The 57671-nt window shown below is 38.5% G+C and carries 42 protein-coding genes and 2 riboswitches (1 of these 44 running past the window's edge); of the genes, 22 read left to right on the forward strand and 20 right to left on the reverse strand.

Annotation, left to right across the window (positions count from 1 at the left end):
* Nucleotides 1-549: 549 nt before the first annotated feature.
* Both PHT93_RS02035 and PHT93_RS02040 read right to left on the reverse strand, forming a co-directional pair.
* A complete protein-coding gene (locus tag PHT93_RS02035; RefSeq protein WP_300238873.1) occupies nucleotides 550-708 on the reverse strand; it encodes a hypothetical protein in 159 nt (52 codons plus the stop codon).
* Between the two features lie 122 nt (nucleotides 709-830).
* Nucleotides 831-1742, reverse strand: coding sequence for a glucosaminidase domain-containing protein (locus PHT93_RS02040; RefSeq protein WP_300238874.1), 912 nt, complete (start codon nucleotides 1740-1742; stop codon nucleotides 831-833).
* Between the two features lie 470 nt (nucleotides 1743-2212).
* Here PHT93_RS02040 and PHT93_RS02045 point away from each other — a divergent pair, with 470 nt between their 5' ends.
* The 6 genes from PHT93_RS02045 (at nucleotide 2213) to leuB (ending at nucleotide 8931) form a co-directional block, all read left to right on the forward strand.
* Nucleotides 2213-3709: a 2-isopropylmalate synthase gene (locus PHT93_RS02045; protein ID WP_300238875.1), complete on the forward strand. Its 1497-nt coding sequence runs from the start codon at nucleotides 2213-2215 to the stop codon at nucleotides 3707-3709.
* A 115-nt stretch (nucleotides 3710-3824) separates the two neighbouring features.
* The gene (leuC, locus tag PHT93_RS02050; RefSeq protein ID WP_300238877.1) at nucleotides 3825-5225 is read left to right on the forward strand and encodes a 3-isopropylmalate dehydratase large subunit; all 1401 of its coding nucleotides are present in this window, start codon (nucleotides 3825-3827) and stop codon (nucleotides 5223-5225) included.
* 27 nt (nucleotides 5226-5252) lie between these two features.
* Entirely contained in the window at nucleotides 5253-5840 is a 588-nt protein-coding gene (gene leuD / locus PHT93_RS02055) for a 3-isopropylmalate dehydratase small subunit (protein WP_300238879.1), read from the forward strand.
* A gap of 8 nt (nucleotides 5841-5848) precedes the next feature.
* Nucleotides 5849-7360 carry an alpha-isopropylmalate synthase regulatory domain-containing protein gene (locus PHT93_RS02060; protein ID WP_300238880.1) on the forward strand — a complete coding sequence of 504 codons (1512 nt, stop codon included), beginning with the start codon at nucleotides 5849-5851 and terminating at the stop codon, nucleotides 7358-7360.
* A gap of 19 nt (nucleotides 7361-7379) precedes the next feature.
* The gene (locus PHT93_RS02065; protein WP_300238882.1) at nucleotides 7380-7823 is read left to right on the forward strand and encodes a methylglyoxal synthase; all 444 of its coding nucleotides are present in this window, start codon (nucleotides 7380-7382) and stop codon (nucleotides 7821-7823) included.
* A gap of 37 nt (nucleotides 7824-7860) precedes the next feature.
* Nucleotides 7861-8931 (forward strand): 3-isopropylmalate dehydrogenase, encoded by a 1071-nt coding sequence (leuB, locus tag PHT93_RS02070; RefSeq protein WP_300238883.1) that lies wholly within the window; start codon nucleotides 7861-7863, stop codon nucleotides 8929-8931.
* Nucleotides 8932-8999: 68 nt separating this feature from the next.
* On the opposite strand, the gene PHT93_RS02075 is transcribed toward leuB, so the two are convergent.
* A complete protein-coding gene (locus tag PHT93_RS02075; RefSeq protein WP_300238884.1) occupies nucleotides 9000-9821 on the reverse strand; it encodes a tetratricopeptide repeat protein in 822 nt (273 codons plus the stop codon).
* Nucleotides 9822-9922: 101 nt separating this feature from the next.
* On the opposite strand from PHT93_RS02075, the gene PHT93_RS02080 reads away from it, so the two are divergent.
* The gene (locus PHT93_RS02080; RefSeq protein ID WP_300238886.1) at nucleotides 9923-10786 is read left to right on the forward strand and encodes a mechanosensitive ion channel domain-containing protein; all 864 of its coding nucleotides are present in this window, start codon (nucleotides 9923-9925) and stop codon (nucleotides 10784-10786) included.
* 9 nt (nucleotides 10787-10795) lie between these two features.
* Here PHT93_RS02080 and PHT93_RS02085 read toward each other — a convergent pair whose 3' ends face one another.
* Nucleotides 10796-11632 (reverse strand): hypothetical protein, encoded by an 837-nt coding sequence (locus tag PHT93_RS02085; protein WP_300238888.1) that lies wholly within the window; start codon nucleotides 11630-11632, stop codon nucleotides 10796-10798.
* A gap of 123 nt (nucleotides 11633-11755) precedes the next feature.
* On the opposite strand from PHT93_RS02085, the gene PHT93_RS02090 reads away from it, so the two are divergent.
* On the forward strand, nucleotides 11756-12964 hold the full coding sequence (locus PHT93_RS02090; RefSeq protein WP_300238889.1) for an MFS transporter: 1209 nt from the start codon (nucleotides 11756-11758) through the stop codon (nucleotides 12962-12964).
* A gap of 79 nt (nucleotides 12965-13043) precedes the next feature.
* Here PHT93_RS02090 and PHT93_RS02095 read toward each other — a convergent pair whose 3' ends face one another.
* Complete coding sequence (locus PHT93_RS02095; RefSeq protein ID WP_300238891.1) at nucleotides 13044-14651, reverse strand: SusD/RagB family nutrient-binding outer membrane lipoprotein; 1608 nt, start codon at nucleotides 14649-14651, stop codon at nucleotides 13044-13046.
* Between the two features lie 28 nt (nucleotides 14652-14679).
* Nucleotides 14680-18045 carry a SusC/RagA family TonB-linked outer membrane protein gene (locus PHT93_RS02100; protein ID WP_300238892.1) on the reverse strand — a complete coding sequence of 1122 codons (3366 nt, stop codon included), beginning with the start codon at nucleotides 18043-18045 and terminating at the stop codon, nucleotides 14680-14682.
* A gap of 270 nt (nucleotides 18046-18315) precedes the next feature.
* Between PHT93_RS02100 and PHT93_RS02105 the strand changes: the two genes are divergently transcribed.
* Nucleotides 18316-22320: a two-component regulator propeller domain-containing protein gene (locus PHT93_RS02105; RefSeq protein ID WP_300238893.1), complete on the forward strand. Its 4005-nt coding sequence runs from the start codon at nucleotides 18316-18318 to the stop codon at nucleotides 22318-22320.
* 230 nt (nucleotides 22321-22550) lie between these two features.
* Here PHT93_RS02105 and PHT93_RS02110 read toward each other — a convergent pair whose 3' ends face one another.
* The 4 genes from PHT93_RS02110 to PHT93_RS02125 all read right to left on the reverse strand — a co-directional run bounded on the left by PHT93_RS02110 (nucleotide 22551) and on the right by PHT93_RS02125 (nucleotide 29989).
* Nucleotides 22551-23399, reverse strand: a complete 849-nt coding sequence (locus PHT93_RS02110) for an endonuclease/exonuclease/phosphatase family protein (protein WP_300238895.1) — start codon at nucleotides 23397-23399, stop codon at nucleotides 22551-22553.
* Between the two features lie 13 nt (nucleotides 23400-23412).
* Nucleotides 23413-25251 carry a RagB/SusD family nutrient uptake outer membrane protein gene (locus PHT93_RS02115; RefSeq protein WP_300238896.1) on the reverse strand — a complete coding sequence of 613 codons (1839 nt, stop codon included), beginning with the start codon at nucleotides 25249-25251 and terminating at the stop codon, nucleotides 23413-23415.
* Between the two features lie 12 nt (nucleotides 25252-25263).
* Nucleotides 25264-28812 carry a TonB-dependent receptor gene (locus PHT93_RS02120; RefSeq protein ID WP_300238898.1) on the reverse strand — a complete coding sequence of 1183 codons (3549 nt, stop codon included), beginning with the start codon at nucleotides 28810-28812 and terminating at the stop codon, nucleotides 25264-25266.
* Nucleotides 28813-28966: 154 nt separating this feature from the next.
* A complete protein-coding gene (locus PHT93_RS02125) occupies nucleotides 28967-29989 on the reverse strand; it encodes a FecR domain-containing protein (protein WP_300238901.1) in 1023 nt (340 codons plus the stop codon).
* A gap of 282 nt (nucleotides 29990-30271) precedes the next feature.
* On the opposite strand from PHT93_RS02125, the gene PHT93_RS02130 reads away from it, so the two are divergent.
* On the forward strand, nucleotides 30272-30844 hold the full coding sequence (locus PHT93_RS02130; protein WP_300238904.1) for an RNA polymerase sigma-70 factor: 573 nt from the start codon (nucleotides 30272-30274) through the stop codon (nucleotides 30842-30844).
* Here the strand turns inward: PHT93_RS02130 and PHT93_RS02135 are convergent.
* The 6 genes from PHT93_RS02135 to PHT93_RS02160 all read right to left on the reverse strand — a co-directional run bounded on the left by PHT93_RS02135 (nucleotide 30841) and on the right by PHT93_RS02160 (nucleotide 37656).
* Nucleotides 30841-31110, reverse strand: coding sequence for a GNAT family N-acetyltransferase (locus tag PHT93_RS02135; protein ID WP_300238907.1), 270 nt, complete (start codon nucleotides 31108-31110; stop codon nucleotides 30841-30843). The two genes, PHT93_RS02130 and PHT93_RS02135, sit on opposite strands and share 4 nt — an antisense overlap.
* A gap of 62 nt (nucleotides 31111-31172) precedes the next feature.
* A complete protein-coding gene (locus PHT93_RS02140; protein ID WP_300238909.1) occupies nucleotides 31173-31940 on the reverse strand; it encodes a TIGR03915 family putative DNA repair protein in 768 nt (255 codons plus the stop codon).
* A 4-nt stretch (nucleotides 31941-31944) separates the two neighbouring features.
* The gene (locus tag PHT93_RS02145) at nucleotides 31945-33204 is read right to left on the reverse strand and encodes a putative DNA modification/repair radical SAM protein (RefSeq protein WP_300238911.1); all 1260 of its coding nucleotides are present in this window, start codon (nucleotides 33202-33204) and stop codon (nucleotides 31945-31947) included.
* Between the two features lie 116 nt (nucleotides 33205-33320).
* Nucleotides 33321-33698, reverse strand: a complete 378-nt coding sequence (locus PHT93_RS02150) for a hypothetical protein (protein WP_300238912.1) — start codon at nucleotides 33696-33698, stop codon at nucleotides 33321-33323.
* Nucleotides 33699-33762: 64 nt separating this feature from the next.
* Entirely contained in the window at nucleotides 33763-34719 is a 957-nt protein-coding gene (locus tag PHT93_RS02155) for a nitroreductase (RefSeq protein ID WP_300238914.1), read from the reverse strand.
* Between the two features lie 54 nt (nucleotides 34720-34773).
* Entirely contained in the window at nucleotides 34774-37656 is a 2883-nt protein-coding gene (locus PHT93_RS02160) for a PD-(D/E)XK nuclease family protein (protein WP_300238917.1), read from the reverse strand.
* A gap of 239 nt (nucleotides 37657-37895) precedes the next feature.
* Between PHT93_RS02160 and PHT93_RS02165 the strand changes: the two genes are divergently transcribed.
* Nucleotides 37896-38684 (forward strand): aspartate dehydrogenase domain-containing protein, encoded by a 789-nt coding sequence (locus PHT93_RS02165; protein ID WP_300238918.1) that lies wholly within the window; start codon nucleotides 37896-37898, stop codon nucleotides 38682-38684.
* Here PHT93_RS02165 and PHT93_RS02170 read toward each other — a convergent pair.
* Complete coding sequence (locus PHT93_RS02170) at nucleotides 38667-39551, reverse strand: NAD(P)-dependent oxidoreductase (protein WP_300238921.1); 885 nt, start codon at nucleotides 39549-39551, stop codon at nucleotides 38667-38669. The genes PHT93_RS02165 and PHT93_RS02170 overlap by 18 nt on opposite strands.
* Nucleotides 39552-39566: 15 nt before the next feature.
* Nucleotides 39567-41726 (reverse strand): tetratricopeptide repeat protein, encoded by a 2160-nt coding sequence (locus PHT93_RS02175; RefSeq protein WP_300238923.1) that lies wholly within the window; start codon nucleotides 41724-41726, stop codon nucleotides 39567-39569.
* Between the two features lie 83 nt (nucleotides 41727-41809).
* Here PHT93_RS02175 and lepA point away from each other — a divergent pair, with 83 nt between their 5' ends.
* The 10 genes from lepA to glmM all read left to right on the forward strand — a co-directional run bounded on the left by lepA (nucleotide 41810) and on the right by glmM (nucleotide 52984).
* Entirely contained in the window at nucleotides 41810-43597 is a 1788-nt protein-coding gene (gene lepA, locus PHT93_RS02180; RefSeq protein WP_300238926.1) for a translation elongation factor 4, read from the forward strand.
* A gap of 248 nt (nucleotides 43598-43845) precedes the next feature.
* Nucleotides 43846-45153, forward strand: a complete 1308-nt coding sequence (locus PHT93_RS02185; protein ID WP_300238928.1) for a hypothetical protein — start codon at nucleotides 43846-43848, stop codon at nucleotides 45151-45153.
* A gap of 72 nt (nucleotides 45154-45225) precedes the next feature.
* On the forward strand, nucleotides 45226-46806 hold the full coding sequence (locus PHT93_RS02190) for an outer membrane protein transport protein (RefSeq protein WP_300238930.1): 1581 nt from the start codon (nucleotides 45226-45228) through the stop codon (nucleotides 46804-46806).
* A gap of 207 nt (nucleotides 46807-47013) precedes the next feature.
* Nucleotides 47014-47607: a sigma-70 family RNA polymerase sigma factor gene (locus tag PHT93_RS02195; protein ID WP_300238933.1), complete on the forward strand. Its 594-nt coding sequence runs from the start codon at nucleotides 47014-47016 to the stop codon at nucleotides 47605-47607.
* Nucleotides 47608-47684: 77 nt separating this feature from the next.
* Nucleotides 47685-47858, forward strand: a complete 174-nt coding sequence (locus tag PHT93_RS02200) for a hypothetical protein (RefSeq protein WP_300238936.1) — start codon at nucleotides 47685-47687, stop codon at nucleotides 47856-47858.
* 72 nt (nucleotides 47859-47930) lie between these two features.
* Nucleotides 47931-48581 (forward strand): ribulose-phosphate 3-epimerase, encoded by a 651-nt coding sequence (gene rpe, locus PHT93_RS02205; protein ID WP_300238938.1) that lies wholly within the window; start codon nucleotides 47931-47933, stop codon nucleotides 48579-48581.
* A 22-nt stretch (nucleotides 48582-48603) separates the two neighbouring features.
* Nucleotides 48604-49872 (forward strand): ComEC/Rec2 family competence protein, encoded by a 1269-nt coding sequence (locus PHT93_RS02210; RefSeq protein WP_300238941.1) that lies wholly within the window; start codon nucleotides 48604-48606, stop codon nucleotides 49870-49872.
* 38 nt (nucleotides 49873-49910) lie between these two features.
* Nucleotides 49911-50960, forward strand: a complete 1050-nt coding sequence (locus PHT93_RS02215) for a bifunctional oligoribonuclease/PAP phosphatase NrnA (RefSeq protein WP_300238943.1) — start codon at nucleotides 49911-49913, stop codon at nucleotides 50958-50960.
* A 53-nt stretch (nucleotides 50961-51013) separates the two neighbouring features.
* Nucleotides 51014-51580, forward strand: a complete 567-nt coding sequence (locus tag PHT93_RS02220) for a DUF4827 family protein (RefSeq protein WP_300238945.1) — start codon at nucleotides 51014-51016, stop codon at nucleotides 51578-51580.
* Nucleotides 51581-51595: 15 nt separating this feature from the next.
* Entirely contained in the window at nucleotides 51596-52984 is a 1389-nt protein-coding gene (gene glmM / locus PHT93_RS02225) for a phosphoglucosamine mutase (protein ID WP_300238948.1), read from the forward strand.
* 60 nt (nucleotides 52985-53044) lie between these two features.
* Here the strand turns inward: glmM and gpmA are convergent, their stop codons facing one another.
* Both gpmA and PHT93_RS02235 read right to left on the reverse strand, forming a co-directional pair.
* The gene (gene gpmA, locus PHT93_RS02230; RefSeq protein ID WP_300238950.1) at nucleotides 53045-53791 is read right to left on the reverse strand and encodes a 2,3-diphosphoglycerate-dependent phosphoglycerate mutase; all 747 of its coding nucleotides are present in this window, start codon (nucleotides 53789-53791) and stop codon (nucleotides 53045-53047) included.
* Between the two features lie 371 nt (nucleotides 53792-54162).
* Nucleotides 54163-55959 carry an Ig-like domain-containing protein gene (locus tag PHT93_RS02235; protein WP_300238953.1) on the reverse strand — a complete coding sequence of 599 codons (1797 nt, stop codon included), beginning with the start codon at nucleotides 55957-55959 and terminating at the stop codon, nucleotides 54163-54165.
* 271 nt (nucleotides 55960-56230) lie between these two features.
* Nucleotides 56231-56431: riboswitch (cobalamin riboswitch) on the reverse strand.
* A 36-nt stretch (nucleotides 56432-56467) separates the two neighbouring features.
* Nucleotides 56468-56671, forward strand: a riboswitch (cobalamin riboswitch).
* A 157-nt stretch (nucleotides 56672-56828) separates the two neighbouring features.
* Here PHT93_RS02235 and PHT93_RS02240 point away from each other — a divergent pair.
* Nucleotides 56829-57671: the start of a TonB-dependent receptor plug domain-containing protein gene (locus tag PHT93_RS02240; RefSeq protein WP_363318612.1), read on the forward strand. Its footprint extends 1152 nt past the window's final position; the window shows 843 of its 1995 coding nt (coding positions 1-843); its start codon is at nucleotides 56829-56831; its stop codon lies off the right edge, out of view.

Genomic DNA, 57671 nt, shown 5'->3' on the forward strand with positions numbered 1-57671 from the left:
CCGTTTTTTTTGAATTATCAAAATTGAACAAAAAAAGGCAATGGATAAAATCTCCCTATTCTTTTTGGAAAAAGATTCTATTCTTTTTTTGAATATAAAGGATATTTTTCAGAAAATAACCTTTATATTTTCGGTAAAAAACGGGCTATTTTAGTCTAAATGCAATATTTATTGGTCTAAAACGATGCTATAAATCAAAAAACAAGGATGGGCATTTTTTTTACGCGTAAGTAAAAGGATGAAAAAAGTGTCTATTTGTCAAAATAAAACACAAAAATCAAAACTCTTCGATTGATTTTAATGTATTGTAAATCAAGAATATGAACGGGATTGATTTTGTTGGAAGCCTCTGCTCAGCATAGTCTCTAAACCAATGTCATCAACTTAAGCTATACAGTTTGGTTTTAAGGCTGAAAGCCTGCTATAGTATAGCTCAACGCAACGCGTTGGGAAGGATGTAGAACGAGTCTCGCGCCCTGAAGGGGCAACATAGTAGATGTTCGGGTAGGTTTATACTGTCCTTTCAGGCCGCAAAGGAAGGGTGTCCTATTACCCAACACGTTGTGTTGGGCTGATATATACTCGGCTTTCAGCCGGAATTATTCGATGAATAGTAAGACTAAAGTGGAGCAAGAAGTTTGAGTTGATAACATTGGTCTCTAAAATACCAGTTTGCAGTATAGACGTATCATGATGGATTATTACCATAACAACCGGCTATTTTGCCTGACCCCTTTTTTATTTGTTGAAAATCAATGCAAAAACATCCTTTATATTTCCGAAAATAACCTTTGTATTTTTTTTGTGTTACTATGGTTTGAAAAACTTCTTTATCTCAGCTTTAATACATCTCCTTCTTCCGGAACGTATTCGTCATCTTTTTTATTCAATTTATAAAGGTTCTTTAATCTCATCCCGTATTTCTGAGAGATGCTATGCATTGATTCTCCAATCTGGACTACATGGTCGTAATAAGGTTTATCTGCTTTTTTCTTTTTCTTTTGCAAATAGATCACATCTCCTTTCTGAAGAGGGAAACCTGCCGGTACATCGTTGTACTTTTGGAGATCCTTAACCTTAAAGCCTAAATCATAAGCGATATCTTCAAAACTGTCACTTTCTCCTGCATAAATATATATAAGCCCATGCGTCTTATAAATGTTTCGTTTACTAATAGGCCGCGTTTCTGTTTTTTTCTTTTGTGTTTTTCCTCGTTTTGCAGAGTCAAATTGATACAGTTCATAATCTTCAATCATCTTTATCAATTTGTTTGCATAGGCACGATCGGTTGCATAACCGCTTTTTTGTAATCCGCGCGCCCAGCCTTTATAATCTTTCGGATTGAGACTGAAAAGATGTGCATAACGAGATCTTCCCGTAAGAAATAAAGCGTGATCTTCGTATGATTCTTCTACTCGTTTGTATTTCCGAAAACATTCACCTCTTAAGTCGTCATCATGGTAAGCACGACTGCCATTCCAGTCGTTATGACATTTTATTCCAAAGTGATTGTTTGATTTACGCGCTAACTCACTTTGCCCTGCTCCTGATTCTAAAATACCCTGAGCCAACGTTATACTCGCCGGTATCCCATATTTTGACTGATGGTTTACCGCTATAGCGTTATATTTATCAATATATTTTACGTAAGAAGCGTTCTTACGCTGCGCTTCCGCCTGTATCGAGGGAAAAAGAAAGAAAAGAAGGATAAGAAATCTGTATAATTGAGTTGTAAAATTCATGATTTAATTAGTCTTGAAAAAGTATCCCGACAAATATAATGAATAAAGAAAGACCATGGCCGTTTTGCGGTAAGACTCGTTTGTTTTTTTCATAAATCAAGGATATAAGATGCTCGTTTGCATACTAACTATAAGGTAATAACCGGTTGGGTAGTGATAGTTCAGGATTAAAAAGAGTTTCCTGATTATAAATTAAAAGGAAAAATGAATAAAAAATACGATTTTGTATTTGTTTGTTCCAAAAAAGATATATATTTGCATCATAATAAAGTAAAAAATGAGGTGATGACAAGTATTACAACAAATAGTCTTATTATTTCTCTAATTAATATTCTACTCTGGGGTCAGGTTAGGAAGTGAGACTGTTGTGCTTGTTTGAGCGTGAAAATAAAAATAAAGCCTTTCTCACTTCCTTGTGAGAGGGGCTTTTTTCATAATTAGCATATTAACAAATTTAGAATAAAAGGTTTATGTCTGACAGATTGTTTATTTTTGATACAACGCTTCGTGATGGAGAACAGGTGCCCGGATGCCAGTTGAATACTGTAGAGAAGATTCAGGTAGCAAAAGCTCTGGAAGAATTAGGCGTTGATGTAATTGAGGCGGGCTTCCCGGTCTCGAGTCCCGGTGATTTTAATAGTGTGGTGGAAATCTCTAAAGCGGTCACCTGGCCTGTGATTTGCGCCCTGACCCGCGCAGTAGAGAAGGATATCCAAGTGGCGGCCGATGCGCTGAAATATGCCAAACGAGGCCGTATTCATACCGGTATAGGAACATCTGATTACCACATTAAGTACAAATTTAATTCGAATCAGGATGATATACTTGAACGTGCTATTGCTGCCACAAAATATGCGAAACAATTTGTAGAAGATGTAGAGTTTTACTGCGAAGATGCCGGCCGTACCGACAATGCTTATCTGGCACGTGTGGTTGAGGCGGTGATCAAAGCGGGAGCAACAGTCGTAAACATTCCGGATACTACCGGATATTGTTTGCCGGACGAATATGGTGCGAAGATCAAATACCTGATGGAAAATGTAAACGGCGTTCATAACGCAACTATTTCTACTCACTGTCACAATGATTTGGGGATGGCTACGGCAAATACGGTTCAGGGAGTATTGAACGGAGCGCGCCAGGTAGAGGTGACCATGAATGGCATCGGCGAACGTGCCGGAAATACTTCGTTAGAAGAAATTGCAATGATCTTCAAAAGTCATAAGGAACGTGGCATTGAAACCAATATCAACACAACGCGTATTTATGGAGTGAGCCGGATGGTTTCGAGTTTGATGAATATGCCTATCCAACCGAACAAGGCGATTGTGGGGCGTAATGCCTTTGCTCATTCTTCGGGTATTCATCAGGATGGCGTGCTGAAGAATCGTGAAAGTTATGAAATTATTGATCCGAAAGATGTCGGTATTGATGATAGTGCAATTGTCTTGACAGCACGAAGCGGACGTGCAGCTTTAAAACATCGTCTTCAGATTCTGGGTGTCGATTTAAGTCAGGAAAAGTTGGATAAAGTTTATGAAGAATTTCTTAAATTGGCAGACCGTAAAAAAGATATCAATGATGACGACGTGTTGATGCTGGCCGGAAAGGACAGAACAGCGATGCATCGGATCAAACTGGACTATTTGCAGGTAACCTCAGGCGTGGGATTACAATCAGTAGCCAGTGTCTGTCTGGATATTGCCGGAGAGAAATTTGAAGCAGCAGCTTCCGGAAACGGACCTGTTGATGCAGCGATTAAGGCTGTTAAAATGATCATACACCGTCAAATGGTGATTCAGGAGTTCCTTATCCAGGCAATCAATAAAGGAAGTGATGATGTTGGTAAGGTACATATGCAGGTAGAATATGATGGTAGTCACTATTATGGATTCTCTGCTAATACGGACATAATCGCGGCTTCGGTTGAGGCGTTTATTGATGCGATTAATAAGTTTGTGAAATGACATGTTTTACCCCTAAGTCTTACCCCTAAGTTCCCTTCAGGGGATTTAGGGGTAGATTCCTACAGGTAAGAATAAACAATAAATATGTTCAATACTAAATAGTGTAAATAGCAGAATGAGTAAGACGTTATTTGAAAAAATATGGGAGAAGCATGTTGTGGATACGCTTCCCGACGGAACGATACAGTTGTATATCGACCGTTTATATTGTCACGAAGTAACAAGCCCGCAAGCGTTTGCCGGCTTGCGAAGCAGAGGTTTGAAACCTTTCCGTCCGGATAAGATCACCTGTATGCCGGATCATAATATTCCGACTCTCGGACAGGAACGTCCTATTGAGGATCCGATATCTAAAAAGCAAGTGGATACGTTAGAGGAGAATGCTAAATTGTTCGGACTGACATATTATGGAATGAACCATCCTAAGAATGGTATTATTCATGTTGTCGGACCGGAAAACGGATTGACGCAACCGGGGATGACATTGGTTTGCGGGGACTCTCATACTTCTACGCATGGGGCGATGGGTGCCATTGCTTTCGGTATTGGAACCAGTGAAGTGGAAATGACGCTGGCTACGCAATGTATTATGCAGCGTAAGCCGAAAACGATGCGTATTGTAGTGGATGGAAAACTGAAACCGGGTGTTACTGCTAAAGATATCGCACTGTATATTATTAGTAAGATGACAACGGGAGGAGCTACCGGCTATTTTGTAGAGTATGCAGGAGAAGCGATCCGGAATACCACAATGGAAGAACGTTTAACAATCTGTAACCTGTCGATTGAGATGGGAGCACGGGGGGGGATGATTGCTCCTGACGAAGTGACGTTTGAGTATTTGAAAGGTAGGGAATATTCTCCGAAAGGAAAAGATTGGGATGAGGCGGTAGCTGGTTGGAAGGCCTTGTGTACAGATGAAGATGCTGTATTTGACAAGGAAGTTCTCTTCCATGCTGAAGATATTGAACCGATGGTGACTTACGGAACAAACCCCGGTATGGGTATGGGAATAAAGGACTCTATTCCTGCTATGGAAAGCATTGATGAAGCCGGCCGGATTTCGTATAAGAAATCATTGGATTATATGGGCTTTAATGCCGGTGAACCGATTCAGGGAAAATCGATTGATTACGTGTTCTTGGGTAGTTGCACGAATGGTCGTATTGAAGACTTTCGTGCCTTTGCTTCTATCGTAAAAGGGCGTAAGAAAGCGGATAATGTAGTTGTTTGGTTAGTGCCCGGAAGTTGGGCTGTAGAAAAGCAATTGAAAGAAGAAGGAATCGATAAAATTTTAGAAGATGCCGGATTCCAGCTACGTCAACCGGGTTGTTCAGCTTGTCTGGCGATGAATGATGATAAAGTCCCTGCCGGAAAATACGCTGTGTCAACGTCCAACCGTAATTTTGAAGGACGTCAAGGTCCCGGAGCGCGAACAATTCTGGCCGGACCGCTTGTTGCAGCTGCAGCAGCCGTAACCGGTGTAATTACCGATCCGAGGGAATTGATGAACTAAGTAAAACCAATATAAGTTTCATAACAGATGAAAGAAAAACTAACAGTCGTTACGTCCACTTGCGTTCCTCTTCCTTTGGAGAATGTGGATACAGACCAGATTATACCAGCCCGTTTTCTGAAAGCTACAACCAAAGAGGGTTTCGGTGACAACCTATTTCGCGATTGGAGATATAATAAAGACGGAAATCCAAATCCTGATTTTGTATTAAATCAGAACACATACAAAGGAGAAATCTTAGTTGCCGGTAAAAACTTCGGTAGTGGCAGTAGTCGTGAGCATGCTGCCTGGGCAATAGGTGGTTATGGATTCCGGATTATTGTAAGTAGCTTCTTCGCTGATATATTCAAGAATAACTCGATGAATAACGGTTTGCTGCCGGTTGTTGTCTCTCCTGAATTTTTGGCAGAAGCATTTGAAACGATTACAGCAGATCCCTCTGTTACACTGACCGTAAATTTGCCTGATCAAACTATCACTAATAACGCAACGCAACGTACTGAACACTTCGATATCAATGCTTATAAAAAGGATTGTCTGATCAATGGATTGGATGATATCGATTACCTCTTATCTAATAAAAGCAAGATCGAAGAATACGAAAAGTCATTGTAAGAAAGCGTATGATAGAGATAATGGATACCACCCTCAGAGACGGGGAACAGACTTCCGGTGTTTCTTTTGCTCCGCATGAGAAGTTCGGTATAGCCCAAATGCTTCTTTCGGAAGTAGGTGTGGACAGGATTGAGATCGCTTCTGCGAGGGTGTCCAACGGCGAATATGATTCGGTCAGAAAACTGGCAGAATGGGGTAAACGAACAGGCAATTTAGACAAACTTGAAGTGCTTGGTTTTGTGGACGGCGGCGCGTCGCTTAAATGGATTGAGGACGCCGGGTGTCGTGTGGTAAACCTGCTTTGTAAAGGTTCGTTTAAGCATGTAACCGAACAGTTGCGAAAATCTCCGGAACAACATATTGAAGATATTCGTTCCGTTATCGCGCTTGCGGTAGAAAAGAATATTTCCGTGAATATTTATCTGGAAGACTGGTCGAATGGTATCCAGAATTCACCAGAATACGTGTTTCAATTGGTGGACGGATTAAAAGATCTGCCTATTAAGCGGTTTATGCTCCCTGATACGCTGGGAATCTTGAATCCGGGAAAGACTTATGATTATTGTTTACTGATGGTAAACAAATATCCGGAACTCCGTTTTGATTTCCATGCGCATAACGACTATGACTTGGCTGTTGCAAATGTTTATTCAGCTATTCGTGCGGGAATTAAAGGAATTCATACTACCGTGAACGGCTTAGGGGAACGTGCCGGCAATGCTCCGTTGAGTAGCGTCTTGGCAGTTCTGAAAGATCAATTGGGCGAAGAAACCAATTTAAAGGAATCGAAGATCAATAAGATCAGTCGGTTAGTGGAAACCTATTCCGGCGTACGTTTATCACCTAACAAACCGGTTGTTGGCGAGCATGTGTTTACGCAATGTGCCGGTGTGCATGCAGATGGAGATAGCAAGAATAATTTATATTGCAATGATCTTTTGCCGGAGCGATTCGGAAGGGTGCGTGAATATGCATTAGGCAAAACGTCGGGAAAGGCTAATATACGTAAGAATCTGGAGGCACTCGGCATTGAACTCGATGATGAATCCATGCGTAAGGTCACGGATCGGATTATCGAACTGGGAGACCGGAAAGAGATGGTGACGTCAGAAGATTTACCTTATATTGTAAGTGATGTATTAAATCACGATGGTACATCCGAACAGAAGATTAAGATACTGAATTATTCGTTATCTTTGGCTCAGGGTTTAAAGCCTGTTGCCTCTCTGAAGATAGAGATTGATGGGGAAGCATACGAAGAGTCTGCGTCCGGAGATGGACAATATGATGCCTTTGTAAGAGCACTCCGGAAGATATATGCCGATCTGAGACGCCCGTTCCCAATGTTGACCAATTATTCCGTTTCAATTCCTCCGGGTGGACGAACAGATGCATTTGTTCAGACCATCATCAGTTGGAATTATGCGGGAGTTGACTTTAAAACAAGAGGATTAGATGCTGACCAGACGGAGGCTGCTATCAAGGCGACATTGAAAATGCTGAATCGAATAGAAGGATAACGAATAAATACGAAATAGTATGAATAAGAGATTAACAATTGCCTTGGTTGCGCATGATAATCGTAAGGCAGATATGGTGGATTGGGCTGTTCATAATGCTAATTTTTTAGCTGAACACCACTTAGTATGTACAGGAACAACCGGTGGATTGATTGCCGAAGCATTCAGCGAGAAAGGTATTACTGCTGAGATCACCCGGATGCATTCAGGACCAATGGGAGGAGATGCCGAAATCGCAGCGATGGTGGTGCGTAAAGAGGTCGATCTTGCCATATTTCTGATAGACGATTTGAATCCTCAGCCGCATGAAGCAGATATCCAGATGCTATTGCGTCAGTGTAGAGTGCATAATATTCCGATTGCCTGCAATCGTTATAGCGCCGATCTGATGTTGACCAGTTCGTTATGGGATGATGACAACTATGTTCCGACAGAACCTCGTTACATATTCTTTAAACGTTAATCTCCGAAAAAAGAACACTTATTACAAACAAACATAGATGAAATTAAATATTGCAGTCCTGCCGGGAGATGGAATTGGTCCCGAAATTGTAGAGCAGGCCATGAAAGCCGTGAAGGCTATTTGTGATAAATTCGGACATGAATTAAGTTACGAACAAGCATTAGTAGGTGCTTGCGCTATTGACGAAGTAGGTAATCCGTATCCCGATAATACACATGAATTGTGTATGAAGAGTGACGCCGTGTTGTTTGGCGCTATCGGATCACCAAAGTATGATAATAACCCATCTGCTAAAGTAAGACCCGAACAAGGGTTACTGGCTATGCGAAAGAAATTAGGCTTGTATGCTAATATTCGTCCGGTAACGACTTTCCCTTCTTTATTACATAAATCTCCTTTGCGCTCAGACTTAGTTGACGGGGCAGACTTTATGTGTATCCGTGAATTAACAGGAGGTATGTACTTCGGTCGCCCGCAAGGAAGAAGCGAAGATGGAGATACGGCCTATGATACATGCGTTTATACTCGTGAAGAAATAGAACGTATTGTTCGCTTGGCTTATGAATACGCAGGGAAGCGTAAGAAGAAAGTTACCATTGTTGACAAAGCAAACGTATTGGCTACATCTCGTTTATGGCGTCAGGTTTCTCAGGAAATAGAAAAAGACTATCCGGAGATTGAGACGGAATATATGTTTGTTGACAATGCAGCTATGCGTATAATCCAATGGCCCAAAAGCTTTGATGTAATGGTAACAGAAAATATGTTTGGCGATATTCTGACTGATGAGGCTTCGGTTATTACGGGATCGCTCGGCATGTTGCCTTCAGCTTCAGTTGGAATTCACACTTCAGTATTCGAACCGATTCATGGTTCTTATCCTCAGGCAGCAGGGAAAAATATAGCCAATCCCCTGGCCACAATCCTGAGTGCCGCTCTTATGTTCGAATACGCTTTTAACCTAATGGAAGAAGGAACATTAATACGTGAAGCGGTTGCTGCATCAATGGATGAAAAGATTGTTACAGAAGATATTTCAGGAGAAGGAAAAGCTTATAAAACTTCTGAAGTAGGTGACTGGGTTGCCTCCTATATCACCAAAAAATAAAATCAGCAGAAAGAAATGATAAAGTAGAGACGTACAGAATGTGCGTCTCTACATGTATTTGTTCCTGTTTATTCCGTCATTTTCAGTAATTCATTGATAATCGTCTGATCATATCCCATTTCCTGTGCTTTGAGAAAGTCTTTTTTTGCGGATTCTTTTTCGTATTGTGCCAGGTTCACTTTTCCTCTGAGGACATAGATTGATGCGGTTGGTTCTGATTCTGACATAACCTTATTGATGTCTGATTTGGCGCGGGCATTTTTCCCCATTAAGAAATATAATTCGGCACGACTTTCGTATAGTTGCAGGTCTTTTGGTTTTTCATTGATCAAATAATTGTATATCCGTTCGCTTTCTTCGTAGTTTCCCCGCATTCGCTCCATAATGGCATGCCCCAAACGTCCGTAAATAGTTTTTTCGTTTACTTCCAGAATTTTGTCAAAATCAGCTTCTGCCTGAAGAAAGTCTCTCTTCTGAAGGAAAAGTATGCCTCTGTTATAGAGTGCGTTTTGTTCGATCGGATCTTCCAATAACAGAAAAGTGTAATCTGCAATGGCTTTATCTGTTTCACCCATTTCTGCATAAAGAGAGGCGCGATTACCCAATAATATGATATCCTTAGGGCGACGGCTTAGTGCAGTAGAATAGGATAGGAGTGCGTCATCCATTTTTCCCTGTCGGCGTTGGATTGTTCCGAGGTTGGTTAAAAGAGCATAGTTATAGGGATTAGCCGGCTCAAGGCGCATTGCCGCACGCAGACTTTCTTCTGCCGCTGTTAAATCTTCTTTTTCTAAATAATCGTAACTTTTCTCGATAAACTCTTCATAAGTTTGCGCGAGGGCTCCGAAAGAGAACGCAGAATATATTATGAATAAAAAAATAAACCTCATTTGAATAGATTTGATTGACACAAAACTACGCAATAATTCAGTCATCCGTAATGAATACAAATTATTTATATCTTTACTACAAATTATAAGATTTCGCAGATATGAGTTTTTTAGCAAATTTACTTACCATAATTCCCGATACGGTTACATCGCAAGAGACGGAAACCTATTTTGAAACATTGTTACGAGAAGGGGCTGAATTAGGTTTCTCAATCTTGAAAGCGTTAATTGTATTTGCGATAGGGAAACTTCTTATTACCTTATTAAATAAATTATTCCGACGGATATTGACTAAACGGAAAATAGATCCTTCTGTTAAATCATTTCTTTCCAGCTTAGTAAATATTACTCTAACTATACTTTTGATAATTTCTGTTATCGGAGCTTTAGGGATTCAGACCACATCGTTTGCGGCATTGATTGCATCTGCCGGAGTCGCAATTGGTGTTGCTCTCAGTGGAAATCTTTCAAATTTTGCAGGAGGTATTGTGATTTTGTTATTCAAACCATTCCGAGTGGGAGACTATATAGAGGCGCAAGGAATTGGAGGTACAGTTGAGGCTATTCAGATTTTTCATACCATATTAAATACGGCTGACAATAAACAAATCTATGTTCCTAATGGGGCAATGAGTAGCGGTGTTGTTACCAATTATAACAGGCTGCCGACACGACGCATCGAATGGGTGTTTTCTATAACTTACGGATCTGATTATGATGAAGTGTGCCGTGTTATTGAAGATATACTAAAAGACGATAAGCGAATATTACCGTCTCCCGAGCCATTTATTGCGCTTCACGCTATGGCGGAAACAAGTGTGAATATTGTTACCCGTGTATGGGTGCCGCGTGAGAATTATTGGAATGTTTACTTTGACATAAACCGTCAGGTATATGCTGCATTTAATGAAAAAGGGATCGATTTTCCAATCCCTCGGGTATTACTCCATAAACCTGATGCATAAAAAGTGACCTTACTTGGTCTCGTTGGTGTTTAGTTTCTTTTCTAAATACTCCAATCTCCCCTGCGCCTTGTTCATTTCTGTTGTCATATGATTGATATCGCTCAATACCGTTCCTAAATTGTAAGTAGCAACAAGCGCTTTCTTATCAGCATCAGCAATATAAATGATATAGGGCTTTCCCCCAGTATATTCAACCTTAATACGTTCTTTTGTATTATTGAAAATAAGATTGATTGCATCTAAACCCGCTTCACCTTTATAAGTAACAACCTCCGTTACCGCTCCTTCATCCTTGAAACGATAGTTAACACCTCCGTCATACGGAATAGTAGCCGTTTCAGCAAAAAGACCACTTGGCGTGCTTAATTTTATTGACGTATGGTTAATAGGAGTATTTCCATAATAAACACTGGCTAAATACATTTCTCCTTTCTCATTTACTCCGCAACGAATATAACAACGATTAATATTTCGTTCTATCGTTTGCTGTTTCCATATGTAAGTTCCTATTTCTTCGTAAACCGAATCTTTTTCAAAAACAAAATCTTTCCTTAATGCTTCAATTTCGGTAAGGCGGATAGGCATCAAACTGTCACAATATGCTAATGTACGTTCAGCCTCTTTCTTTTCGACTAAACGCATGAGATTGATGCCTTCTTTAAGGACATTAAACTCTTTCGGATAGAGTACGCGTACGCTATCTATCTCATTCTTAGCTGCAAAAAACTCATTCGCTTCATACATTTTACGTGCGTTGTCTAACCTTGCACGTGCTTCTTTTTCGTTGTTATTGCAACTACTGAAGATGATACCTGACAAAATGATATAACCAATTACCTTTTTCATATTCCATTTATGCTTATCTTAATGCAAACTTACAAAATTCCGTATATATCTTTGCTTACTGCAACCGCTATATCTTTTTTACTGTTTACTCAATAGGTTGCTCATTTTATAAGATCATCATAAATGAAAGATTGGAAGAACGTTTTTTATATTATCTGGACAGGACAGTTTGTCTCTATTTTAACCAGTACAATCGTTGGTTATGCAATTGTTTTATGGCTAAGCTTTGAGACACGTTCTGCAGAAGTTCTTGCTTTCGGAACAATAGCTGCATTCATTCCTCAGGCCATAATAGGTCCCTTCGCCGGAGTGTATATTGATCGTTGGGATAGAAAGAAAACTATGATTGCTGCAGATTCTTTTATAGCCTTATGTACTTTAATCCTGTCTTTGATTTTTATGATTGGAGAAGCAGAAGTTTGGCATATATACCTACTGCTGGTCTTACGTTCCATAGGATCCGCCTTTCATGGTCCTGCAATGCAGGCATCAGTGCCATTGTTAGCCCCCGAAGAAGAATTAGGTCGTATTGCAGGAGTTAACCAAATGATACAATCAATAAGTGTAATCGCCGGACCGGCAATAGCGGCTTTGCTTATTTCTATTATGGATATAGGGTTTATTCTTTTGTTCGATATTGTGGGCGCAATTATTGCTTGTCTGTCGTTATTGTTCGTTTTTATACCTAATCCGGAAAAGAGTATTAAGAAACAACATGTTTTAGGAGAAATGAGAGAAGGCCTGCAAACAATCACTTCGCATAAAGGCCTCCGCTATCTGGGACTTTTCTTTATACTGTCAATGGTTTGTATAATGCCTATCGGAGCCTTATTTCCTCTGATGACGCTAAACCATTTTAACGGAACCGCTTTTCAGATAGGCCTTGTTGAAGTGTTCTGGGGTGTCGGAATGCTTATTGGTGGTGCAATGATGGGACTTAATAAGAAATCTTACAATAAAGTGACCGCAATTAATATAATGTATCTACTCATAGGATTATCCTTTGCCTTTTCAGGAATGCTTCCTGCAACAGGAGGTTATGTGCCTTTTGTCGTTCTGACATTTTTCAATGGGATAGGAGGAGCTGTCCAAAATGCTTGCTTTACTACCATTATACAAGAGAAAATAGAACCAGATAAATTAGGACGTGTTTTTTCCATGTTCATGAGTGTTGCCGTACTCCCGTCAATGATCGGCTTGTTAGGCACCGGTTTTGCCGCCGATACAATCGGAATACCGAATACATTTATAATTCTCGGTAGTGTAATTGTTCTGTTAGGAGTTTTTTCCTTTATGATTCCTTCATTGATGGCATTAGGACGAAGGAAATAAAACGATATAATTGTGACTAAAAAGAAAAAGAGGACATCTAAATAGTCTTAGATGCCCTCTTGATATTGTGTAAAAGCGGTTATTTAGCCCAGAATAATTTAATATAGTAACTATCATCTCCACCCATGCTTTGTACTTGAGTTTCCCAGTTACTTGTATTATTACTACGTTCTGAAGCAGGATATTTTACTCGATAAGGTGCTTTCTTTAACAGTTGAGCTCCTCCATCTTCAGGAAAATAAATGTCAGGGAATCCTGTGCGACGAATTTCATTCCATGCTTGTGATGATTGAATAAATCCGAAATTCAGCCATTTTTGAGTAATAATAGCTTCTTCTTTATTGGATGCAACGTCCCATGCCTTGTTCGCATATGCCTCAACTACGGCATCCCCAGGATATGTTAGTTTTGTTCCTTCAGAACTCGGACTTATTTCATTCTCATTGAAATAGAATTGAGAAGAGAACAAGACACCGTCAACATACGCTTGTTTTGCATCTCCGTTTGCCCATCCTTTCTGATAGGCTTCGGCTTTCAAGAAAGCTACTTCTGAAGCTGTAATAATCGGACTAATAAATTCAGTATTGTAGCTTACTGTTGTCGAGTCAATCCGTGAATACGCACGTTCTGCAGATGGTTTGTCAACATTTATCTTTTGCTCGGCATAGGTTTCGTTTTCTGGATCTAATCCCTTATATTCGCCAGCCGCATTCTTTGAATACAAGATTGGAAGACGAGGGTCATTTTCACCAGCAACAGTTTTTGTTAATGCATTAAGCATCGCACTGGAAGCATTTACATAATTACCATCAGCATATCCGGTTCTTAAGTCATCCGGATTAAAGAAATTAGCAGTATCTTCATTATTAGAATCTAATTGAATTCCTCCACTATTGCTATCAACTAATGGGAGATTTCCATTCAGAATTTCTGCAACCACTTGTTTCCCTTTCTCTGCTAATGTACCTTGCGACGCTACACGAATAGCAAGACGTAAACGTAATGAGTTACAGTAAGCTTCCCACTTGTTCAGATCACCTCCATTAATAAAGTCCTGATTAGGTAAATAAGCTGCAGCTTGTGCGCTTAAATTTCCGTTTAAGCTATGTATATTAGTATAAAGCTCTCCAAGACGATCTAACATCATTGAATATAAATCTTCTGCTTTGTCATAAGAAGGAAAACTTCCCGCAACATCACCAGTAATGTAGAGATACCCTGCTTTTTCAAAAGGACAGTCTCCAAAAATATCTACGATTTGTGACAGATGATCATAAACAAAGACTTCTGCAAGATCTTTAAAGATGGAGTAAGTAATTTTTTCTTCATCGCTCAATTTACTATACACATCTTCTAAAACGCGAAACTGCGTTAGGGTGTTGTAAAAGTTTACCCAGCGATCATTGGCATAACCATCACTTACCGCGTAAATATTTCCTTCATCATTCATAAAGCCTACGGTTTGGGCATAAACTCCGAGTGAGTAGTTGTCCCAAGTCCAGGCACGCCAATAAGAATTGAATGTATATGTACGACCAGTATAAAATACACCTGTCATCAGTTTATCACATGAAGCTTTTGATGTTTCTGATGGATTATCGTACTTGTCCGTATATTCACTGTCTGCACAAGAACCCAAAGAGAACGTAGCTGCTAATATGATGAGGTATGAATATATTTTTTTCATTTTATTTTTCATTTTATTTGATAAATATTTAGAACGTTGCACGAAGTGATACACCTAATGAACGAGCTGTTGCAGTAGAACCACCCATTTTTGCTTGCGTAATCCAAGTGGTACCATCAGTTGCTTCTGCATCAAATCCAGGTAAATTTTTGTAGATATAGAACAAGTTACGACCATAGGCAGATACCTGAATGCTTTTACAGAAAAATTTGGATAAAAGAGGTTTCGGCAGACTGTAACTAAACGAAAGCTCACGACATTTCAAATAAGAATTATCAAATACACCAAGATCATAATGGGTGATTGCGTCATTTGGACCACTTCCCCAGTTGTAGTTCCAGTTAGCCCATTGGTCTGCAGCGATCATTTGGGTGTTGGCTTCTCCTGTTTTTACGTTTACCCCCGGAAGGATAATACCATTGTCATAAATTCTTTCACCATTAGGACCTGTTGTTCCATTGTAAGGAACTAATGTACTACCATTCATGTAAAATGTAGAGCCATAGCCTTCACCATCATGATATTTCAACGTTTCTTCTAATGCACCCTGACCCATCATATACATCCAGCCGGTGTTCAGTACAGCTCCACCTATACGGTAGTCAAATGACATGTCGATTGAGAAATCCTTCCATGTTAATGATGTTGCGAAACCTCCTACTAACTTAGGCATAGCATTTCCAACCTTAACTGGTTCGTCAGTCAATTTGTAGAACCCATTATCTAAAACAAGATATTCACCATTTTCATTTTTATCAGGTACATATGTATATATATCACCCATGGGTTCTCCTACTTTTGAATAAAGATAAGCTGCACCTCCGTCCCAGTTAGCATGTTCTAATTGATCTACACCGTCCATTAATTTACTTACCATATTTTTGTTCCATGCAAGATTTCCACGCAGAGTCCATGTCCAGTCACGTGTGGAAATTGGCGTTCCGTAAAGAGAGAGTTCGAAACCTTTGTTTTTAAGTTCACCTACGTTCAACCAAATACTTGTTCCACCGGCAGAAGCAGGCATTGTTGTTTGTAGTATTTGATCTTTTACTGTATTTGTATAGTATGATAGTTCAAAGCCAAGACGATTATTGAAGAATTTACTTTCTAAACCTAATTCCCACTCATATTTCTTTTCGGGACGAAGGTTTTCATTACCAACGGCACTGTTTACGCTGTTGTATATCCATTGTCCTCCTGTTGTTTTCTGTATAAAAGCTTTTGATCCTTTATATATCGCCGGTGCATTACCTACTATACCATACGAAAGACGTACTTTCCCATAATTGTACCATTCGGGAAGCTTTTCTCTCAAGAGTGAAGTGTAGATTAAGCTTCCATTTACTGATGGGTAGAAGAACGAATTGTTACCAGGAGCCAAAGTTGATATTTTTTCTTGACGACCTGTTCCTTCTAAATAAGCCCAATCGCTGTAAGAAAGACTTAACATTCCGAATGCTGCCGTTTTTAAGAACTCTAATGTGTTCATTCCGGAACTTGCAGTCTTGTTACTTGCATTTAAATGAAACCAGTTTTCTACAGATAGTCCGCCATTAGTCCCTACAGATACGTTTGTTTGCTTTTCTTGACGTCCTTGCCAGCCAATAGTTGCATCAAATCCCAATTTATCAGTAAGTTGAGTATTGTAATTTAGCATTGCATCACCGTAGAAAATATCGTAACGGTTGTTTTGTAAACCATAATATCCGTAATTTCCATTATTGAACACAATAGATTGTTCTACAGATTCCTTATTTTCTATCTTATATATTGAAACGTCAGTTGCGATACGTCCTTTTAATGTCAATCCTTTGATAATTTCCCAAGTCGGAGTAATATTAGCCATTAAACGGTTGTTGTTTTCTAACTGTTCTTTTCCTAAAATATTCCAATAATATTCATCAACTAATGCACCTGCTGGAATACTGTATTCAAAACCTTCGTCAGGTGTTAACTGAGTATCGTTATTATACTTTTGATTACGGTATCCGAGGCTGGTTAAAGTATGATTACGTAAATAATTAATATCATCGAACGGTCCAAAGAATCCACTGAAGTTATCTGTTAAACGACTGATACGATATGGACGATTCTTGATATCCTGAATAATATAGGTAATTCCATAACCGAGTTTAATTTTATCAGTTATACTTTGACTACCAGTTAAATTGAAATTATTCTTTTTAAACGTAGAGTTGTATTGTGTAGGCAAATTATCTACGTAGGTATAAGAAAAACGCACATTGCTGTTTTCGCCGCCTTTAGTAATTGCTACATTATACTGTTGGTTGAAACCTGTACGGAATACATCACTCCAAGGGTCATCTGTAATGGGTTCATACTTGCGTACAGTACCATCATAGAAAAGGACATCACGGCCATCATATCTTGGCCCCCAATAACTATAAGTTTCTTTGAGTCCTGTATATTCTTTTCCGTCTCTACCTGTCACCTTGCGGAATCCGTCCGCATCTGTTCCTCCCGAAATACGTGATCCAACTCTTTGACCTGGACCATATTTTGTTTGATACTCTGGCATGTAGGCAACAATATCTGCAGACAAACTGGCGTTGAATTCAACTCCATAACCTGTACCTCCTTTTCCAGACTTTGTGGTAATCATTACGACACCATTTGCTGCTTCAGATCCATAAAGAGCCGATGCCGATGCTCCCTTTAATATAGACAAGCTTTCAATGTCTTCGGGATTAATATCTGCTAATCCGTTTTGTTGAATACGTTGGTTTCCCCAGTATCCATCTGTGTTGGTGTCGCCGTTGTGGATTGGAACACCATCTACAACAACTAATGGCTGGTTTGTCCCAGTTATGGAACTTAAACCACGAACGTTAATTGAGATTGATCCCATAGCTCCACCCGGAGCAGTCTGAATACGTACTCCAGGAGCTTTTCCGTAAAGTGCAGAACCTAAGTTGGGTGCTGAAGCTTTGGTTAAATCACTTGCCGTAACGGTACTTACGGCATATCCTAATTTTTTAGCTTCTTTTCTAATACCAAGCGCAGTTACTACTACTTCATCTAATTTCTGCGTATCTTCCTCTAATGTTATAGAAAGATTACTTTGTCCGGTGTACTTAATTTCTTGAGTGAAATATCCTATAAAAGATATCTGGATCGTTGCTCCATCAGGGATATTATCCAGGGTGAAGTTTCCATCAAAGTCACTGATGGTGCCGTTTGTTGTTCCCTTTACTACGACAGAAGCGCCAGCAACAGAGCCCATATTATCTACTATTGAACCAGTGATTTTCCCTTTTTGCTGAACGACTTGCGTCCCTGGTCTTTCGGGAACAAGGTCTGCTTGTACACTTCCTGAGAAAATCAAAGCACCAGTAAGCAATAAGAGGCTAACAGGTTTGTACGATTTGAACATAATGAATGATTTTAATTAAACATGAATAATTGTTAATATTCTGAGATTGAAAAGTTTCTTCACCTTTTGTGAGGTGTTGTTTTTTCGTTAGATTAACTAATGTGTTAAATTTCCGTTACAAATCTATTTATATAATATAACCTTATATATGTCAATATTGTTTATTGATAGCAATTGGATGCTGTGAACGATTTTGTATCTATAATGAACGATATTATCTTCTCTTTGATTATATTTGCGTATTTAAAAGAATGATCAGAATGTATATTTATGCAAAAATGTAAATGGCTTCATTTAACACTTATTTTCTGTTTCTTTTGTTTACCAATTAGTGGGGAGCGCTTTCATTTTAGAACTGTTGGAATTCTGCAAGGTCTTTCTCAAGCTTCGGCAATATCTATCTGGCAGGATAATATTGGTAGAATGTGGTTTGGTAATGATGCTCTTAATTGCTATAATGGAGAAACAACTCAGGTATATCGCGTGTCCGAATATTTCCCGGAGATTGAAGATTCCAATATTCATGGAATTTGTGGTGGCGATTCTGTGCTATATTTATTGGCAGAGGAATATATTGTGGGCCTTGATCTGATAACTAATCAATTGTTTTTCCCGAATATTCGAGCTACTCATATTGAAGTTGTCAATAATATCTTGTATTATTCTTCTTTAGAAGGTGATTTATTTAGATATGACAAAAAAACTAACGAAGCAAACTGCGTTTTTGATTTAAAAGAAAAGAATATACAGATTTATAGCTTTTTGTCTGAAAAAGAGGACGTGTTTTGGTTAGGAACGTCTTCCGGATTATATAAAGTTGACATTAAAACAGGACAGATTCTTTCCGGATACTTCGAGAATGATGTTGTTGGCAGTTTGTTTAAAGATTCAAATGAGAATATGTGGGTTTCCTGCCGCTCGAAGAATATTCGTATCATTAATTCTAATGGAAATATCTCTACATTAGTCTATAAGAAAGACTTGCAAACTCAGTTTGAGAAAGATGCATATTGTTTCACTGAAGATTCTAAAGGAAATATCTGGCTTGGAACATTGAATGGCATTTATCAGGTTGTTCCTCCTCTTCATGGAGCACCGGCTCAAGTCCTGAATGATGTTTTTTTACCTGAATTTTCTATTTATGCATTATATACTGACAAACAGGGAACTATATGGATAGGTCCGTATTATGGAGAAGTTAGATGTTTTAATCCGGAGACAGATAACTATACCCTTTACTCCAGTAAAGAAAATGAACCCTCTTATCTACATGGAGTAGTACTTGGAGATATTGTGGAAGATAATGACGGTTACCTGTATGTAGCATCGGAGGGAAGCGGAATAAATGTTATATCGCCGGATAGGGTGACTATCAAACACATAACTGTGGCTTCTCATAACCTTCCGCACGATAAGGTGAGATCCTTATTCTACGACTCTCAGTATGACCGTTTGTATATCGGAACTTATATGGAAGGGTTGGTTTATTATGACAGGAAGACAGATAAAGTGTATCGGGTAAATTCAAAAACTCTTACTACCCGATATCAAAATATTATTGAAGAAATCATTTCGTATCGTGATTATCTTATCTTCTTGACTCAGGATGGTTTGTTTAAAATGGATAGGAAAACGATGATTATTTCTCCTCTTTTTAAAGAGAAGGATTTAGCCGAGCTATCATCAGGCATCTCTCGTACAATTTATTTAGACGACAGGGATGTTTTATGGATTTCTTCATTAAATAGCGGACTCTTTACTGTTGATATGAAGACTTTGAAAGTCTTGTCGTTTTACGGAGATGGATTAAAGAAAGAGAGTATTATTCCCAGTGCCGTAATCAGTATTTGCGGTAATTCGAGAGAAGGTCTGTATTTTGCAACATTAAAATCTGGGGTATTGAGTTATGATGTTGAAAAGGACGCGTTTACGAATTATAGGGAGGAAGAAGGCTTTTTGTTGAGTGATATCTGTTATAATGTTGCACTTTCAATGTATGGCAATTTGATTGTAACCTCCAACAAAGGAGTCTCTATTCTTAATATATCAGGTCGCCGGACAATAGATTCATCAAGTCATATTCGTTTAGATGGAACTTCTCCAATAATGTCATTAAGTCCCGATTGCGGACTTTATATTTCTCCTCGCAACAGAGATATCTATATTGGCGGTTTGCAAAAATTAATCGCGTTTGATGAAAAAGATATAAGTACAGTTAAGAGCAATTATACATTATATATTAGTTCTATTCAGATAAACAACACTGCATTCAGTGATTTTTCTCCTTATTCTATTGATGATTCTTCAAAAGAAAATCTTGTCTTACCTTTCGATAAGAATACTGTGAATATAAGTTTTGCTTCGTCAAATTATCTGGGTTCCTATTATACGGGTTATGAATATAAAATGGATGGCCTTTTTGGTCTTGAAGATTGGATGCAAACAGATAATAAGGCTATCTCGTTTACTTCTTTACCTGCTGGAGAATACACGTTTACAGTTCGTGAGACGACAAATCCCGAAAAGCATGTAAGCCTTTCAATTCTTGTCAAACCTCCTTTTTGGAAATCTTATCCGGCATATTGCTTGTATGTTATACTAATAGGAGGTTTGTTATGGATATTTATCCGTTCAAGCAAGGCCAAGGCAGTACTTCATGCGTCACTTGATTTTGAAAAAAGAGAAGCAAAACGGGTCTTAGAAGAGAACAGGAACAGATTAGATTTTTTTGCAGGTATATCAAATGAATTCAGAACGCCTCTTACTTTAATAATTACAGCACTCGATGGTGCGTTGAATAATATCGACTCTCTGTCTAAATCTAAATTGGAGAAAATAAAGAAGCAAGCTCTACGTATGCAAAGTCTTTTTGTTGAATTGCAAGAATTCAGAGAAGCTGAGAATGGTATGTTAAGTTTGAAAGTAGGTTATCATAGTCTGACTCAACTTTTACAGGAAATTTTTGAAACTGTTTCTGATTATGAATCAACTCTCCAAATCACATTTCACTATTTCCATCCTGAAGAAGATGTAAAGGTCTGGTTTGACTGGGCGCAAATGCAAAAAGTAATTTACAATATCTTATTTGCCATATCGAAATTAGTGCATGTCAAAGGTCGCGTTGATATTTCCTTGCAACAAAAATCAGAATGGATTGAAGTGATGGTCAGTTGTGTTGGTGATATCTATGACGAAGATATGTTAAAACAACTATTTGATATTTTTGAGAATTCAACGAATGCAGTAAACGAAACGGCTGAATTAAAATCATTGCCCAATAATACAATCGGACTGGCCTTTAGTCGTAAAATTGTATCAATGCATAAAGGAGAACTAATTGTCAGAACCGAGAAAGAAAGGACATCTTTTATTGTTCGCCTTCAGACAGGAGAAAACCATTTTACTACAAAGGAAAAGACAGCTTCAACAAAAATACCGCTTCGTCAGTTACCAATGTATTTTGATCTACCTGAACAAACAACAGAATCTGTTTCAATAGAAAATATTGATTTAGGAGAAAAAAGATTCAAGATATTATTGGTCGATAGTAATGATGAATTACGGTTCATGATGAATGAATCTTTTGCTTCTGTATATGAGGTTTTTGAAGCGACAAGAGCTGAGGAAGCTATAGCCATAGCAATACAAAAGCAACCGGATATTATTATCAGTGAAGTTTCTTTAGTGGGAATCTCCGGTATGGAGTTGTGTAATAGCTTGAAAGCAAATGTTGTAACTCTCCATATCCCCGTTATACTTATTACGAATAATCCATCAGTAAAACAACAGAATGAAAGTGTCCGTTCCGGAGCTGATGAATATTTGGTTAAACCATTTAGTATGGAATATCTTTTTCTGCGTTGCAATAGCATTGTAAAGAACAGAGCTGGAATACTACAGAAATATACCGGTCATGTAGAGGAAGAGATACAGGGCTTAGCGACGAATCCCCATGATCAACGTTTCCTGGATAAAGCAATTCTTGTTTTAGAAAAATATATAGAAGATGCCTCCTTTGATACGCATACATGGAGTAAGGAATTAGGTATCGGGCGCACCCGCTTATTCGATCGGATAAAACATATAACAGGAATGACGCCTAATGATTATCTTTTATATATAAAAATGAATAAGGCGATGACCTTTCTAAAAGATTACGAAGAACTTACCATAGCGGAGATTGCTTACAAACTTGGTTTCTCGAATCCGGCATATTTTAGTAAATGCTTTAAAAAACAAGTAGGATTAACGCCACAACAATATCGTAAAAAGTAAAATTAAGTCAGTATTGTCTTATTCACATAAAACTATCGTTTGGAAGAGCTTGACTCTCAGTATAGTTCTTTTTCTATAGTTGTCGTAAAACTTTACCACAGCTATGGTAAAACTTTTTGACAGATGTCGAAAAAGAACAGTGTTGTATAAAGAATAATCATATAGACATAAAATAAAAAGCCGCGATAGCTTTTGTTGCTACGCGGCTTTCATGTATAATTAATTGTCTTTTAGAATGTAGCCTTGATCATTACGGGATAGTGGTCCGAAGCAAAATGACCATACTGATTATCTGTCAAAACACCATACTTGTTTACTGTAACGTTTTTTGAAACAAATATATAATCAATACGTTTTTTCATTGGAGCATCCCATTTATAACTGGTAAATGTTCCGACAGGACCATAAGGCGGTTGTTTAGATACTTTGTACGAATCCATAAACATACCATCGTTATAGAGAATCTGTATCGGTTCATCTTCCGGAGCCGCATTAAAGTCTCCCGTACAGAAGAAAGTAGCTTTACCTACGATTTCTTTCATTTTCTTCAATAATAACTTGGAAGACTCACGGCGGGCAACCTTTCCTTGATGATCGTAATGCGAATTAAAGAAGTAGAATACCTTACCGCTTACACTGTCTTTAAACTTAGCCCATGAACAAATACGATTACAACATTCAGCATCCCATCCCTTGCCCGGAACATCCGGTGTTTCAGAATACCAAAAGTCCCCATTCTCCAATACTTTAAAACGACTTTTATCGTAAAATATCGCCGAATGCTCCCCGGCATCTTTCCCATCATCACGACCTCCGCCTACATAAGCATACTTACCAGTCTCTAAGATACCATCCAACTGATGTTTAAAACCTTCCTGCGTCCCGAATATATCAAATTCGTGAAATAACACTAAAGCCTTAACCATCTCCTTGCGATGCTCCCACGCGTTTTCGCCATCCTTTGGAGTGTCCATACGGAGGTTGAACGTTGCAACATTTATATTGCATTTATCCTTAGCGTTTGATGGAAGCAGTGCCCCCATCAAACAAAAAGCCAATAAAAATAATTTTGTTTTCATATTCATAAACTAATTAGTTACCATCATTAGAAGCTCCATTTTCCCAACCCTTATTTTGAGTGATATTCGGATTTTTAACCATCACCAATGAAGGGATTGGATAAAGATATTGTTTTTCTCCGAATACTCGTTTATAGTCGTTTGGTGTATCCCAGGTAATGTAATATCCAGCAGCAGGATTACCCTTTTCTACCTCTTCAACTCTTTGAAGAATGTTGTCTCCCTGTATTTGGATTGTTGCACAAGTCTTACCCACAACAGACCAGTCTAATTGCGCTTTTGCTGCTTCAAGGTTTGCATTAGTATCATAAAACAAAACATCGTAAGTACCATCCCTGTCTAAGTCAATAGCTTCGTTTAGTTTTTTGATATGCATACCATCCCAGCTCATGTTTAATAAATAACCACATTTCCAACGACGGATATCATCAAAACGGAATCCTTCAAGGCATAGTTCGATTGCGCGCTCTCTTCTGATTTCAAGAAGAGTGGGGTCTGAAATGGATGGAAAATAGGTTTGCTGGAAATAAGAATCTACGACTGTAGGTTTCGCGCTAATTCCACCAGTAATTCCTGCTCTTGAACGTAATGCTCCAATAGTTTTACTCCAATCTTCATCGGTTAATTTTCCTAATTCAGCTTTTGCTTCTGCATAGTTTAGCAGAACTTCTGCATAACGAAAAAGAGGTATCGCATTGGTATTAAGAGATGCGTCATCATATTTCTTATCATCCAAACAGAGTTTGAGGGGTTGATATCCTGTTCTCGAATATCCCATAAAATCCGGAGCCGTAGCAGTACCTTCACGAGTATAACCCGGAGTACGAATTGTTTGTGCAAGACGTGCATCACGATTCTGGCATTCTTCATAGAATAATTCCGTTTCCCAACCTGTACGTGATGTGTATGGGGTTCCATCAGTTTGTAGATATGTATTGATGAATGTTCTTGTCATACTAAAACGATTACCATAGGTTGGAGAAGTCCATTTCCAGTTAGCATGATGTAATACTCCCAGTTCAGAACTTGAACATACCGCAAGTAATACTTCTTCTGTAACAGGATCATCGCTTGTAAATAAAGCTCTGTACGATTTGTTTGTGCCGGCAGCTGTATATAGCTTTTTCCCGGAGTTTGTCATCACATATTCTGCTTTATCTGCAGCTCTTTGCAACCAAGTGTCTGCAGATGTCGATAAGCTCAAATTATGATATTTTCTGAATGTGCCTTCAAATAAAGCCACGCGAGAAGCAAAAGCATAAGCTACCCATTTTGTAACCATACTGCCTGATGCGTCTGAAAGCAAAGTGATGTTCTCACAGGCAAATTCCAAATCTTCATAAACTTTTTCCATCACTAACTCACGAGAGTCGCGAGGGGCGTAGAGTTCTTCGTCTTCAACATCCAGAGTTTTGTCTATCCATGGAACATCTCCAAAACGTCTGACCATGTCATAATAGAAATAAGCTCTGAAAAAACGAGCAAGTCCGATATAGTGATTACGGATTTTTTCATCTACAGTTTCGCTGGTACAATTTTCAATGAAGTAATTAATATTACGCAAATTACTCCAAGACCAACCACTTGAGTTTGTTTCACTGTATGCATTCTTTATCTGGAAGTCTGGGAGATTATTAATTGCTCCAAAATCAACCAGATTAATCTCGATTTGACTGGCATCACTACCTGACGGAAACTGTTTTTCATAAAATGAATATACATAGGTCTGTAGTCCAGCTTCTGAACTCATAATCGCATCTTTACTAACAGATGCTTTAGGTTCTTCATATAAATCACAAGACGTGATATAAAGAGCTGAAAATAGAATAAACAAATAATGTATTTTTTTCATTGCATCTCTGTTTTAAAATGTTACTGATAATCCAAATGTTATATTTTTCATCAACGGATAGGTGTAGTTATCACCACTTGTTCCCGATGTCAAATCCGGATCAGATCCTGAAGAGGTGTTTGTTACATCATAATCTTTTGTCCGTTTATATAATGGTGACCAACTCCACAGGTTTTCACCACTTAAATAAACACGTACGTTTTGCATACCGGCTTTACTTGTTAAACTTTGCGGTAATGTATAACCCACTTGTATATTTCTTAAACGGATGTAGGCGATGTTCTGAATATATCGATCAGTTATTGTTGTACGTAAAGATGGAGTATATCCTGCATAACGTGGAAGATAAGCATTGGGGTTATCTTCTGTCCAGTAATTTCCAAGGTGCCATGTCGGTAGTTGGTTATATGGACGGTTATATTGTCCCCAGAAGCCAGATTCGTTACTTGGATACCAATCTTGTTTGCCTACCCCTTGGAAGAATGCAGAGAAAAAGAAACTATTCCAATCTCCACTTAGCGTGAAGCTATAGATATAACGAGGCTCTTCGTTTCCAAGAATAACTTTATCACCCGGGTTATCTACAGTATTATCGCCATAGTCAATTTTTCCATTCTTATTTACATCAACAAACTTGATATCTCCGCGATATGTTGTTCCATTTGAAGATGTCTTGATAATCGTATTTATATATCCATTGATCTCTTCTTCGGACTGGAATAAACCATCTGTACGATAGCCCCATATTTCTCCCACTCGTTGCCCTTCATAATAGTCGTCAAGACTTTTGGTGGAGTTGTTATATCGGTCTATAGTTGATTTATAATCGGCAATAGTTGCTTTGATTTCGTAATTGAACGGTTTGTCAACTAAAGTGAAACGGTCACGATAGTTAATTGATAACTCCCAACCTTTGGTTGTCATATCTGCATAGTTTCCTTTAGGGGATGTTGCTCCGAATACATCAGGAAGAGTTACCCCTTTCGTGTACATATCAGTTGTCTTTCGGACATAATAATCTCCCGTCAATCTTAATTTTCCTCCGAGGAAACCTATGTCTGCACCCACATCCGTAGTTGTTGCTGTTTCCCAAGTAAGAGATCTTGGTATTACTGCCGGAGAATTTGTGTATTTGTTTTTAGCTCCATTTACAATATACCCTGCTGTACTGATTGAAAGTAACTCTAAAAAGCTATACGAATCTACATTCCCATTTCCTAATGATCCGTATGATCCACGAAGTTTAGCGTCTGAAATGAAATTTTCATTTACATTCCAGAAGCTTTCTTCTGAAATTCTCCAACCTAAAGAAACAGATGGGAAGAATGCCCATTGTTGGCTTTCAGGAAATTTAGAAGAACCGTCATAACGGCCGTTTACTTCTAACAGATAACGATCTTTAAATCCATAATTCAAACGGAAAAAAGCTCCGGCAATCCGCCATTTTTCCCAACCTGCAGATGTCGTAATTGCATCTCCAAGAGCTAAATTTAAGCTTTCTGAATCTGATAATAACAGACCATTACGTTGTACATAAGTGCTTTCATATTTAGATGTTTCGTAGTTATATCCGACCATACCTTTCAGATAGTGAGCATCGTTGAATGTGTCTTCATATTCAGCATATAGGTTAGTCGCAGTATATAATGTGTTACGTATACTTTTTTTGTAGTCATTGTACTTTTCACTTAGTTTAGTAATTACTCCTTCTTTTGTACTATACGGTACTGGAACACGACGTTGGATGTCGTTGTTATCGTAATTACGGAATGTAAAGTCGCCATTGATCCTTAATTTGTTATTTAAGAATTTAGCAGAAAACCCTGTTGTGTTTTTTAGAACTTTCTTATGTGTATCTAATCCGTTCTTTCCATAAATAAAATCACCTACGGTATAGGCCGCAGACATTGTCAGTGATCCGTCAGGGTTGAATATCGGAGAGGTAGGGTGTCCTTCATCCGCAATGTTTCTCCAAATAGAACCTCCTTCACCCACATTTATCGGGTTATGGTATGTCATGTCCGAGAATTCCATATTGTTTGTCAGACGAAGCCAATCTGTCAACTGTAAAGAGCCTTTTGCACGAATATTCAACATGTCATAATTGTCCGTATTATACCGGAACAACCCATCATAACCATAATATCGTCCGGAAATATAAAAATCAGCTTTTTCAGTTCCTCCGGATACGGTCATATTATGATCCTGAGCGTAAGTCTGGTTTTTGTATAGCTCATCATAGTAATTAACATTGCCATAATAAGTATATGTTCCGTCAGCACCAACCTCAACTTCATCTGTTATCCCTTGCGCACGGCGTTCTTTGAATTTCTCTAACCATGCGTCTGAATACAATTGAGACTTGTTTATTTTACTTGGTAGTGATGAATAGTTATTCCATCCATAATAAGCTTCACGGAAATGTTCTGCATAAACTAAACCATCGGAGACAATGTCTGGAACAGCTGTCGGCTTTTGCAAAGATACACTTCCTGAATAGTTGATCGTGACCTTTCCTTTCTCAGGATTTTTTGTCGTTATCAAAACAACCCCGAATGACCCCCTGGCTCCATAAATAGCAGCAGAAGCAGCATCTTTCAATACAGATACGCTGGCGATGTCATTTGGATTTAATAAGGCAGGATCGCCCTCTACACCGTCAATAAGAACTAATGCGCTACCTCCCTGTCCGATTGATGTTGTACCGCGTACATTGTAATCCGCAGAGCGAGTCGGTTTTCCGTCAGCTAATGATATGTTTAAGTTCGGAATCGTACCTTGTAAAGCCTGAGAGACGTTAGAAACAGAACGGTTGTCAAAAACTTCACTTGTTACTTGGTCAACAGCTCCTGTCAGATTTACTTTCTTTTGTGTTCCATAACCAACTACCACGACTTCTTCTAATTTTTGTGTGTCTTCCTTTAGAATAATAGAGAGTTGATTTTTACCGGTTGTATTGATCTGTTGTTCTATATAACCAATGTAAGTGATGACTAAAACTGCATTTTCGGGAACATCCTGTAAACTGAAATTACCATCTACATCAGTAATTGTTCCTTGAGTCATTCCCTTTACAACAACATTCGCTCCAATGACCGGTTCATTCGCCCCATCTACAATGGTACCTGTTATTGTCTTATTCTGTTGTTGTTGGAGCGTTCTTAAATCTGTTTTATCCAACATGTTTTTTTTTGCCAAGACAATGTTTTTGTCTAATACTTTATAGGCAATGTCGGTATTGTTGAATATTTGATCAAGAATAACAAACACATCTTTTTCTGATGCACTTATTGACACTTCGCGTGATAAATTAATCTGCTTGTTATTATAAAAGAATTTGAAATCAGAGTTCTTCTCTATTTCTTGTAATACTTGTTGCATGGGTTTATTTTCAATATGCAACGAGACCAAAGCTGTTTGAGCATAAGCTGTTGTAGCACTACATATGCCTGTTGTCAATAGAAATATGACAGCAATAAACAGTCCTCTTATAGCGCTTATTTTTAGAAGATTAAGAAAAGTAATAATTCTTAATCTTTTGTTTGTATTTTTCTTTGTCATAGATTTGTAACTGTTTTTTTTGTGAAACTATGTTGATTACTTGTGTGAGTAATTATAAAATTCAGTTTCTGGTACGGGATAGTGTTCCGCAACGCTTTCCCGTATTCTTTTCTAAGGAGGTTGATATGCTTTCATAATAGGTTGAATTTAGTATTTAATATAATATTATTTTTATGCGTTCATCCAAGTCATTACCCTTGGGCATTTTGATTTTATGTCTTATTCCGGAGGATAACTCAAGATGTTTTAGAATGAGATCTAAATCTTGTGATCCGAATGTTCCGGTAAAATAATTGTCTTTTATTTTTTTATTTTCTAATATGAAATCAACATCAAAACGCTTTCTTAATGTATGAAGTAGATGCCTTAAAGGCGTATTTTCTAAATAAATTTTGCCGTCTTTCCATCCTGTTTCAACTAAGGGAGAGGCGTATGACGTGGTGACTTTTCTTGTTTTCTTTTCAAAAAATATTTTTTGTCCCGGTTTTAATGTTGATTCTTCTTTTGTTTTTGTTAGGCTTGGATAACTCATGTTTATGCCTCCGGAAACAAGCATGGCTGTTATTGTTCTGCTTCTTTCATAGGCATCTACGTTAAATTCTGTTCCGGTCACTTCTATGTTTACATTATCGCTTAGCTGTACAATAAATGGCTGTTCCATGTCTTGCTCAACTTGAAAGTAGGCTTCGCCCGATAGTTTTACTTCTCGTTTTTTTCCTTTGAAAAAAGAAGGGTAACTTAATTCTGAATGTGCATTTAACCATACTTTGGAACCATCGGGAAGGATGAAATCGGCAATAATACCTGGATTTGTTTTGAAGGTGATATATTCCGGCTCTTTATTTATGTCTTTCAGTAACAGATATATGACGGAGATAAAAAGAGGAATGAAAAGTAATGCAGCTATCTTTTGCATTGACTTGGCGTACTTAGTCATTCTCTGTGACCATATTTTACGGTTGACGTTTTTAAGCGCTTCTTTTTCTGAAAGAGTATCGATTGTGTTTAATATATCCAGGCCGAATACAATCCGATATATATCTTCGGCTATTTTTCTGTTTTCTTCAGATACGGAAATCCACTCTTCAACACGTAAGACTTCATGTTGCTCTAATTCGGATTTAAAGTATCTGATTAAATCAGTCTCTTTTATATTTTCGGTTGTATTCTGTGTCATCTTGTTTTGTCCTTTATAAATAAGACTGATGAAATGAGAAATGTCCTAAACATAAATTGTGTTTTTTTTGATAAAAAATAAATAGATAAATTTTAACGGAGATGTAAAAGCATATTCATTGACATGCAATTTCAGAGCAGGAAATTTGCAGAATAAACAATTTGTAGAATAAAAATAGAATGGTGAGCGCCGAAAAAATTAGTCTGAGAAGTTATGTTTTGCATGTTATGTTCTCGTCTTTTAGTTTTAAAATGACTATGTTTGTATCAAATATTCTGTATTATGAATTATAACCACCACTCTGATATCGACCTGATTTATTGTATTAAAGATGGGGATAAGAAGGCTTTTGATGCTTTTTTTATTCGATATTATGCTGCTTTGTGCGCCTATTCGAAACAGTTTGTTCGTTTGGAGGATGGTCAGGATATAGTTCAGGATATTATGGCAAATCTTTGGATTAACAGGAAGCGGTTGTTCATTCCTGACTCGCCCCGTAGTTATATTTTTCAATCAGTAAAAAATAAATGCCTGACGTTCTTGTCCAGAGAAGAATTAAAAGAAAAACTTGAAATGACCATTCATGAGAAGATGGGGTATCTGTATGATTCTCCTGATCTTTATATTGTCGAGGAGTTGACAGGCAAAATTGAAGAAGCCTTGAAACGTCTTCCCGAAAGTTATCGGACGGCATTTGAATTAAATCGTTTCAGAAATATGACCTACAAGGAGATTGCAGACGAACTGTCTATTTCTTCTAAGACGATTGACTATCGGATACAGCAAGCCCTTAAGCTCCTGCGAAAGGATCTCAAAGAATACCTTCCATTGCTTATATTAGTTGAAATTCTTTAATAACGAACATATTCCGGATGACGTTGCAGCCAGGTTACTGCGTACGAACAGGTTCCTACGGGCTTCAATTTATTCTCCAAAGCATAATCATACGCTTCTTTAACCAAAGCGGATGCTAATCCTTTGCCTTCCCAAAGTTTGGGAACGTAGGTATGTTCGATGTCCAGATTGCCATCATGTAATGTATATTCTACGTAAGCAGTGTTTTCTCCGTCATTAATTTCAAATCGTTGCAAATCTTTTAAGTGTATTATCTGATAGTCCATGGATTTGTATTTTGTTTCTATTCGTATAACAATCTGTTTGGATGAAATGTTATTTCTTTTTCTTACGGTTGTTTTTCTGTCAGATATTTCCAGAAACGAACCGGGAGATGTTGTTTGTGAAGTCTTGGGTTGATTCGCTCCTTTATAGCAATAGACTTAAAGTAGGTTTTCCATAATTGCTGGAACAGCAGTTCGTCCTTATCTAAAAGTTTTTCGTCTAAGATGGCGGATAGTAGTGATCTCTCTTTTTCTTCAAATCGCACCTCTCTTGCTTCTTCCATATCGTAATAGTAGCCGTACTCTCGTTTCATATCGTAGATCAACCATTTCTGTCCGGCATAGCGATCTTTCAGGTGTTCGAGTGTAAGTGGTAATACATTATATATAGGTTCTACCGGTGCGAAATAGATTTCGTCTGTTGTTTTCTGGAAACGCAGGAATTGAATTACACGAAGCCGTTCGTTGTTGATCTGTTTCCATATTTTGGCAAGTTGCAATACGTCCGGATCTCCGAAATTGAGTTCGATAGATTTCGGTGCATCGATGGCTTTACGAATATAATTGAAAAGCAACAGATCAATTCCGGGCAGTTCGGAAAGCCAGCAGACGGTCAGACTGGATAGGGCTGAGGCGGAGATTTTCTGTTCTAATCCATGCCATACGCGGGAAGACTTTGCTTCATCTGTAATAACCGTATGAGTTTCTTCGCAAAATAAGGGGAGTATCTCACCTTCTTCAATCAGTGTATCGGGGAATGTGTGGCGATTATATGCATCGAAAACGGCCGTAAGTAATCCCTCGAATGTTTTATCGTAGATGAAGACTAACATACTACTAATCTTCGAATTGGAGGATTAGTTGACGGTGGTCCGTTTTACGTGCAGGTTTCCGAATCAGTAAGTCTCTAACGTTTTGAGGTGTTAATTCCTGAATTGTTCGTATGCCAAGTTCATGACAGGTAATGAAATATTGAGCCTTTTTCATTACCACACCGATTTTTTTTAGTTGTAATGATCCGAGACGCCCATATCGTCTGGAGGTAACAATTAATTTGGCCGATTTAACTCCGATGCCGGGAACGCGAAGCAGCATTTCATAATCTGCCCGATTTATATCAACCGGAAAATGTTGCGGATTACGAAGCGCCCAGGAAAGCTTCGGGTCAACTTCCAAATCCAGATCAGGATAAGCGTCATTGACAATCTCGTCCACTTTAAACTCGTAGAAACGCAATAGCCAATCGGCCTGATATAGTCTGTTCTCACGTACTAACGGCGGTTGCTTCAGAGCCGGTAGTCTGTTGTCATAGGAGTTAACAGGAATAAAACCGGAATAATACACCCGCTTCATTGTCGGACGCTGATATAACGCCGATGATAACCGGAGAATATCTTTATCTGTATCTGCTGTAGCTCCCACAATCATTTGTGTGCTTTGTCCGGCCGGAGCGAAGCGTGGCGCATGGCGAAACTTTCGTCTTTCTTCTTTACTTTGAAGGACTCCTTGCTGGATATACCTCATCGGACTGAACACACTCTGGAAATCTTTGTCGGGCGCAAGTATCTTCAGACTGGTTTCATTGGGAATCTCTATATTGACACTCAAACGATCAGCATACATACCAGCCTCATTAACCAATTCCTGACTGGATCCCGGAATACTCTTCATGTGAATATAGCCGTTAAACCGATGTACTAACCGGAGGTCTTTGATTACGCGCACCAAACGTTCCATCGTATAATCCGGACTACGCACCACTCCCGAACTCAGAAACAGCCCCTCAATGTAATTCCGTTTGTAAAACTCTATTGTCAAATCAACCAATTCCGACACCGAAAGAGTAGCTCTTGGAATATCATTGCTTCTACGATTAATACAATACGCACAATCGTACATGCAGTTGTTCGTAAGCATAATTTTCAACAATGCGATACAACGACCATCCTCAGCAAAACTATGACAAATACCCCAACCCGCAGCACTTCCGATCTCTCCCTTTTTAGAAGAACGGGAAGTTCCGCTCGAAGCACACGAAACATCATATTTCGCTGATTCAGCCAGCACTTTAAGCTTTTCTAATACGTTTGCGTTCATCGAATTGATCAGTCCGTTAATTACACGAAGATACTTTTCTTTTGCTATATCTACCTATACTTTCCCGGCAACTTTTCAACAATGTAAAATGCAGCTTGAAAACCAAAAACTATAGATTAAGTTTTGTCAAACTCCATTAATTCAATAGGAGCTCCATTATGTTCTATCATTGCCACGCGGAGACCTTCAAATGGCAGGTTGGGGGCTGTTAAAACATGTAGATTACGGTTTTCTAATTCATAATCTAAATTGTTTACAACGAATGCTAAATGAGGAATAGTTTGAACTAATGGATGAATTTGACAATCTTTATCAAATCGCATCCACTCAACACCAAATGGACTTGTTGGAAATCCGGATACATAAAACTTTAAATGTGGCAAATATCTTTCATTAGGCATTTTTTCTTTTGTCGGAATACCTAAATGATGATATTTCCAACCCCATTCCTCAATGCATCTTGCAAATTCTTGGTCTAATCTATTTGTGGACATAGTGTTGTTTTTTTGTTTACGAGCAGCTTTTTTTAATGAATATATTGATTGTGTGTATGATTATTCATATTTCAATCCTTTTCGAATAAGGTTGCCTTTCTCCGTATCCGAGGCGTAATATTATTGTCGGGTATTCCGATAGATTTAGAGCTTTTGTCATTTCTACGGATAATTCTTTTATTTCATTGGGTTGGTTCAGGTAGGCGTGTGAGATTCCTGACTGAGTGCTTTTTAGTAAGAATCGTTCCAGACTTCTGCCGAGATTGATCCATTGTTCTTGCGTGTTGTCTTGTGTCGTGAATAAAACGAAGTGGGAGGAAGATTGCATTTTTTTGATATCCCCTTTGTTTTGTTTTTCTGCATTCAGAAAGCTTGATATAATTGGCTTTACGATGAATAGAGGGAGATTGGGTGCTCCAAAAACAGCATAGCTCAATCCGTCGTTTGTTCTGTCCTGGTGTTTTTTATTAAAGCGCATCCATGATTTTAGTTCTTCCCGAAATGCTTCATCTTGCATTTGGAGGGTGTTTCCCTTTACAACGAAATTTGAAATGGAGTCAAATTCTTTTGTTCCTTTTGCGTAAAAATGAATACCGACACCAGCGTCTAATTCTGTTTCTTTTAACTCATCTAAGATCGTGTCCGGTATTACTTTTCCGCTGTATAGGCTCCTGTTGGTTTGTCTTATGGATATCTGTTCGGCTAAAGGACTTGGCTTTATTTGTTTATCTGTTTCTAATTTGATGAAAATATGTCCGTCTTTTGTTGTGTTTACTTGAGGTGTATATCCTTTTAAGGAGGCTGCAATACACAAATTCTCTGTAGCACAGCCAAGACTGATAAATAGTTCCCGGTTATCGGGGTCAACGACAGGTAATGATCTTTTGAAATCAGGGCTGATTTCAATTTTTTCCTCATTTATTTTGAAGATCCATGGTTGGGTATTATGTCCCGATGGTGCTTTTATTGCTTGTTTTATCAGAAATTGATAATCCTCGGTTGGCGTATTTGCGTTGTTCATGTCTTTAATTAGCAGTTGTTTACTGAATGAATATATAAATATAGGTATAAATAATTAGTTTTTTTCGCAGATATTCTTGAACGGACAATAGATGCAGGCCTTGCCGGTTGGCGTTTGTATAAAGGGAATTTCGGGTGAGAATATCTGATCTAAACATCCCCTGAACCCTTCTTCAAATTCTTCGATGTAGTCTGTGAAATTCGTTACTGCTTCTAATTTTCCTCGTTCAACGCGATGGTAAACAGATGGATCAAAATTGTCAGTAAATAAAGTGCGCAGATAGTAGATCGTTGGCTGCACAGTCACGGCTCGTTTTTCTTCTGCATGATACATCCAGGAATACATAAATACCTGCATAATCGCTTTGGGGCGGTCTTTTTCTTCGAGGTTGAAGAGGCTGTCTATGCTGTTGAAAACAGAAAGACCATTGCCACTTTTATAATCTACGATACGAAGCAGACCTCCGACTTCATCTATACGGTCGATAAATCCTTTTAATGCGATTTCATCTCCGTTTGTCAGTTTGAAATCGGTCTTTATCTTTCTTTCCGATTGGATATACTGAAAAGGAGTCAGTTCGCTGTCACGAGCCAGTATCTTCAGCACATATTTACGGATCATTTCACCGATCAGGTAGTTTTGTCCTGTAAGCGGACGAATTTTATCTGTCTTGAAAAACTCATTTGTGTAGGCTTCTGTGATTACATTCGTCAACATCCGTTCGTCTTTACGAATGATTTTTAGCAAGTCGGCTGTTATCATCTGACCACAAAAACGTTTGTAAAGTACTTCCATCACTTTGTGCAGAATACTTCCGAACATACTGCTCTCAACCGTTTCCATCACTTCTTCCTCTTCCTGAACAGATTCCACAACGGAAAAATAGAACTTTAACGGACAATCTAACCAGGTGTTGATCGCACTTGCCGAGAGAGCCCGCTCGCCACCTTTACGGAATGCCGCTAAACGGGTAAGAATTTCGTCCGTTTTCCGAATCGTAATAGGAGGTGTTTTAGAAGAAGCCACGTTGTAAACAGCGAGTTTACGCTCCAGAGCTTCCCCGTAATGATAATGTAGTTGATGAACAAAACGACTGATTTCTCCGGTCTGTAATCCGCTACCACTACGCGTATCATAAAGCAAGGTTACTTGTTTAGCCCGATGGATAAGTCGGTAGAAATGGTATGCCCAAACACTGTCCTGATGTTCATACGTGGGTAATTCAAAGCCCCTTCGTAGATTATACGGGATAAAGGAATTGGGCGCACTTCGTTTGGGGAATATCCCTTCATTCATAGACAGGATAATTAATCGATCAAAATCTAATGCGCGGGTTTCCAGAACTCCCATCACCTGCAATCCCGATAGTGGTTCACCGTGAAAAGGAATCGTGATTGTATCCGTCACCCGTTTGACAAGGCGGAAGTAAGTGTCGATCTTCATGTTGATCCCAGTCGTAATCAATAACTCTTTCATCCGGTTTACTGTCGTAAAATAATAGAAGATAAACTCTTGCTCCAAATCATTGATAGACATGGGTGAGTCTTCTTCATTTTCCTTTACTGCTTCCCGGCTAATCGTTTTATTCAGTACTTTCAATACCTTGATCAGATAGTCAGAGAATTCACTTACATCCTGAAACGTAGAAAATAAGACCTCTAACAGCGGAGTAACTGTCAATTCACTTGCCTGAATATAAATCCGGTTATATTTAATGATCTCCTTCAGTAAATTGGTGACTACCGGAGGATTCGATCCGTAAACATATTGATGATTCAGAACCGGCAACACATCGCGGAAATAAAAAGTGGGTTTACCTTCCGTGAAGCGTATGTTTTTTTGTAAAGTAAGAATGCTCTCCATCAAAGAAGCTACCGGAGTACCCGTCAGAGGATAGCCCATCGTTACATTTACGCGTTTGATGTTTTCCGGAATGGAATTCAGTACAGGAATCAACATTTGTTCGTCCGGCAAAACTACAGCCGTACGAAGCGCCTCTTCCGCATCCAGATCTTGCAGTCCATAAGCCGATAAAAGTTCGTAGATCTGTTTTGCCTGACCCACAGCCGAAGGAATACCGATTACCTCTATGGCAGGCGTATTCTTTTCTTCTTCCGGCAGGCTATAAAACGAAGGATACCGTTTCCTGTTACGTAATGCAAAAAATGAAGCTTTGTTACTCTCATCAAGCACCTTTGGTGAAGCATAATCCCAGTAGAAATCAGCCAATTCCCGTTTCTGCAGCTCATCTAAAAAATACTCTTCCGATTTAGATAAAGCATTAAGTCCCACAAAAATAATCTTATCATAAGGCAAGGTTAAATCCGCCCCACTTTGCAGCTGCTCTACTACCTGACGGAAGATCATTCCTTCATAACCTTTACTTTCCGCTCTCAATTCCTCTTGTAAGCGCGTGTAAAGAGGATAAAGTATTTCCCAAAGAGCAAGAAAACTCTTCTGATTCGGAGTGTCACCTTTCGGTTGGAAAGAAGACCAGAATGTACGGATGGCCGCAATCTGTTCCGGATCAAGATACGTGAAATCATCCTCTAACTGTTTCAGGTCGGTCACATTAGTAAAAAGCATACGCGCATTAACCATATACTTATCCACATCATCGAAATCACTCAACAACATTTCGCCCCAATACAGAAAATCATCAAAAGCCTCATCCGACCCGCTTATCTCCCTATATATATTGTATAATTTAAACAACAAACTAATTTTATCAGCCGGTTGTATATTTGCGAGCTTCACAAACAAGTCATTGATGGTAAGTACAGCAGGAGAAAAAATAGGCTTACCCGCAATTTCCGACAGATATTTCTGAAAGAACAAACCCGCACGGCGGTTAGGGAAAACAAAAGCTAAACGACTGATCTTACCTTTGTATTCCGAATAGAACAAGGACGCAATTTGATAGAGGAACGGTTTCATTACAACACGATTTAGAAACAAATATACAATGAGTACACCGTAAAAAGTGTTTTATTCAAAAAAAATTAAAGGCGCCTGGAAACGAATGTTGAGGCGCCTCAACTTTCGTTTCCAGGCGCCTCAGCAAACAAGTTGAGGCGCCTCAAAATTTCCGGAAGTACTATTTGTGGCTCAGGTTTTAAGTGTAAACAATTCAAAATCAATTTGATCTCTCTTGAAAAAGGGTTATATTTGTTCGCATGAAGACGTTAGTTATTGTAGGGTGTGGACGATTAGGCGGTATAGTTGCTGATGCTATTGTCAAAGGATTATTGCCGGAGTATAATCTGGTGGGTGTTTATTCTCGTTCAGTTGATAAAGCTGAACGTATGGCTTCATTGATGAAACAATACGGAAGAAAATGCAGAGTAACTTATTCCATAGAAGAGCTGTTCGCTTTAAAGCCTGACTATCTTCTGGAAGCAGCTTCTCCGGCTGCAATGCGGGAACTTGCTTTGCCTGCGTTAAGGAATGGAACTTCAATTGTTACCCTGTCTATTGGGGCTTTTGCAGATGACGATTTTTATCATGAAGTGGCTGATACGGCAAAGGCCAATGGGGCACGTGTGTATATTGCCTCTGGTGCTACAGGAGGCTTTGATGTGCTTCGTACGGCTTATTTGATGGGGAATGCGCAAGCAAACTTCTTTAACGAAAAAGGACCGAACGGTCTGAGAGGCACATCCGTTTATTCGGATTCGTTACATACAGAGCAGAAGATTGTTTTTAAAGGAAATGCGGAAGAGGCCATTGCGATGTTTCCAACGCGGGTTAATGTGACGGTTGCAGCTTCAAGAGCTTCTGTAGGACCGAAGAATATGCAGGTGACTATGCAGTCAACGCCTGATTTTGTAGGGGATACACAGCGAGTCGAGATAAAAAATAATCAGGTGCATGCTGTCGTCGATGTGTACAGCGCTACACCTGATATTGCGGGATGGTCAGTGGTGAATACACTGATTAATATCGTATCACCTATTGTATTCTGATAAATTGGCTAAGACTTTTTCGCTTAACCGGTCGAACGCCTGACGGGTTCGTCCGGTTGAGGTTTCCATACAACGTACATGCGGATGGGAGAGAAGATGATCTCCTCCTAATGCCCCTGTACTATCACAGAAACAAAGATTGTCTTGCTCTATCCACTTGATAAAAGGTTTTTCAGCCCAGGCGGGAGATAAGCCGGTATTGAATAGGATTTTTCGGTTACCTAATGCTTTGAATTCCTCCCCGTGGAGTAAAACCGTGTTTTTGTTGAGACAACAACAAACCATCTCGCTTTGATTAAGCAATTCTTTCAACGGCAAGAAACGATAACCTTTTGCCTTAGCTTCTTGTTTTTCACTACGCGCATAATACATAATCTCTGCACCAAAGAACGTAAGCGCATCAGCAATCATACCACCTAATTTTCCAAGTCCTACGATACCGACTTTCAGTCCAGTAATCTCACGTGGCATGCCGTCCCATGGTTCCTGTCCGAAACCGTGAAGACAACGTACTAATTCGCTGATCACATATTCAACAACGCCTTCATCCCCGTAATCCCTGATTCCGGTAACCGTAATTCCCCGTTCGTTTGCATAAAGAATGTCCACGTTAGCACTCTCCGGTGAATAGAGAGAACAGCACATTCCGATATAGTTCACATTCGGACATCTTTCCAATGCCTGGCGTGTAAGCCGGGACGTATAACTTAGTAATACGGCATCCGCATCGCCAATACGGGAAACAATCTCGTTGTCATCTGTAGGTATATCATCATACATGATTACTTCTTTCGCAAAGGAATATAGTTTCTTCTCAGCCGAAGGAATAAGGCTGACGGGTTCAATAGCAACAAGTTTCTTAAACATGATTATTTTGTGTTTTTAAAGCGAATACAGCACTTGATCCAGTATTAAAGGAAATTCATTTTCTTCGATGCCGGCAAGAAGTAAATCTTCCTTGTCTTCATAAAACAACTCTTTGAAGCGATGAAAATTTCCTCCTTCAAGTTGAATTGTCTTTTTGTAATACTCAGATGCCCCTTTCAGGTTTTGTAACGCCCATTCCGTATGTCCTGCGTTGAGGTAATCCTGAGAAGAAGGGGATTCGTCTAATATCTTTTTGTAATAATTCTTAGCCTGATCATATTTACCAATCAAGAATGAACACCAAGCAATCGGACGCCATGTTTTATGACTCTTACTATCTATATAATCTACTTTATAATAATATTTCAAGGCTTCATTGTATTCCTTTAATTCAAGATAACAATGCCCGATGCTACTAAGAATAGACAAATTGTCAGGTTGCATTTTATCGTATCTTAAATAATATTTCAATGCGCTTTGTGGCTCTTTCATTGCTTTATAGCAAAATGCAATTCGTCTTGTCAACCATTTGTTGTCAGGAGAAAGAATATCGGCATGAAGATAATCTTCCAATGCCTTCTCGAAGTCTCCGTTCATCTGATGGCAATATCCTGTTTTCTGGAACAAGACGGGATTGTCCATTTGTTCATTTGCTAATCTATCGTATATAGCCAATGCGTCATTGAAATAATTTTTTCTGAGATAATATTCTGCGATGATCGTAAGACTTTCTTCGTCTGATAAATACGGTCTTAGAATATCTAAATTATGAAAATCGAGTGGCAAATCGAATATATCATTGAAGTCAAGATGTGCAGGAAGCAACTTGTAGAAACGATATAAATCCTGAACATATTGGCTTGTGATGGTTGAGGTTGTGTCCATGTTATTGAGTAACTCTTCCTTGTTCTGTCGCATCATTTCCTCTACTTGCCCACTGAATTGTCCCATCATCATTGAACGATGACTTTCAGGAAGCTGCATGACACTGAAAAAAAGCGAATACTTGTCGGAATTACACATGAATGGAGCTGTTTCCAGCATGCTTAATATCGGGTCGGGCTTTTCTGTTGAAGGCACTGACGGGCGCAATAATGACAGATTTGCAGAAAAGGGCAAGAACCAATTGGCTATTTTAGAAAAGAATGAGAATGATTTCAAATGAGAAAAAGTGGAATGCATCACGTCTGCACCTTCTTGCTGCAGTTCACTAAATTCTTCTATCTTTTTGTTTAGTCCGCTACCTTCCATCATTTCCATCCATTCCGGATTCATACCTTCCGTCATCTGTTCCGGATTGATATCTGTCAGGTCTGTCTTTTTATTTATTCTCGCATTCAGCTTTAGCATTTCCGGGATAATTTCATCTTGCAATTTGCGCGTAATCTTTTCAGTTTCCCGTGCAAGAATAAAACGTAATGTTATTGTTCGTACTATTTTGACAAACTGGTCATGCTCAGAAAGAATACTTAACCGGTCATAAATAGAAGGGTAGAGTGTGATTCGTTTTTGATATATATATAATGTAAGCAATAATCCGATATAAGCCCTTATTCTGATTTCGTTGTTTGTTTGCGATGCTGCAGTAAAAAGCAGCATGATTTTGTTAATATCAAACATCGTCTGCAAACCAAGTGTAAGGGCGGAAACAATCTGACATCCCACTTGATGAGGCAGGGTCGTATCGTTTAATATATCTTTGATTTCTTCTGCTGCCGGAATCGTTAAAGCATCAGAAAGCCATAAGCGATTAAATAAGTTCGTCAACTCATCTTCATATCCTGCCTGATTTTGGAGTTCACTCATTAGCTTAATTTGCTTGTGAGTCTCTGCGTAGGCCGGGAAGATCGTTTTATCAGTGTTACGAAGATGCGTATAATAACTTAAGGAAGATACTTCACTCAACAATACTCTCTGTATCGTATCCGCTAATTCGTAGGTCTGTATCTGAAGAGTTTTGTAGATATGTTCCTGCATCGGATCTTTTGCCCCTTCGGAACGATAGCGAAGCATGTTGATATAAGTGTTTTGGATTTCATCTAATCTGTCCTGAAACGAATAGACCCTACTTCCGGATATAAGTCCTTGCAAGGTGTCTAATGCGTTTTTCAGCTCTTTATTATCCAATGCTCCGATTGCCCGATAACAGGCTTGATTTATTTCTTGTTGTGTCATATTCCTATAATAATATGGTATGTCAAAAATATAGTTTTTAGCCTAAAATTCCTATCTTTGCGCACTTATAATAAAATTAGCAGATGAAGAATATTCGCAATTTCTGTATTATTGCCCATATTGACCATGGGAAAAGTACCTTGGCCGACCGTTTGCTTGAGTTTACTAAAACCGTTGAAGGCAAAGATTTACAAGCGCAAGTCTTAGACAATATGGATTTGGAACGCGAACGTGGAATTACTATCAAAAGTCATGCCATTCAAATGAAATATCATAAAGACGGAGAGGATTATATCCTGAATCTGATTGATACTCCGGGGCATGTGGACTTTTCATATGAAGTATCCCGTTCAATAGCTGCCTGTGAAGGAGCTTTACTGATCGTGGACGCAGCGCAGGGAATTCAGGCTCAGACTATCTCTAATCTGTATATGGCTATTGAGCATGATCTGGAAATTATTCCGGTCATAAATAAGATAGATTTGCCGAGTGCAATGCCGGAAGAGGTGGAAGATCAGATTGTGGAATTGCTTGGTTGTCCGAGAACAGATATTCTTCGTGCAAGCGGTAAAACGGGTGAAGGCGTTTATGAAATTTTAGACGCAATCATTCATAAAGTTCCGTGTCCGAAGGGTGACCCGGATGCCCCGCTTCAATGTCTGATTTTTGATTCTGTGTTTAACTCCTTTAGAGGTATTATTGCCTATTTTAAGGTGGTAAACGGAGTGATAAGAAAAGGTGATGAAGTGAAATTTATTGCTACTGAAAAAGAATATGAGGCTGACGAAGTAGGTGTCTTAAAACTTACAATGTCTCCACGCGATGAAATTCGCACCGGTGATGTGGGGTATATTATTTCCGGAATAAAAACATCAAAAGAAGTTCGGGTAGGAGATACGATAACGCATGTGAAAAATGGTGCTAAAGAAGCGATAGCCGGTTTTGAAGAAGTAAAGCCAATGGTGTTTGCGGGTGTCTATCCTATAGATAGTGAAGATTTTGAGAATCTTCGTTCTTCTTTGGAAAAGCTTCAGCTAAATGATGCTTCTCTGACGTTTCAACCGGAGAGTTCTGCAGCTTTAGGTTTTGGTTTCCGTTGCGGATTTCTTGGCCTTTTACATATGGAGATTGTACAGGAACGTCTGGATCGAGAGTTTAATATGGATGTGATTACAACTGTTCCAAACGTATCGTATAAAGTATATGATAGGAAAGGGAATTGTACGGAAGTGCATAATCCGAGCGGTTTACCTGATATTACGTTGATTGACCACATAGATGAACCTTATATCCGTGCCTCTGTGATTACGAATACAACTTATATCGGGCCGATTATGACTCTTTGTCTGGGTAAGCGTGGTATTCTTCTGAAGCAGGAATATATATCCGGCGATCGTGTTGAGATACATTATGATATGCCCTTAGGTGAGATTGTGATCGATTTTTACGATAAGCTGAAAAGTATATCTAAAGGTTATGCGTCTTTTGACTATCATTTGCATGATTATCGCCCAAGTAAATTAGTTAAATTGGATATTTTGTTGAACGGTGAATCAGTGGATGCATTATCTACGTTGACTCACTTTGATAATAGTGTAAACTTTGGGCGTCGTATGTGTGAAAAGTTGAAGGAACTAATTCCAAGACAACAATTTGATATAGCCATTCAGGCGGCCATCGGAGCAAAAATTATCGCTCGCGAAACAATTAAAGCTGTTCGGAAAGATGTGACTGCAAAATGTTATGGTGGGGATATCTCGCGTAAACGTAAACTACTGGAGAAACAGAAAGAGGGAAAGAAGAAAATGAAACAAATTGGTACAGTAGAAGTTCCCCAAAAAGCTTTCCTTGCCGTTCTTAAGTTAGATTAACAGTCTTGTATTGTATAGGGTGCAGCGTTTTTATTCATTTTATTATCTATCTTAATATAAGACAACTGTTGAAAATATAGTTAAAGTATATATAAATAATTGATTTATATATGACTTTATTTATATTTGTATAGGTTCGGTGTAGGGAAGATTTAACTGTTGTAACATTTCGATTAAACTTTATCCTATATCTTCAGTCTAAAAAATAAGAATTGGTTATTAACTAAATTAAAGAGGAGAAACAAAAAATGAAACCTATGAAATTAACATCCTTATTGATGATGCTTCTGGCTGCAATGAGTGTTGCCGCACAGGATGAGTTTTTCGATGATGTGTATTTCTCTTCAAGCAAAGACAAGAAACAAGATAAGATTGTAGAAGAGAAGGTTGTTACCCAATCTCGTACGCAAACAGTTGCTGTTCCTTCAACAGAACGAAGCGTGGATGAGTATAACCGTCGTTATGTTCCTGAAGATGATTACACATATGATCGGACTGATACATTAGTAGTGGAAGAAAATGGTCGCAGATCCGATACGGAATATACTGAACGTATAATCCGTTATCATTCGCCAAGCAAAATAACAATTGCCGGAGCAGATCAGATTGACCTTTATCTGAGTGATGGTTATTATGGTTATGGTTATGAGGCCTATGATAATGGTTACGGAGGAGCTAATGTAGATGTAAATATTAATATTGGAAACACCTGGGGAGGCTATGGTGGTTGGTATGATCCATGGTATTATAGCTATAGGCCTTGGGGATTCTATTCATCTTGGTATCGCCCGTCTTATTGGGGATGGGGATTTGGATGGGGAGGCTTCTATGCTGGTTGGTATGACCCATGGTATTATGGCGGAGGCTGGTACGGCCCGTCTTATGGCTGGTACGGTGGTGGTTATTATGGAGGTGGCTATTATGTTGGCGGTTATTACCATCATCGTCCACATTACGCTTCAACTAACCGGAATTATTACAATGGACATAGAGCAGCTGCCGGAAGAACTAATCGTACCGGAAATTCTGCTTATAGTAGTACCTCGCGTTCTTCTTCAAGAAGCTCAAATGCAAATATCAGCAGGAACAGGTCAACTTCTCTAAGATCAGAGAGTATAAATTCAATGGACAGAATGAGCAGAGAACGTAATAGTGTACGTTCTGGTTCTTCAACAAATTCAACCAGAGAGTCTGTACGCTCTTCAAGTACACGTACTCGTGAATCTGGAACATACAGATCCGGTTCTTCTTCAACAAGAAGTCAACAACGAGTGGCTACAACAAGATCCGGTAGTTCCAGTGACCGATCTGTAGGAAGATCTTCAAACCGAAGTAGCAGTAGCCGTAGCTATTCAGCTCCAAGTACAAGAAGTTCGAGTTCTGAATCATATAATAGTAATCGTTCTTCATCTAATAGCTCACGTTCTTATAGCACTCCTTCTTCTTCAAGTAGTTCTCGCTCAAGTGGTAGCTATAGTAGTGGTGGAGGTAGTAGTCGTTCTTCTTCGTCTTCTTCCGGTGGCGGAGGTCGTTCCGGTGGTGGACGTTCCAGATAAAAAAACAGTGAGATTTTTTATAAAAGGGCATGTTTCTATGCCCTTTTAATGTTGAAATAATAATATAAGGTGATGAAAAAGATTGTAAGTAGTATATTCGTGTTAGTCTCTTTTATAGGAGTAAATGCATTTGCACAAGGAGAAATGGATGCTTATAAGTATTCACAGCAAGACTTACATGGAACGGCTCGTTATTCAAGTATGGCGGGAGCCTTTGGGGCTTTAGGTGGAGATATTTCGGCGATGACAACAAATCCTGCAGGTTTAGGTATATATAGAAGTTCGGAAGTAGTGGCAACATTAAATCTTTCTTCCATAAATGCTAAAACAGATTGGACGGGTTCTAAGATAGATCAGAAAAAAACAAAGTTTAACTTTGATAATATAGCCTATGTAGGGTATTTTCCTACAGGGAACTATTCGGGGATAAAAGGATGGAATGTCGGTTTTGCTTATAATCGCGTGAAAAATTTTAATCGTCGCTATCGCATGTCGGGAACACAACTTTATTCTGTAGCAGATTATATAGCTGATATTACGAATTTATATGCTGCGGAAAATAGTTCATATACCGGCGATAATTTATTGCATACGGAAGACTATAATCCTTATAATAGTTATAATCCTATATCTGTGATAGGATATAATGCCGGCCTTATTGGATCTCAAGCCCCTTCTCAAACTGGTGGTTTCTTTAATGAATTTGGGGATGATAGTGGTCTTTGGCCGGTGGAATCTGCTGACTTAGAAGTAATCGAAAAAGGAGCAATCGACAGATATGACATTTCATTTGCAACGAATATTTCCGACATCGTTTTTCTTGGCGCAACTGTCGCTTTAACAGATGTTGATTACAGCTATAGATCTTATTATACGGAAACATTTGGTCATGGTGATTATCTGAATCTTGATAATGGTCTTTCTACAGAAGGAAATGGTTATTCTTTTAATGTAGGAGCAATTGTAAGACCTATTGACTATCTTCGTTTAGGAGTTGCCTATAATTCTCCGACCTGGTATAAGTTGACGGATTACTATTCAAGTGTAGCTGAGTCTCGCATTGGTGATACGAAGCCTTGGGTAGAGGAAACTCCCGGAGGAGTGACTGACTATAAGTTGAGAACGAATGATCGTTGGATATTCAGTGCTGCAGGAATAATAGGACAATACGGTTTGATTAGTGTTGACTACGAACTGAATAATTACAAAGGAATGCGTTTGTCAGATCTTGATGGGCGTGATTACTTCGATAATGATTTCATTAAAGAAGACTATAAAACTTCCGGAACATTACGTATCGGTGCTGAAGCCAAAATAACTCCGCAATTCTCGATTCGTGCCGGCGGAGCTTGGGTAAGCAGTCCGGTGCAAAGTCAGGTAAAGAATGGTGAGGTTGAGATTATAACTTCTTCAAGGACTATACCTCATTATACTGTGGATAAAGGAAAAAATTATTATACGGTTGGCTTTGGTTACCGCTTTACTCCTCGTTTTTATGCAGACTTGGCGTGCGTGTATAAAGAACAAAAGGAAGATTTATATGCTTTCTCTAAAACGATTGGAGATGATAATTTACCTTATATAGACTCAACTCCTTCTTCGTTAAAAACAAATACCACCCGTATTTCGTTAACATTAGGATATAAGTTTTGATATAGCACAAACAAAGGTTTGTCAGGAAATGTCCCTGATTTGTACTGGAAAGTACGGATTAGGGACATTTTTTGTTGAATCTTGTCTGAAAAGTTGTTTATTCCAAATTTATGTTGTTTTTTTGTGATTAATAAATATTGTATAACCATTCAAAATTCAATTGCCTATTGCATAACATTACTTAATAGAATCTTAAATTAAAAAGTAATGAATACATTGAAGAAGATGACTGATGAAGAATTAGTTGTCATTTATGCGGAAGGTAATAATACCGCTTTTGACGTTCTTTTGAATCGTCATAAGAATACTATCCATTCATATATTTATTTCATTGTACGTAATAAAGACTTGACGGAAGATATCTTTCAAGAGACTTTTGTGAAGGCTATTGTGACTATTAAACAAGGACGTTATACCGAAAACGGAAAGTTTAAGGCATGGATTACGCGTATTGCCCACAATCTTATTATTGATAATTTCCGTCAGGAACGTAGCGAAAATACCATTTCGAATGATGATGTTGAAATGGACTTATTCAATAACATGAAGCTTTGCGACGGTACAGTGGAAGATCGTTTAGTGAATCGTCAGGTTCTATCCGATGTTAAGAAGTTGGTAAAGCATCTTCCGGATAATCAACGTGAGGTTTTAGAGATGCGCTACTATCAGGATTTAAGCTTTAAAGAAATTGCCGACATGACCGGTGTGAGCATTAATACTGCTTTGGGGCGTATGCGCTATGCAATCCTGAACATGCGTAGAATGGCAAGCGAAAATCAAATTGAGTTATCTTTGGCATAAATAATTTCGTAAAAAGATAGTACTCATACAATAAGCAAGTTAAGGTTGCGTTTAGTAGGTATAAAATAAATTAGCCTATGAAGAAACTTTCTACTCATTGTATGGATGATATGAACAATAAAAAAGGGAAAGAACTTGAAGAGAAAAGTTCTCCGCGAAAAAAAACAATTGATTTTTTAGCCCAGTTTGCACGGGTATATTGTTCGGAAAAAACATTAAACGCGGGACATTGTGGTTTTGTCCTGAATTGAAAAGACAAGAAGAGAGATTCGTATGAGTCTCTCTTCTTTTTTTCTTACATTTGTATTAAATATAATATGGCTATGAAACATTTAGTGGCTCCTTCGTTGCTTGCTGCCGATTTCCTCCATTTAAAAGAGGATATAGAGATGGTGAATGAAAGTTCTGCCGACTGGCTGCATATGGATATTATGGATGGTGTTTTCGTTCCGAATATATCTTTTGGTTTTCCTATACTTGAGGTGGTTAATGCCGTGTCCAAAAAACCTATGGATGTACATCTTATGATTGTAGAACCTCAAAAGTTCGTTAAAGAAATAGCTGCTACAGGTGCTTATATGATGAACGTTCATTACGAAGCCTGTACGCATCTACATCGCGTAATAGGAGCTATTAAAGATGCCGGAATGAAAGCGGCGGTGACATTAAATCCTCATACGCCGGTTCTTTTGCTCGAAGATATCATACAAGATTTGGATATGGTATTGCTTATGTCTGTGAATCCCGGCTTCGGAGGGCAGAAATTTATTGAACATTCTGTAGAGAAAACAGCTGCACTTAAAAAGATGATTACAGATAGAGAACTGAAAACCTTAATCGAGGTTGACGGTGGAATCAATCTGGAAACAGGAAAGCGCTTGCTAAAGGCTGGTGCAGATGTGCTTGTTGCCGGTAATGCCGTATTTAAAGCAAAAGATCCCAAACAGATGATTGATGAGCTGAAAAAACTCTGACCTACGACCAACCAAAACCTACATGATAAACGAATTGCAGAAGCGACCATTTACCAGGCCGCTTTTAGTCTGGATTATAGGAATCTATCTTTATGTCTTCTTTCCTGTTGAACAGGTTTCTTCCCTTTTACTCTTTCTTTTATTAGGAATGCTTGTGTTTTCTCGCGTAGGAAATCATCCACATTATAATTCTCGTTGGCATTGGGGGATGTCTTTTTCTATTCTGCTATTCGTTACATCAATTCTCGTTTCAGCAATGCGTGATATATGTCAGGACGGAAATCCCTTACTGCCATTTTTGACAGACTTTGCGACGGATGCAAGAACTGACTTGTTGACCCGTCTTGAACGGTTGCAGCTCTCAAAGACTTCCCGTGATGTGTTGGGAACAATGTTGTTAGGGAATGCTACTGTTATTGAACGAGAAGTACGTGTGCAGTTCTCCGTTACCGGAGTTGCTCATATCCTTTCCGTCAGTGGCTTTCATGTGGCAGTTGTTTGCGGTTTCATCTCTATTCTATTAAAAGCCTTACCCTCCGGATCCCTTTTTCGATGGACTAAATATATAATAATGATGCTACTCCTCTGGAGTTTTACATTGATTTCCGGATTGGCTCCGCCTTCTGTCCGCGCCGCAATGATGCTATCATTCTTTCTTACCGGGCAAATGATCAATCGTTCGACCGATGGATATAATACCTTAGCTGCTTCAGCCTTTATTATGTTGGTTTACAATCCGTTTTATTTGTTTGATATCGGATTCCAACTTAGTTATATCGCTGTTTGGTTTATCTTGTTGCTTCAGCCGCCTTTGGAACGATTACTTGAGATACGTAATCCTTTGCTTAGTAAGCCTTATGCTTGGATTACAGTATCATTAGCTGCGCAAGCAGGTACAGCGTTCCTTTGTTTATATTATTTTAGTCAGTTTCCGACTCTGTTTCTGCTGACCAATCTGCCATTTTCGTTAGTAAGTCTGTTTCTTATTCCTTCAGGACTTGTCTATATGTTGCTTCCCGAAGGTTTCCCGGGAATTGTATTCTTAGAACGAGCCATAGAATGGATGACTAATTTGTTGATGTATATTGTAGAATCCTTCAGCATATTTCCCTGGGCAGCATTTGTAATTCCGTTTGATTTCTTTGATTTGATCTTGGGCTATTTGTTCCTGTTTTTGCTGATCTTTTTTATTTATCGCAAGCGGCCTGCGTTTCTTCTCCTTTCATTGTCGTTTTTAGCTTTGCTGCTAATCAAATTACTTATAGAAACTCTTTGGTTTTCCGCAACATAAAAAGTAGTACATTTGTAGAGTAAAACAAAGTGGATAGTATGATCACAAAGATAATTTCTGAAGAAAAGATTCAAAAAGCGAAAAAATACGTTGAAAAAGGCGATAATTTCGTGATTGTTACTCATGTTACGCCGGATGGAGATGCTTTAGGGTCATCTCTTGGCCTATATCATTTTTTAGTAGAATACGGGAAAGAGAATGTTACAGTAATCGTTCCTAACGATTTTCCGCAGTTTTATAAATGGATGCGTGGAACAAAAGACATTATCATTCACGAAAAATACCCGGACTACGCAGAAGAGCTGATACAGAATGCCGACGTACTATTCTGTCTTGATTTTAACGATCCGAAACGGATTGAAAAGTTAGGAGGCCCTGTTGTTGCTTCCGAAGCCCGTAAAGTAATGATAGACCATCATCTGAACCCCGCAGATTTTTGTAGGGTAACGATGTCTTACCCCGAAATGTCATCGACCAGTGAGATGGTTTTTCGTTTTATCTGCCGGATGGGATTCTTTGACTTGTTGAATAAAGATGCAGCAGAGTGCATTTATACGGGAATGATGACTGATACCGGTTCTTTTACCTATAACTCTAATCAGCCCGAAATCTACGTAATTATCAGTGAGCTGTTGAAAAAAGGCATAGATAAAGATTTGATATACCGAAGAGTTAATCAGGTATATTCAGAATCACGCTTACGATTGATGGGATATGTTTTATATGAGAAAATGAAAGTTTATCCCGAATCTAAGGCTGCATTAATCACGCTTACACAAAAAGAACTGAATCAGTTTAATTATGTAACCGGAGATGCTGAAGGCTTTGTGAATTTACCATTAAGTATTGAAGATGTAGAGTTCAGTGTCTTTATACGAGAAGATAAAGACTATCTGAAAATTTCACTTCGTTCAGTTGGAAATTTTCCTTGTAATCTTTTTGCCGAGAAATATTTTAACGGCGGCGGACACAAAAATGCTTCGGGAGGAGAGTTTTATGGTAGCTTAGAACAAGCAGTTGCTGTTTTTGAGGAAGGTTTGTCCTTATTTAATCCTAATAAATCGGAAGAAATCAAACCAAATGAATGAAGAATGACAGATATTACATACATTTGTCTCATTGATAAATAAATAAAAAATAGATGAAGAAAGGTTTTGGCGTATTGGTGATGGTTGTAGCAGCAGTTTTCGTAGTGTCTTCATGTAGTAAAAGTCAACGAACCTATACGGAAATGCTGAAAGATGAGCGTAAAGCAATACAGAGATTAATGGATAGTTTAGATATTAAAGTAATTGATGATTATCCTACAAACGGTGTTTTTGCAGAAAATGAGTTCTATAAAACTGAAACAGGCTTGTATATAAACGTAATTGATTCAGGGAATGGGAATAGGGCTGTTTTAAATCAAACATCTGTGTTGACTCGTTTTGAATTTGACTATATAAGTGCTGTTTCTAAAACCTATTACACAATTGACGGGTTTGAAAATACCTTTTTTCCATTGGTCTTTACTTATGGAGGAAGTTTAACATCGGGAGACTACTACCTGTCTGATTATTTTTCTTCCGGTATGGTGGAACCACTTCAATATGTGGGTGATAGTTCTTATGTAAAACTGATTATTCCTTTTAAAATTGGCAGCCAAACTCAGCAAACGGGTGGGGATCCAATTTTCTGTAAAAAACTCAGATATATTTTCGAAAAATAATATCACTTAAAAGCTATGACGTTAATTAAATCTATTTCAGGTATCAGAGGTACTATCGGAGGTGCGCCCGAAGACGGTTTAAGTCCGTTAGCCATCGTAAAATTCGTATCTGCTTATGCCGTATTTATCAGAAAACACACAAAATCAACAACCAACAAAATTGTCGTTGGACGCGATGCCCGTATATCCGGCCCAATGGTAAAACAAGTTGTGTTAGGCACACTTACCGGAATGGGTTTTGATGTTGTGGATATTGATCTGGCGACTACTCCGACTACCGAGTTTGCCGTTATTCAGGAAAAAGCTTGCGGAGGAATTATTCTGACAGCAAGTCATAATCCCAAACAATGGAATGCACTAAAGCTTTTAAATGAACGCGGTGAGTTTTTGAATGCTGCAGAAGGAGCCGAAGTACTTCGCTTAGCTGAAGCGGAAGACTTTAGTTATGCAGATGTGGATAGTCTGGGGAAAATAATTCCGGATAATACCTACAAACAAAAACATATTGAGAGTGTCCTGAACCTGGATTTAGTAGATATCAAGGCGATTGCAGGTGCTAATTTCCGTGTAGCGATAGACTGTGTAAACTCTGTCGGGGGAATTGTTTTACCTGATTTATTATACGCATTAGGAGTTAAGGAAATATTCAAACTCCACTGTGCGCCTCATGGTAATTTCTCTCATAATCCGGAGCCACTACCTGAACATCTGACGGAAATATCAGCCTTAATGAAACAGGCAAAAGCAGATGTAGGATTCGTGGTAGATCCCGACGTTGATCGTTTAGCGATCATCTGTGAAAACGGAGCCATGTTTGGCGAAGAATATACGTTGGTTGCCGTAAGTGACTATGTGTTAAGTAAAACGCCGGGTAATACGGTGAGTAATCTAAGTTCAAGCCGTGCATTGAGAGATGTAACCCATTCTTATGGTTGTGAATACAATGCCGCAGCAGTAGGAGAAGTCAATGTAGTCACAAAAATGAAAGAAACGAATGCTGTGATCGGTGGTGAAGGCAATGGTGGTGTGATCTATCCTGCCAGTCATTACGGACGAGACGCACTGGTAGGTATTGCTCTTTTCCTGACTCATTTAGCAAAGAAAAAGATGACAGTCAGCGAACTACGCGCAACCTATCCTCCTTATTTTATTTCAAAACAAAAAGTAGAATTAACTCCAGATATAGATGTTGATGCTATCCTTGCGAAAGTAAAGGCACAGTTTGCGCAATATGATATAACAGATATTGACGGAGTGAAAATTGACTTTCCGGACAAATGGGTTCACTTGCGTAAAAGTAACACAGAACCTATCATTCGTATCTATTCCGAAGCGCACACCATGAAAGAAGCAGAGGAAATAGGAGGGCAGTTGATTCAAATAATCAAGGATATGTGTTCATAAATTCTTGAAAAGAGGAATAAAAAATCGCGATCTTAACAGGACCGCGATTTTTTTTGTTTTTTATTTCTTCTTACCTTGATTAGCAACAGCCTCCATTAGCTTTTTTATTTCTTCAGGATCACCGAGGAAGTAATCCTTCACTAAATTCAGATTGTCGTCAAATTCAAAAACATAAGGTACGGCTGTAGGCAAGTTTAGATGAACGATTTCTTCGTCAGAAATATTTTTCAGATACTTGATAATACCGCGTAAGCTATTACCATGTGCCGCAACAAGCACCTGGTCAGCATTCTTCAGCGTAGGGAAGATTACTTCTTTCCAATACGGAAGAATACGAGCAACCGTATCTTTCAATGATTCCGTAGCAGGAAGATCAGCTTTAGCTACCCCCTTGTAACGGATGTCATTACCCGGATGACGAGGATCGCTTTCTGCTAATGGATTAGGAGCAATGTCATAACTTCTGCGCCAGATCAAAACCTGCTCATCTCCATACTTTTCTGCTGTTTCAGCCTTGTTAAGACCTTGTAGATCACCATAATGTTTTTCATTCAGTCTCCAGTTTTTTTCAACAGGAATCCAGTCCAGATCCATTCTGTCCAAAACTACGTTAAGCGTTTTAACAGCACGTTTCAGATAAGAAGTATAAGCCTTGTCGAAAACATAGCCTTTTTCTTTCAATAGATTACCAGCTTTAGTTGCTTCAGCTACTCCTTTTTCTGTAAGATCTACGTCTGTCCAACCAGTGAATCTGTTTTCCTGATTCCATACACTCTCGCCGTGGCGGATTAGTACAATCGTCTTCATTCTTTACTTGATTTATAACTTATTTAATATTAATACTAAAAATCAATTTTTATTGAGCACATGACTTGTTCATGTCTCTGCAAAATTAACAATAATCATCTGCAGATAGTTCTACCTATTTATTGGTATTTTTAGTCTCATGCGGATGAATATTTATACCGTTTGCTAAAACGAGAAAAAGAGTAGAAACCGTGTTTTTTCAACCTGCGGATCGATCCATAATGGCTCGTAAAAATGCAGAAAGTATTTCGATTGAAAATCAATTAAAAAATACGCGTAAAAATATAAAGGATATTTTTGCAAAAATATCCTTTATATTTTCGAAAATAACCTTTATATTTTTTTCTTTATTCTAATCGGTTAAAAATCTACTATTGAACAACAAATTTAAATGTATTCTTTTCACCCTGCTTCGTTCCGGATAATACATAAATACCTGAAGATAGATTTATCTTATGTGAATAATCATCGCCAGCTACTTGAATCGCATTTACGATACGCCCATCCAGTGAAATAACACATGCTGTATAACCGTCCATGTTTCTGATAATAAGATTGCCATCTTTATAATAAGCTGATGGGGTGATTAGGTTGACTGTTTCGTTTGAGACAGCATTTGAGAGTTGAGTTTCCATTGTTGCAATTACAATGTCTTTATTGTCTTTATGTTGAACAGCCTCTATTTTAACTAAATAATCAAACTTAATGTCTTTTCTGGTTAAGGTTACAGATAATTGATTAGAAGAGCCATTCTGACTTTTCATCTGTTCTGTTATATTCCCATTTTCATCAAGAACATAAGATGATTCTAAACCTGGCTCATCATCCTTTAAACTATATAAATAAACATTATAGCTGTTGGCTTTTTCTACCTTAGTGAAATTTAGTGTAATTTCGGAGTCATTTGATAATTCTATCTCAAAAGGTATCTTTCCAATAACGGTAACATATGAAATGCTGGTATGTCCTCCATCTTCTGTTGTTGCACGAACTTCAGTTGTTCCTCCTTGTATGGCATGGATGGTTCCATATTCATTTACTATTGCTACAGATGGGTCGCTACTGCTCCATGTTATATTCTGATTATCAGAATTGTAAGGAAGTATCGTGACTCCAAATCTAAATGTTTCTTCTTCTTCTAATGTTAAAATTGACGGGCTTATATTAATGCTTTCTACATAAATTATTTTGCGATTTACTGTAATCACGCACGAAGCGCTATAATCTCCGTCAACTGTCGTGGCAGTGATTGTTGTTTCTCCTACTGAAATAGCAGATATAGTACCAGATTCACTAACACCTACTATTTCAGGATTTGAGCTACTCCAAATCAGTTCTTTATTTGTTGCGTCCTCCGGAGAGATTGTAGCTGTAAGAGTGAAACTGTCACCGGTTTCCATGGTTAATGTTTCTTTATCCAATGATATTCCTGATACTGGAGTTGGCGGAGGAAGTGCAGCAACAAACGGAGCTTTAGGAAGCGTGCCTTCCCAACTTTCCCATCCATCTTGATATCCCCATCCATCGACACTACCATTTTGTAATTCTCTACTTGAAGCACCCAATCCTGAATAGGCAAAGTCATCCTCTAAATTATCCTTTACCTGATAGCTCCAATAGCCTTCATACCAGCCACTTCTCCAATAATCGGCAGGATCGGATGTTGTCCAGGAATCATAATTATAAGCATTTGTGGTAACAGTACCATTTTCCGGACAAATAGGATTATCGGTATCTCCATCATAATAAAGACATTGAGAGCCTTCCCCATCAACATCATACCCAAAACCTGCAATTGTGTTACCCATCGGACCTGTAGCGTGAGTCAGGAAGGTAAATCTTGGGTCTGCTGCAGCAATAGCCAGAACCATATCAATTCCATAGGCAGTTCCATCCCATTTATAACCCCAGACTAAAGTTTGGCTACCGTCTAAATACCAATCAATGACTAATAGCGCTTTGTTTTCTCCTTCACCGACCCAGAATTTGACATCATCAAATGTAAATCCGTCATTGCTTCTTAATGTAGGTGATTTATTCTCTTTTGAAAGAGTTGAAATGCTAATATCAGGGCGAGGTTGTCCCTGAACATGATAGACTTTTTCTTGGGAATGCAAAGTCCCCAGACATACTGTAATGAAAACAAATAGAAGTAAAAGTTTTTTCATTATTATAATAATTAATTGTTAAAAAATAATTCAACTGTTAAAGCCACAATTATATGCTACTCCATTTTTACAAGACAGGAAATACACAGACTATAGTCTTTTTGGTTAAACACTATAGTCTTTTTAAAAAAACACTACTGTCTTTTCAAAAAAGGCCTTTAGGCTTAATATGTTAAAAAGAAGCCGAGTCTGATTTTAATGACATTCGTCACTGATTATTTTTCTTTTAATCGTACAATCGGCTTATTCCACTACAAATCCCGTTAGGTGGAATATAATTCACATGTATGGCAGGTCTTCTGACTTACTCAACTTCAGAGCCGCCTTCCCGTCTATTGTAAAGACAGTGGCATAGGTATTGTCTGAAGTATTGGATGAGCTTACAGCAGCGGGTCTGTCCGGGATTTTCACCCGGTTCCCTTTTAATCGCCGTTCCTGAACAGGTGGGCGAACCAATACGATGACAAAGGTATAAATCTTATTCAAATAAAGAATGTAAAGTTTTTATTATCTTTACATCAGTTTTGGTGATGATCTTTGTTTTCCAAAGAATCATTGAAAAGGGAATCAGGTGAAAGTCCTGAACAGACCCGCTGCTGTAAGCCCTGTTTTTATGTTGAGACATTCTTCAAGCCACTGTTCCGGAAGGGAATGGGAAGGCAGTCTTCAACAAGGGTAAGTCAGAAAACCTGCCAGAATGTTTATGTTAAAAGCTTTCGTGGAATAGAGCTTAGGACAAACTGATGGGACAAATGATTTCCCCACTATAGTTTATCTTTTATCAAACTCCGGTAATCTGTTGCAGATCTCGAACGAAAGCGGTTAAAAAATGGTTTAAGCAGCTTTTTATGTTTATAAAAAAAACATGTTTGATTTTTGTTTCTTTTTTCGGCTTTGTTGTGTTGTCTGCGCAGAGTCGTTTGGATAGTATCCAGGTTTTGAATGAGGTGGTGGTCACTGCCTCTCAGAATAAAGAGGTTATTGCTCCTCAGAAACTTTCCGGCAAAGAATTAGAAATGCTCAATACATTTTCTGTTGCTGATGCCATACGCTATTTTTCCGGAGTTCAGTTGAAAGATTATGGAGGGGTAGGCGGATTAAAAACGGTTAATATCCGTAGTTTGGGAACGAATCAGGTCGGTGTTTTTTATAACGGCATTCAGCTGGGAAATGCACAGAACGGACAAGTCGATCTGGGTAAATTCTCTATGGATAATATCGAAGAAATAGCACTTTATAATGGTCAGAAAAGTAAGATATTCCAATCTGCCCGTGATTTCGGAGCGGCAAGCAGTATTTATATTACCCCACGTAAACCTCGTTTTAGCGGAAATAAAAATACGAATATCAGAGCAGGACTGAAAGTGGGTTCTTTTGATCAGCTCAATCCTTCACTTTTGGTGGAATATAAAATAAGCGATTATGTGAATCTGTCGTTTAATGGAGAATGGATTAATTCAAGCGGGAAATACAAAGTACATTATAAACGGGTTTTCCCCGATACCGATATAGTCGCTTACGATACGACGGCAACGCGTGAGAACGGAGATATCAATGCCTCTCGCTTAGAAGCGTCTCTGTATGGTGCTTTATCAAAAGGTTCATGGAATATCAATGCGTATAATTATTCTTCAAACCGGGGAGTGCCGGGAGCTATAATTAATAATGTGTGGCGACGGGGTGAACGGATGAATGATGTTAATTCGTTTATT

The organism is Massilibacteroides sp. (genome assembly GCF_028705895.1).
Classification (GTDB): domain Bacteria; phylum Bacteroidota; class Bacteroidia; order Bacteroidales; family Tannerellaceae; genus Massilibacteroides.

What these genes read in the sequence shown, in the direction of transcription:
- leuD (WP_300238879.1), top strand. Translation starts at nt 5,253, where the DNA reads ATGAAAGAAAAACTAACAGTCGTTACGTCCACTTGCGTTCCTCTTCCT.
- leuC (WP_300238877.1), top strand. Translation starts at nt 3,825, where the DNA reads ATGAGTAAGACGTTATTTGAAAAAATATGGGAGAAGCATGTTGTGGAT.
- PHT93_RS02165 (WP_300238918.1), top strand. Translation starts at nt 37,896, where the DNA reads ATGAAGACGTTAGTTATTGTAGGGTGTGGACGATTAGGCGGTATAGTT.
- PHT93_RS02195 (WP_300238933.1), top strand. Translation starts at nt 47,014, where the DNA reads ATGAATACATTGAAGAAGATGACTGATGAAGAATTAGTTGTCATTTAT.
- PHT93_RS02065 (WP_300238882.1), top strand. Translation starts at nt 7,380, where the DNA reads ATGAATAAGAGATTAACAATTGCCTTGGTTGCGCATGATAATCGTAAG.
- PHT93_RS02155 (WP_300238914.1), bottom strand. Translation starts at nt 34,719, where the DNA reads ATGAACAACGCAAATACGCCAACCGAGGATTATCAATTTCTGATAAAA.
- PHT93_RS02185 (WP_300238928.1), top strand. Translation starts at nt 43,846, where the DNA reads ATGAAACCTATGAAATTAACATCCTTATTGATGATGCTTCTGGCTGCA.
- PHT93_RS02145 (WP_300238911.1), bottom strand. Translation starts at nt 33,204, where the DNA reads ATGAACGCAAACGTATTAGAAAAGCTTAAAGTGCTGGCTGAATCAGCG.
- PHT93_RS02045 (WP_300238875.1), top strand. Translation starts at nt 2,213, where the DNA reads ATGTCTGACAGATTGTTTATTTTTGATACAACGCTTCGTGATGGAGAA.
- lepA (WP_300238926.1), top strand. Translation starts at nt 41,810, where the DNA reads ATGAAGAATATTCGCAATTTCTGTATTATTGCCCATATTGACCATGGG.
- PHT93_RS02060 (WP_300238880.1), top strand. Translation starts at nt 5,849, where the DNA reads ATGATAGAGATAATGGATACCACCCTCAGAGACGGGGAACAGACTTCC.
- PHT93_RS02160 (WP_300238917.1), bottom strand. Translation starts at nt 37,656, where the DNA reads ATGAAACCGTTCCTCTATCAAATTGCGTCCTTGTTCTATTCGGAATAC.
- PHT93_RS02080 (WP_300238886.1), top strand. Translation starts at nt 9,923, where the DNA reads ATGAGTTTTTTAGCAAATTTACTTACCATAATTCCCGATACGGTTACA.
- PHT93_RS02135 (WP_300238907.1), bottom strand. Translation starts at nt 31,110, where the DNA reads ATGGACTATCAGATAATACACTTAAAAGATTTGCAACGATTTGAAATT.
- PHT93_RS02235 (WP_300238953.1), bottom strand. Translation starts at nt 55,959, where the DNA reads ATGAAAAAACTTTTACTTCTATTTGTTTTCATTACAGTATGTCTGGGG.
- PHT93_RS02085 (WP_300238888.1), bottom strand. Translation starts at nt 11,632, where the DNA reads ATGAAAAAGGTAATTGGTTATATCATTTTGTCAGGTATCATCTTCAGT.
- PHT93_RS02200 (WP_300238936.1), top strand. Translation starts at nt 47,685, where the DNA reads ATGAAGAAACTTTCTACTCATTGTATGGATGATATGAACAATAAAAAA.
- PHT93_RS02175 (WP_300238923.1), bottom strand. Translation starts at nt 41,726, where the DNA reads ATGACACAACAAGAAATAAATCAAGCCTGTTATCGGGCAATCGGAGCA.
- PHT93_RS02210 (WP_300238941.1), top strand. Translation starts at nt 48,604, where the DNA reads ATGATAAACGAATTGCAGAAGCGACCATTTACCAGGCCGCTTTTAGTC.
- PHT93_RS02040 (WP_300238874.1), bottom strand. Translation starts at nt 1,742, where the DNA reads ATGAATTTTACAACTCAATTATACAGATTTCTTATCCTTCTTTTCTTT.
- PHT93_RS02095 (WP_300238891.1), bottom strand. Translation starts at nt 14,651, where the DNA reads ATGAAAAAAATATATTCATACCTCATCATATTAGCAGCTACGTTCTCT.
- PHT93_RS02075 (WP_300238884.1), bottom strand. Translation starts at nt 9,821, where the DNA reads ATGAGGTTTATTTTTTTATTCATAATATATTCTGCGTTCTCTTTCGGA.
- PHT93_RS02100 (WP_300238892.1), bottom strand. Translation starts at nt 18,045, where the DNA reads ATGTTCAAATCGTACAAACCTGTTAGCCTCTTATTGCTTACTGGTGCT.
- PHT93_RS02215 (WP_300238943.1), top strand. Translation starts at nt 49,911, where the DNA reads ATGATCACAAAGATAATTTCTGAAGAAAAGATTCAAAAAGCGAAAAAA.
- PHT93_RS02110 (WP_300238895.1), bottom strand. Translation starts at nt 23,399, where the DNA reads ATGAAAACAAAATTATTTTTATTGGCTTTTTGTTTGATGGGGGCACTG.
- PHT93_RS02190 (WP_300238930.1), top strand. Translation starts at nt 45,226, where the DNA reads ATGAAAAAGATTGTAAGTAGTATATTCGTGTTAGTCTCTTTTATAGGA.
- PHT93_RS02115 (WP_300238896.1), bottom strand. Translation starts at nt 25,251, where the DNA reads ATGAAAAAAATACATTATTTGTTTATTCTATTTTCAGCTCTTTATATC.
- PHT93_RS02170 (WP_300238921.1), bottom strand. Translation starts at nt 39,551, where the DNA reads ATGTTTAAGAAACTTGTTGCTATTGAACCCGTCAGCCTTATTCCTTCG.
- glmM (WP_300238948.1), top strand. Translation starts at nt 51,596, where the DNA reads ATGACGTTAATTAAATCTATTTCAGGTATCAGAGGTACTATCGGAGGT.
- PHT93_RS02125 (WP_300238901.1), bottom strand. Translation starts at nt 29,989, where the DNA reads ATGACACAGAATACAACCGAAAATATAAAAGAGACTGATTTAATCAGA.
- PHT93_RS02150 (WP_300238912.1), bottom strand. Translation starts at nt 33,698, where the DNA reads ATGTCCACAAATAGATTAGACCAAGAATTTGCAAGATGCATTGAGGAA.
- PHT93_RS02090 (WP_300238889.1), top strand. Translation starts at nt 11,756, where the DNA reads ATGAAAGATTGGAAGAACGTTTTTTATATTATCTGGACAGGACAGTTT.
- PHT93_RS02220 (WP_300238945.1), top strand. Translation starts at nt 51,014, where the DNA reads ATGAAGAAAGGTTTTGGCGTATTGGTGATGGTTGTAGCAGCAGTTTTC.
- PHT93_RS02120 (WP_300238898.1), bottom strand. Translation starts at nt 28,812, where the DNA reads ATGACAAAGAAAAATACAAACAAAAGATTAAGAATTATTACTTTTCTT.
- PHT93_RS02035 (WP_300238873.1), bottom strand. Translation starts at nt 708, where the DNA reads ATGGTAATAATCCATCATGATACGTCTATACTGCAAACTGGTATTTTA.
- PHT93_RS02130 (WP_300238904.1), top strand. Translation starts at nt 30,272, where the DNA reads ATGAATTATAACCACCACTCTGATATCGACCTGATTTATTGTATTAAA.
- PHT93_RS02105 (WP_300238893.1), top strand. Translation starts at nt 18,316, where the DNA reads ATGCAAAAATGTAAATGGCTTCATTTAACACTTATTTTCTGTTTCTTT.
- gpmA (WP_300238950.1), bottom strand. Translation starts at nt 53,791, where the DNA reads ATGAAGACGATTGTACTAATCCGCCACGGCGAGAGTGTATGGAATCAG.
- leuB (WP_300238883.1), top strand. Translation starts at nt 7,861, where the DNA reads ATGAAATTAAATATTGCAGTCCTGCCGGGAGATGGAATTGGTCCCGAA.
- rpe (WP_300238938.1), top strand. Translation starts at nt 47,931, where the DNA reads ATGAAACATTTAGTGGCTCCTTCGTTGCTTGCTGCCGATTTCCTCCAT.
- PHT93_RS02140 (WP_300238909.1), bottom strand. Translation starts at nt 31,940, where the DNA reads ATGTTAGTCTTCATCTACGATAAAACATTCGAGGGATTACTTACGGCC.